Genomic DNA, 57,671 nt, shown 5'->3' with positions numbered 1-57,671 from the left:
AAAAAAAGTAACTGGTCACATACTTCACCACTTTTTATCAACGGTTCTCCTGCTTTATGACGGGTGAAATGAAGTTTTACTTTTTCTAATATATTTGTGAAATCCTCATGACAAAGTCCCTGAAACAGGGGGAGTTGTAACAAGGTGTCGAACATGGTTTCCATATATCGTAATCTTCTAATTTGAAGGCAAATGTAACGATAATAGGGGTTGACTGAAACCATCTTCCCCTTCTTTTTGTTTTTTTTATTATTTCTTAAAGATGGTAGTGATTACCTAAAACAATCTCTTGCGAGATGCATAAAAATGAAGTATATTTGCGGGAAAAAGGAGGAAGTCATGTTTGCAAACTTTAATTTTCAACAGATGGTCAGTGCGTTTATCGTGCTTTTTGCTGTGATTGATATTATTGGTTCTATTCCTATTATCATCAATCTGAAGGAGAAGGGAAAAGATGTGAATGCCACGAAAGCGACCGTTATTTCGTTTGCATTAATGATTGGCTTTTTTTATGCCGGTGACTTTATGCTGAAACTGTTCCATGTTGATATTGAGTCCTTTGCCGTGGCGGGAGCATTTGTTATCTTCCTGATGTCTTTGGAGATGATTCTGGATGTGGAAATCTTTAAGAACCAGGGACCGATAAAAGAGGCTACGCTTGTACCTTTGGTATTCCCTCTGCTGGCAGGTGCCGGTGCATTTACTACATTGCTTTCTTTGCGGGCCGAATATGCCAGTATCAATATTGTGATCGCTTTGATCCTGAATATGTTGTGGGTGTATTTCGTTGTCAGTATGACAGGACGTGTGGAACGCTTTTTGGGCAAGGGAGGCATCTATATTATTCGTAAATTCTTTGGTATCATTCTGTTGGCTATTTCTGTCAGATTGTTTACCGCCAATATCACATTATTGATTGCTGCATTACAGAAGTAATAGGTATCCCCATTAATCTGTTGTAGAAACCGGGGTGAAAAACTATTCTTTTTCACACTCTGTGTCTTTTGGGTCCGTTTCGTCGCTATTGATTTCGTCGTTATCGGTTTCATTTGTTTCATTGGCAACCTCCTCCTCTTCCTCTTCATTTGCGAATGGTTCAGGCTTTTGTGGACCATGATTCATAAAAGCAAGGGCACAGATGGTACCGGTGACAGCTCCACTCAGATGTCCCTCCCACGAAGTACCCGATGGCGCGAAATAAGGAAGCATATTCCACACCAGTCCACCATAGAGGAAGGTTACTAAAAGAGAGATCGCGATCAAGGGGACATATTTTCGTAAGAGTCCGCTGAAGAAAAGAAAAAAAGCCAAACCGTAAATAATGCCGCTGGCCCCGATATGCCAACCGGGCTTACCGATAAGGAACGTGATGGTTCCGCATCCTATCCAGATGATAAAAAAAATCAGAGGTGCAATGCTCCTGTAAAAGTAAAAAAGACACCATGAAAGGAAGAATAGAGGTAAAGTGTTGGCCAGTAAATGTTTGAAGCCACTATGTATAAGAGGATGCGCGAAAATACCAAACATCCCTTTTTTTGACAATGGGTATACTCCTAATCTGGTAAAGTCCCAGTCCATGCCCACCTCTAAAACTTTTATTGTATAAAGGATAAAAATTAGGAACATAGGAAGCACCATCGCTATCAGGATTCGTCGAACATCTGACTTCATATTGGCATATTTCTTTAAATTTTATACAATGCTACGAATATTTGCCTTGAAAATAAAAAATAAAGTTCCTTTTTATTTTGTTTTTTACCTTTAATTCGTATTTTTGGGCATCATACTTATATTATATACTATGATAACCGAAATAATTAACCTTTAAATAATGCACAACTATGAGTTATTTACATTTTGACAAGACTCTGATGATAAATCTTGAGGAATCTTTACCAAGGGAGATTCTCCGGACGAATAAATCAGGAGCTTATCATTGTACAACGATTGTAGATTGTAACACACGCAAATATCATGGATTGCTGGTGATTCCCGTACCCAATCTGGACGATGAAAATCATGTGCTGCTGTCTTCTTTGGATGAAACGGTAATTCAACACGGTGCGGAGTTTAACCTGGGATTGCATAAGTATCAAGGAAATCACTTTAGTCCGAATGGACATAAGTATATCCGTGAGTTTGACTGCGAACATATTCCGGCAACAACTTACCGTGTGGGAGGAGTCATACTTCGTAAAGAAAAAATCTTTGTACATCATGAGAATCGGATCCTGATCCGTTACACCTTGGTCGATGCACACTCTGCTACCACTCTTCGCTTCCGCCCGTTCCTCGCTTTCCGTAGTGTACGCGAATATACACACGAGAATTCGCAGGCGAGCCGTGACTATCAATTGGTAGAGAACGGCATTAAAACTTGTATGTATCCCGGATATCCGGAACTATTCATGCAATTGAATAAGAAGAATGAATTCCACTTTGATCCGAATTGGTATAGAGGAATTGAATATCCAAAAGAACAAGAGAGAGGATATGACTTCAATGAAGACCTTTATGTTCCCGGATATTTCGAAGTTGATATAAAGAAAGGAGAGAGTATTATTTTCTCTGCCGGTATTTCAGAAATTTCTCCACGTCGGCTAAAGCAAACTTTTGATGCGGAAGTGGCCGACCGCACGCCGCGTGATAGCTTCTATCACTGCCTGAAGAATTCTGCCCATCAATTCCATAATAAGCAGGAAGATGACCATTATATTCTGGCCGGATACCCCTGGTTTAAATGCCGTGCCCGCGATATGTTCGTGGCTTTGCCGGGATTGACGCTTGCTGTGGACGAGACAGATGAATTTGAAGATGTGATGGAGACAGCCCGTAAAGCGATTGGTAACTATATTAAAGGTGAACCGATTGACTGTAAGATATACGAGATGGATGATCCGGATGTATTGTTGTGGGCTGTATGGGCCTTGCAGCAATATGCAAAGGAGACAAGTCGTGAACAATGTCGTGTCAAATATGGTTCTTTGTTAGAAGAAATCATTGATTTTATTCGTCAGCGTAAACATGATAATCTGTTCCTGCACGAAAACGGGTTGCTTTATGCCAATGGTGCAGATAGGGCGATCACATGGATGAACTCCACGGTTAACGGACGTCCGGTTATTCCACGCACGGGTTATATTGTAGAGATAAATGCTTTGTGGTATAATGCTTTGCGGTTTATTGCCGATTTAGTTCGCGAGGGTGGTAACGGACTGTTGGCCGACTCGCTGGATGCACAGGCTGAAGTAACTGGAAAATCGTTTGTGGAAGTATTTCGCAATGAATATGGTTATCTGTTGGATTATGTAGACGGAAATATGATGGACTGGAGCGTACGTCCCAACATGATATTTACGGTTGCCTTCGATTATTCTCCTCTTGACCGGGTACAGAAAAAACAGGTACTCGATATTGTGACGAAGGAATTACTTACTCCGAAGGGACTCCGAACATTGAGTCCGAAGAGCGGCGGATATAATCCGAATTATGTGGGTCCTCAGATCCAGAGAGACTATGCTTATCATCAAGGTACGGCTTGGCCGTGGTTGATGGGGTTCTACATGGAGGCTTATCTGCGAATCTATAAGATGAGCGGTATCTCGTTTGTAGAACGCCAGTTAATCGGCTTTGAAGACGAGATGACCAGCCATTGCGTTGGTTCACTGCCTGAATTGTTTGATGGAAACCCGCCTTTCAAAGGTAGAGGAGCGGTATCGTTTGCAATGAATGTGGCAGAGATTTTGCGTATCTTGAAGCTGTTGTCTAAATATAATTTATAGGAGGAGGGACGAAGATGAAAGTTTTAATGTTTGGATGGGAGTTCCCCCCGCATATCTTAGGAGGTTTAGGAACTGCCAGCTATGGTTTGACGAAAGGGATGTCTCAACAAGAGGATATGGAGATTACGTTCTGTATTCCCAAACCTTGGGGGGATGAAGACCAAAGTTTCCTGAGAATAATCGGTATGAATAGTACACCGATTGTGTGGAGGAATGTAGATTGGGATTATGTGAAAGGACGTGTCGGTTCGTACATGGATCCCCAGTTATATTTTGACCTGCGCGATCATATTTATGCTGATTTCAATTATCTGAATGCAAACGATCTGGGATGTATTGAGTTTTCTGGGCGTTATCCAGATAACCTGCACGAAGAAATCAATAACTACTCGATTGTGGCAGGAGTAATAGCACGCCAGCAGGAGTTTGAAATCATCCACTCACATGACTGGTTAACTTATCCGGCAGGAATACATGCAAAACAGGTATCGGGTAAACCATTGGTGATTCATGTACATGCTACCGATTTCGACCGTAGTCGTGGCAATGTGAATCCAACTGTATATGCCATCGAAAAAAATGGTATGGATCACGCCGATCACATCATGTGTGTGAGTGAACTGACTCGTCAGACAGTGATTCATAAATACTTTCAAGACCCGAAGAAAGTGTCGACAGTGCACAATGCAGTCTCTCCTTTATCACAAGAGATACAGGATATTGTACCCAATAAGAATCCGAAAGAAAAGGTTGTCACTTTTCTGGGACGTATCACGATGCAGAAAGGACCGGAATATTTTGTGGAGGCAGCTGCAATGGTGTTGAAGCGTACGCGGAATGTACGTTTTGTGATGGCCGGTAGCGGTGATATGATGGATCAGATGATTCGTCTGGCTGCTGAAAGGGGGATTGCGGACCGTTTCCACTTCCCGGGATTTATGAAAGGAAAACAAGTATACGAGGTACTAAAAGCCAGTGATGTATACATTATGCCTTCGGTATCCGAACCTTTTGGTATCTCTCCGTTAGAGGCCATGCAGTGTAGTGTGCCAAGCATCATTTCCAAACAATCCGGTTGTGCCGAGATTCTGGAAAAGTGTATTAAGACCGATTACTGGGACATACATGCTATGGCGGATGCTATCTATTCTATCTGTACCTATCCGGCTATGTACGAGTATCTCCGTGATGAAGGTAAGAAAGAGGTGGATGAAATTAAGTGGGAGAATGTAGGCTACAAAGTTCGCGGCATCTACGACGAGGTTATAAAAAATTATGGAAAACAATAAAACAATATAGATATGAGAACAATCTGTCTTTATTTTGAGATACATCAAATTATTCATCTGAAACGTTACCGCTTCTTCGACATTGGTGCCGATCATTACTATTATGATGATTATGCCAATGAGACAGGTATAAATGAGGTTGCCGAACGTTCTTATATTCCGGCTCTCAATGCATTGATTGAAATGGTGAAGAATTCCGGGGGGGCCTTTAAAGTAGCTCTTTCTATTTCGGGAGTAGCATTGGAACAACTCGAAATTCATGCACCTGCTGTAATTGACTTGTTACATGTATTAAACGATACAGGCTGCTGCGAATTTTTGGCCGAGCCATATTCCCATGGGTTATCATCATTGGTCAATGAAGACTGTTTCCGTGAAGAAGTGATGCGTCAGAGCGACAAGATGAAACAGATGTTTGGTAAAGCACCGAAAGTGTTCCGCAATTCCAGTCTGATCTATTCGGATGAAATAGGAGCTACGGTAGCAAGCATGGGTTTCAAAGGTATGCTGACTGAAGGCGCTAAACACATATTGGGTTGGAAGAGCCCGCATTATGTATACCATTGCAATCAGGCTCCCAGCCTGAAACTGCTGTTGAGAGATTTTAAGTTGTCCGATGATATCAGCCTGCGCTTCTCTAATTCCGATTGGAGCGAGTATCCGTTATTCGCTGATAAATATATTGGTTGGATCGATGCTTTGCCGCAAGAAGAACAAGTTATCAATATCTTTATGGAACTGAAGGCACTGGGGCTGGCTCAGCCGTTATCATCCAATATCTTGGAATTCCTGAAAGCTCTTCCGTATTGTGCAAAAGAAAAAGGAATTACTTTCTCTACCCCATCGGAGATTGTTTCAAAATTGAAATCAGTTTCTCAATTGGACGTACCATATCCGATGTCATGGGTGGATGAAGAAAGAGATACCAGCAGCTGGTTGGGTAATGTCCTGCAGCGTGAAGCTTTCAATAAGTTATATAGTGTGGCCGAGCGTGTACATCTCTGTGATGATCGCCGTATCAAGCAAGATTGGGATTATCTGCAGGCCAGCAATAACTTCCGCTTTATGACTACCAAGAATACCGGTGTAGGGTTGAATCGTGGTATTTATGATTCTCCTTATGATGCGTTTACCAACTATATGAATATTTTGGGTGATTTCATTAAGCGTGTAAATTCTCTCTATCCTGAAGATATTGACAATGAAGAGTTGAATTCATTGTTGACAACGATCAAGAATCAGGGAGAAGAAATTGCCGAGTTGCATAAGGAGGTTGATAAACTGGAAGCAAAGGCAGCAAAAGCTACCAAAGCAAAAGCGGAACCCAAAGCTACTGCTCCTAAAAAGGCAGCAGCAAAGAAACCTGCAACAAAGAAGACAGCTGCAAAGAAAGAAGACTGAATATAGTGCAAGTTTGCTTTAGCGAAAGCTTTTCAAATAGAGAGGGCGGAGGATTTACATTCTCCACCCTCTTTTAGTATAGAAGGGGCATTTGATGATTAGATTTTTGTCTCATCTCAGAATTAATGAAAAGGAAGGGGGCGTATAGAAAACAATCAGGGCGGTGTAAAGGGAAACTATTCACACCGCCCTGATTATATAATGAAAATCTCTTGTTATTATTTACCGTTGAAGTTGGTGTATGTCACTTCTAACTTCAGTTTTGGACCATTCTGGCCACCTTCCAGTTTTACATATCCCGGTTGTAAATCGTGCTGAATACTGATCATGTTCTTGTTGGAAGAACTGTCATACTGTACAAGTACCGGAATGAGTACTACTTTGTTCCAATCCGGGTTTTCAGCTTCCCAAGCAGCTTCATTCCAACTGGCCCCAGCTTTTTTCTTGGCTTCCAGTTTTTCGTTGACACAAGTGTTGATCAGACGAGTCAAATTGGTAAACACATACTGATTGGTTGTAGGTTTACTGTTAATTGTTGCATTGTGTACCGCCAGATAAGAAGTGATATTATCTGTAAGTTTATTCTCCTCAAAGAAACTTTGCCGTTCTTTTTCACGCAATAACAGCACATATGTAGGTGCTTGCATGCTGAATTGCCCATTATCTACTTGGTTATAGTTGTTGAAAGTCAACTTCACTGCATTAATGGTGTCGTTGCTTAATTCCTCATAAATCTTGTTGATGGGCAATGTAGCTTGAGTGAAGATACCCGCCGGAGATTTCAGATAAGTACAATCGGTCTTTTTGGCTATTTCCTCTAACTTAACGGAGTTCGTAAACTTGTTGGCTTGAATAACCTCTTTTGTTGTAGCGAAAGTACGGGTTGTGTAGTACAGAGAATCAGTACCGTCTTTTTTCTTCAGGTTATTTCCTAAACTGTCTTTTTCGTGGCATCTGATTACAACGTTCAGGTTGATTTGATCAACATAAAGAACTGTTCCGTTACCATAATCATTTTTGGCATAAATACCTTTGAACACATTGTTGATAAAAGCTTCCGAACTTTTGAAATATTCAGGATGATTTCTGTTTAATCGATAAATCTTTTTACCTAAATTAGTAATCTCCTCAGACGTCAGACGGACATTGGGATAAAAATTCTCAGTTTTTCTGATGGAATCACTGAGTGATTGATCGACCGCAGTGTAGGCTTTCCGTGCAAGTAAGTTGTTCGGATTATAATATTCCAATGGGTTTATGTCTGTATAATAATTCTGGGTTAAGTTTTTGTCCAGTTCGTACACAGTCATACGGCACGGGCTTATAGAATCGCCAAAATAGCTTTGATAGTACAATATCAATTCAGCAGTGTGGATAGAGTCTCCTGCCATAACACCTTTGGGATTGGTTTCCGGATCGTAAACCGAGGGAAAGGAAATTCCATCCGGACTATTCAATTGTGCGAGGAAACTGGCTTCGTAATCTCCGAACTCCTTATCGGTGAATTTACCGACATAACCTACGCTGGTTTTGGCAAAAACAGGACCTGATAAATCGGAATTTGTAGTCAACTCGTAAGTGGTGTATCTTCCATTGATATTTTGGTCGCTTTCCGGAAGCATTCCCAGTCCGAGAGTACCTGTATTATCATCACACCCGAAGAAAGTCAAGGCAAGCAGTGCTACCCATACATATTTTGCTTTCATGATCGTCGTATCTTGGTTCTTATTATTTTTGTTCAGCTTCCCACACCTGATCGTAGAAGCTGTTGCAAGCGTCTGCAAGAGCGTCGGGAGCTTGATAGTCAAGAACCAATTTACCCGATTGACGGGCATAGTTCATGACTTCTTCATTTACATGTTCGCTATTCTGTACTACTCCGTCTGAGTAATCAACAGCCAATTTGCAAAGTGTAGCGTAATCTACCGGATCTTTCAAAGTAGCCACATCCTTTTTATTAATGCCTTTCAGCATCAGTTTAGTTGCGAAATCAGGGTTGAACGTACCTTTGAAATCATCCTCGTATACGGAGAATACCACTTTCGCATCACGGAACGAAGGTTCGTCTTTATACGCTTTTTTGATATATAAAGGAGCCAGAGCAGTCATCCAGCCGTGACAGTGAATCACATCCGGACACCAACGCAGTTTCTTTACCGTTTCCAACACTCCTCTTGCATAAAAAATAGCCCGGCTGTCGTTATCATCGTATTCTACACCGTTTTCGTCTGCTGTTTGTAGCCGGTTCTGGAAGTAATCATCGTTGTCGATAAAATAAACCTGCATACGTGCTGACTGGATGGAAGCTACTTTGATGATAAGAGGATGGTCGGTGTCATCGATAATCAGGTTCATACCGGAGAGTCGTATCACTTCGTGCAATTGATTTCTGCGTTCGTTGATATTTCCCCATTTGGGCATGAATGTTCTGATTTCTCTGCCTTTTTCCTGGATAGCTTGTGGTAGATGTCTGCCTATATTGGCCATCTCGGATTCTGAAACGTAAGGAGTAATCTCTTGTGTAATAAATAAAACCTTGTTAGCCTTTGTCATAATAACAATCGTTCTCGTAAATATTCTGCAAAGATATAAAAAAAAACGGGCATTAAAGCAAGTTCTCGGGCGGTATAATTCCTTATGAATTGTTAAGTGCTTGTCTTTCAGTTGTAAACCGTCTGGTTGTTAAGGTTCCTACTTCGGTATCTTTTGCATTAATTTACGATATTTCTTCTTTATATGGTAAATTATGGTTTATTTTGCACCGTTTTTCAAACGACTAAGAATCATAAACCAATTAAAATGAAAGTAATACATACGATCAAGGACTTGCAGGCTGAACTGTCGGTTTTGAAAGCCCAGGGTAAAAAGGTAGGTTTGGTACCTACTATGGGTGCTTTGCATGCAGGGCACGCATCTCTTGTAAAACGTAGTGTAAACGAGAATGAAGTAACGGTGGTGAGTGTTTTTGTGAACCCTACCCAGTTTAATGATAAAAATGACCTTGTAAAGTATCCCCGTACGTTGGATGCCGATTGCAAATTACTCGAGGCTTGCGGAGCGACTTATACTTTTGCTCCTTCGGTGGAAGAAATGTATCCGGAACCGGATACTCGCCAATTCAGTTATGCTCCTCTGGATACTGTGATGGAGGGGGCTTTCCGTCCAGGCCACTTTAATGGGGTATGCCAGATCGTAAGTAAACTGTTTGAAGCAGTAAAACCACATCGCGCATATTTTGGTGAAAAAGATTTTCAGCAGTTGGCCATCATCCATGAGATGGTTCGCCAGATGCAGTTCGATCTTGAAATTATAGGCTGTCCCATTGTCCGTGAAGAGGATGGGCTGGCTTTGAGCAGCCGGAATGCGCGACTGTCGGCAGAAGAACGTGAAAATGCATTAAAAATATCTCAGACCTTATTTAAAAGTCGTACCTTTGCAGCCACTCACACAGTGAGCGAAACGCAAAAGTTTGTGGAAGATGCTATTGCTGCTGCACCGGGATTACGCCTGGAATATTTTGAGATAGTAGATGGAAACACTTTGCAGAAGGTTGGGAATTGGGACCAAACATCCTATGCAGTAGGCTGTATTACAGTATTCTGTGGAGATGTCAGACTGATTGATAATATTAAATACAAAGAATCTTAAACTAAAAAAGACGAAGTCCTTATGATGATTGAAGTGTTGAAGTCGAAAATTCATTGTGCCCGTGTTACGGAAGCCAATCTGAATTATATGGGTAGTATCACGATTGATGAGGATTTGCTGGATGCAGCCAATATGATTGCCGGTGAGAAAGTATACATCGCTGATAATAATAACGGTGAGCGTTTTGAGACCTACATTATCAAAGGTGAACGCGGATCAGGTAAAATCTGCTTGAATGGTGCTGCTGCCCGGAAAGTACAACCGGACGACATTGTGATTATTATGTCGTATGCGTTGATGGATTTTGAGGAAGCAAAGACATTTAAACCAACGGTGATTTTTCCGGATCCAATTACAAACAGTGTGGTGAAGTAAGAAACCGTTCAACCGAAGAATATAAAAAATCCCTGCTAATATCAGAATATTAGCAGGGATTTTTTTATTGGGTAGATCCGTGTTGATGTTACTTTCTGCCCAAAGAGTCTATTTGCGGTCGGTAAGCAATTGGTTGTGAGATCACGAACCGTAGATTACTTACCAACGCAGATTTCCGATTCTTTATTTAGAGCTTAACTGTTCGTTCATCGCTGCTGCAGCACGGCGTCCGTCTCCCATGGCAAGGATTACGGTAGCCCCTCCGCGTACAATGTCTCCTCCTGCATAAATGGTAGGGATAGACGATTGCATCTGGTCATTAACGGTAATCGTACCTTTACGTCCCAATTCCAGACCTTTGATAGAGCTGGGAACAATGGGATTGGGTGACACGCCTACGCTGACAATGGCAAGATCGATGTCGATGGTTTCTGTCGCTCCTTGAATGGGCACCGGACTGCGTCGCCCTGAAGCATCCGGTTCACCCAGTTCCATTTTCTGTAAAACCACTTGTTTCACACGTCCTTGCTCATCAGCCAGATATTCGATCGGGTTGTGCAGGGTCAGGAATTCTATCCCTTCTTCTTTAGCATGCTTCACCTCTTCCAGACGTGCCGGCATTTCTTCTTCCGAACGACGGTAGATAATCATGGCACGTTCTGCTCCCAGGCGTTTGGCTGTACGGACAGAGTCCATAGCGGTGTTGCCACCCCCAATTACAGCAACGTTCTTACCGAAAGCTACCGGAGTATCGGAATCGGGACTGGCCGCATCCATTAGGTTTACGCGAGTCAGATATTCATTGGAAGACATAATATTGATAGAATTTTCTCCCGGTATATTCATGAAGTTAGGGAGTCCGGCACCGGAAGCTACAAAAATGCCTTTGAAGCCTTCTTCCTCCAATTGTTCCACACCGATTGTTTTTCCTACGATGCAATCCTTGATGAAAGTAACCCCCATTTTGGCAAGATTCTCTATTTCAACGTCTACAATCTTGTTGGGCAGACGGAATTCAGGAATACCGTATTTAAGTACACCGCCGATTTCGTGCAGCGCTTCGAATACAGTTACATCATATCCGTATTTGGCCATATCCCCGGCAAATGACAGTCCGGCAGGACCTGAACCGATGACAGCTACTTTGATACCGTTCTTCTCACCAATTTCCGGAACAGAGATTTGTCCGCTTTCGCGTTCGTAGTCGGCGGCAAACCGTTCGAGATGACCGATGGCTACAGCTTCTTTACCCATTTTCAAATGGATGCACTTTGACTCACATTGTTTTTCTTGTGGACATACACGGCCACATACGGCAGGCAGGGCACTGGTTTCTTTCAGTGTCTTAGCCGCTTCAAGAATTTCTCCACGTTCGATGTTCTTGATGAAACGGGGAATATCGATACCTACCGGACAACCGGTCATACAACCTGGATTGGCACAATCCAGACAACGTTGTGCTTCTGTGACTGCCTGTTCTTTAGTTAATCCCTGGTTAACTTCCTCTTTGCGGCTGTGTGAACGATACTCCGGATCGAGTTCATTCATTTTGCAGCGTTCGATGTTTGCACGGTCTTTTGCTTTTATTGCTTTACGGAGTTCTTCGCGCCAAGGAGCGGTACGTCCGTTTTCGTCTATGGTTTTAGTTGCTTCACATTCGTCGAGCTTGTGCAGTTCTTCACGTTCAATGGCTTTAAAAGCGCCCATGCGTTTCAACATTTCGTCGAAATCCACCTGATGACCGTCAAACTCCGGACCGTCTACACATACGAATTTGGTTTTTCCTCCGATGGTGATTCGGCAAGCACCACACATTCCGGTACCGTCCACCATAATTGTGTTCAACGATACTTCGGTCGGAATTTCGTATTTTTTCGTCAGCAAACAAACAAATTTCATCATGATAGCCGGGCCGATAGCAAAACATTTGTCCACTTTCTCCCGCTTGATCACTTCCTCTACTCCTTCTGTAACCAGACCTTTGCGGCCATATGATCCGTCATCGGTCATTATGATCACTTCATCCGAACTTTCGCGCATTTCTTTTTCAAGAATAATCAGTTCTTTGCTGCGTCCGGCCAATACAGTGATCACACGGTTGCCGGCTGCTTTAAGCGCTTGTACGATCGGTAGCATCGGAGCAACTCCCACACCTCCTCCGGCACATACAACGGTTCCGAAGTTTTCAATGTGTGTAGCCTGTCCCAGCGGGCCTACTACGTCAGTGATATAGTCTCCTTCGTTTAGTTCGCAAAGGCGGGTAGAAGAGAGTCCTACCTCCTGAACAACCAGTGTGATGGTTCCTGCCTTCGGGTCGGCGGCTGCAATGGTCAGTGGCATACGTTCTCCCTTTTCACCGACACGCACAATCACGAAATGACCAGCCTTGCGTGATTTTGCTATCAACGGAGCTTCAATTACAAGTTTGAATACTTTCTCCGAGAAATGTTCTTTGCTAATGATTTTGTTCATTATCTAATTAATTTGTTGGATTTATTACGTAATTGCTATCAGAATGTTCTTAGTGTGCAAAGATACTGCTAATTTGTAAATAACAAAAGAAAAGCCATCCTTTTGAAGGGATGGCTTTGTCCTCAAGGTGAGTATATTTGTTTATTTTGTTCTGATTTTATACCCCGCCATTCCATAATAGAGGATAAAGAGGAAGCAGGGGAGGCAGATCCAGTAAGCATTTTGTGCTCCTGCTATATCTTTGATATATCCGAACAGGGTAGGAATGACAGCACCGCCGGCCATAGCCATTATCAACAAAGAAGAACCGGCCTTGGTGAATTTGCCTAAGTCTGCCATGGCGAGTGGCCAAAGTGCAGGCCACATCAGTGAACATCCCAATGCTATGAATGCTATGAAGTAGATCGAGATATCAGCCGGAGTCAATACTACCAGGATAGAACCTGCAATGGCAAGAATGGAACAGATTTTCAATGCTGTAGCCTGATTGAGGTATTTAGGTATGAAAATGATGCCGCAGATATATCCGATTACAATTCCGATTGGAGCAATCCAGGCATAAGCTGCTGCGTTTTCCAGATGTAGGCTGTTGGCGTAGTCAACAAGAGTACCCAATGAAACCGTTTCTACACCTACGTAGAGGAAGAGTGCAAGACATCCCAACAGCAGATGCGGGAATTGCCATACAGACGTTTTGCCGGCTGCATACGGACAAGCCTCTGCACCACCTTCGCTGTCGTCTTCGCCGGCTGCTTTTACTTCCGGCAGTGGAGCCATCAGCGAGATGATTCCTAATAAGATGAAGGCGGCGATGATTACATAAAACGGAGTAAATAAGTCTGATACGGTAATGTCGCTGACTTCCTTACCGATCAGGAAGGCCAGGAACAATGGAGGAATCGGCCATGCTAACTTGTTACAGATACCCATGATGCTGATACGTTTGGCGGCACTGTCCAATGGACCGAGGATAGTGATATACGGATTGACAGATGCTTGTAAGAATGCATTTGCCGTACCGCTAACGAAAGATGCTACCAGGAAAAGTGCGAAACTTTCCTGACTGGCAGACGGAATGTACAAACCGAAAGCAATGGCAAACATGGCGAATGAGAGTGCCATGGTACGTTTGTACCCGATAGCTTTGATAGTCATCGAAGCCGGATAACCAAAAATAAGAAAAGGTACGAAAGTAGCTGCGATAATAAGATAAGATTCAGCGGAAGTGATGCCTAAAGAACCTTGTAAAACCGGAATCAGAACGGAGTTAATTCCTAATGCGAATCCGATGGCAAAGAACATGATGCCGATAAATGCTAACGGCAGAGCAAAGTTTTTTTGAGTAGAGCTCATAAAATAGGAGTTTTGAGGTTAGTAAAAATGTGTTTTAAGGTAAAAAAAGAGCAACCCCTGTATCGGAGTTGCTCTTTTATCTTGTTTTGTTTTTAGTCGATAATGTCAAATCCGCAGTAAGGAACCAATGCTTTCGGGATCCGAATGCCCTCCGGGGTCTGATGATTTTCCAGCAGGGCTGCTACGATACGGGGTAACGCCAGCGCTGATCCGTTCAGTGTATGGCAAAGCTCGGTCTTTTTTTCTCCGCTGCGATAACGGCATTTCAACCGGTTAGCCTGGTAAGTATCGAAGTTGGATACGGAGCTGACTTCCAGCCAGCGTTTCTGTGCTTCGGAGTATACTTCGAAATCAAAGCAGAGAGCGGCGGTAAAACTCATATCACCGCCACAAAGACGGAGAATGCGGTAAGGAAGTTCTAACTTCTGGAGCAAACCTTCAACGTGATCCAGCATTTCCTGATGTGACTGGCGGGAGTGCTCAGGCTTATCTATACGTACCAATTCTACTTTAGAAAATTCGTGGAGACGGTTCAGGCCGCGTACATCTTTACCGTAGGAACCGGCTTCACGGCGGAAGCACTGTGTGTAAGCACAGTTTTTAATAGGAAGTTGTTTTTCATCCAGAATCACGTCACGGTAGATGTTGGTTACCGGAACTTCGGCTGTCGGGATCAAATAAAGATCGTCTACTTCGCAGTGGTACATTTGTCCTTCTTTGTCCGGAAGTTGTCCCGTTCCGTAACCGGAAGCTGCATTGACAACCGTTGGGGGCATGATTTCAGTATATCCCGATTTACGTGCTTCATCCAGGAAAAAGTTAATCAGTGCACGCTGCAATTGAGCACCTTTACCTTTGTATACCGGAAAACCTGCACCGGTGATTTTTACACCCAGGTCGAAATCGATCAGGTCGTATTTCTTAGCCAGCTCCCAGTGAGGAAGTGCATCTGTTGGGAGTTGAGTTTCCATGCCTCCCATTTTTTCTACAACATTATCCTCGGCGCCAACACCCTCGGGTACGCTGTCATAAGGAATATTGGGAATAGTATACAGCAGATTCAGCATGTCGTTGGCCGCCTGATCCATGTCAGCCTGTAGTGTTTTGTTGGTCTCCTTTATTTCGGCTACACGGGTTTTCGCAGCTTCGGCTTCTTCCTTTTTTCCTTCTTTCATTAGCTGGCCGATGGTTTTCGAGAGCGAATTTACCTCTGCCAGGTTTTTATCTAATTGGTTTTGTGTATTACGTCTTTTGTCATTCACTTCAATCACTTGGGCAATTGTTTCTTTGGCCCCTTTGAAGTGTTTCTTTTCCAGACCGCGGATTACCGCATCTGTGTTTTCTGTAATTTGTTTAATGGTAAGCATATCTATACTTTATTTATGAACTTTCTTCTTTGAGTTTACAAAGATATATAAAAATAAGATAAGAGGATACGTCTTGTATAAAAAAGAAAAGAGACGCAATCAACCGATTGCATCTCTTTCTTCAATTTCTTACAATTTCCTTTAAACTCCGGAAATTTATGCTTCTGTTGCTTCAGCAGGGATGATAGAAACATATCTTCTGTCTTCTCTACCTACTTTGAAACTTACAGTTCCGTCTACTAAAGCGAAAAGAGTGTGGTCCTTACCCATACCGATGTTTTCACCCGGGTGGAATTCAGTACCTCTTTGACGAACGATGATGTTACCTGCTTTGCAAGCTTCGCCACCAAATATCTTAACGCCTAATCTTTTGCTCTGTGATTCGCGGCCGTTCTTAGAACTACCGACACCTTTCTTATGTGCCATTTCTTCTTACTTTTAAAAATTGATTAAGCTACTACTTCTGTAATTGTTAACTCTGTGAACTGCTGACGGTGACCGTTCAACTTTCTGTGACCTTTTCTTCTTTTCTTGTGGAAAACAAGTACTTTGTCACCTTTAACCAGGCTTGAAACAATCTGGCAAACTACTTTTGCACCGTCTACAGTAGGAGCACCTACAGTAACGTTTCCGTCTTTGTCTACCAAAAGAACTTTGTCAAATTCTACAGTTGCACCATTCTCTGCATTCTGAATGTGGTGAACGAACAATTTCTGGCCAGCTTCAGCTTTAAATTGCTGACCGTTGATTTCTACAATTGCGTACATCTTATATAAATAAATGTAAGTTAGCTCCGTCGGGTGGTCTTTAATCACTTAAAAAACACTTGCTCAAACCCGGTGCGGAATAATCAGGGCACAAAATTACTGCTTTTATTTGTTTCGGACAAGTTTTTCTTTTTCTTTTTTGTTGTGCAGTATGTTATTTTACTCTTTTTCTTCTTTCAGGCAGGGGCAGTTAGAAGGTTGATTACTAAATGGAATATGACTTTATTCATTCTGTCACTTTGATAATCGGAACTCCTCAGAATCGTTTATTTCGGACGGGGACGCTTGCCCGAATGAAAAAACGCATTCTACAGTTTTTCCCTGATGACATATTTCTTTGGATTTTTGATTGATTGTATGCATGAGGAAAGAAAAGATGTCTTGACGGCGGTGAAAGTGTTGCGGATGAGATCGTATCCCGGTTATTCTGTCATTCCAGAAAGCTCTGCCTGCGGGTGCCAACCGGAAGATGGAGTGTTCCTTTCAAGCCGGATTTTGAATAACAATAGGAGATATTGGAGAAAACAATAGGAGATATTTTCAAAACACAAGGACATTTTTGGTAAATGCTTACTTCTTTCCGGGTAAATGCTTACTTCTTTCTGCTAAAATGCCTGCTTCTTTTCGCAAAAAGCCCGGCTCTCCAATCTCGGAAGCCCGGCTCTCTGGCTCCAAAAGCCTTCGTTTGGCTTTCTTCTTCTCTCCGAGCATTGGAAACGGACAAGGACTCTGTTATAAAAAACAGATGTTTGCTTTCTTTTTGCACCGTTATTCGGCGAATGGATGACATCCGGTTGATTGCTCAGAGCGAACAGTCGGCTTTGTCGTCCGGAACGGAAATTAGCTGACCAAGGGAACTGATGATTCTGTCGTAGGGATAAGCCTGAAACTCTTCGGCAGTGGTCATACCGCTGGTAACACCGACAAAAGAAACTCCGGCAGCGGCGGCCGTTCCTGCATCCACTGTACTGTCACCGATGTATAATACTTCTTCGGGGCATGCCTTCAATCGGTCAATGGCAAGTAACAAACCTTCAGGATCGGGTTTATGATGTGTCACATCTTCACCTCCGATAATAATGTCAAACCAATCATCCGGCATGTGATTTTTCAGGAAACTCAGTATCCGGAACCGGTATTTGGTTGAAATGATTCCGATACGGGCCCCTTGTTTTTTCAGGTACGTAAGCGTGGGGAGAGTATCCGGGAAAAGGATGGTGTTTGCATTCATATATACATCTGCCTCTTTTGAATACTCTTGTCTGAATGCTTCCAGTTGACTGGCATCAGTAATTCCTGTAAGGATGCTGAATGATTCTTCAAGCGTTTTCCCAATGGTACGTTTTATGGTATCATCGGTGACACCGGTGTAGTCGTGTCTCTCGAGTACGCTTCTGAAGCAGGTTACGATACCGCGTGAAGAGTCTGCTAACGTATAGTCAAAGTCGAATAAATAAACCGTGTATTTCATTTGCGGAATTTTCGGCAAAGATAGTGATTTTTTTATTTCAATAAAGCTTATTTGCGCACTCTGCCTCCCGATATCCAATGGGTACGGTAATAGGGCTCGTTGAGGCTGCTGACAATTACCCCTTGGCTGGTGCTGGCATGAACAAACTTTCCATCCTTGAGATAGATGCCCACGTGGGCCACTTTTCTGCGCGATTTCCGGCTGCTGAAAAATACCAGATCACCTTCCCGAAGATTCCGCCGGGCAACTTTGCTGCTCTCTTTCTTCTGGCCGTCTGTACTTCGTTGCAGTTTGATGTGATACACCTTTTTATAAATCTGGCAAGTCATTCCCGAGCAGTCAGTACCACGTTTCGTCTCCCCACCTCCCCGGTAAGGGGTACCTATCCACTGGGCCGCCTCCAGATAAAGTTTGTGATTATCTTCCATTCCGATGTCCACACCCAGGCGTACAGAAGCGCGGGCGAGTGCCTTATAATCAAGTCTGGGGACAGAAGTACGGCAAGCACTCAGGCTGACAACCAAAGCAGTAAGGAGCAACAGATTAAAAAGATGTCTCTTCATACGTTTTTATTCTTCTACATTAAAGTAATCTTCCAGTTCTTTTTCAGCCGAATTATTCTCGTTCACAATGTCACGGATGATAATTCCGTGTTCAAGTACTGCGATGCGGGGACAAACATCTACCGTGTGGTTCAGATTATGGCTCGAAATGATGACTGTGGCATTATGTTCTTCATTATACTTTTTCAGCAGGTGCTTGATTACGGATTGCGAACTCGGATCGAGAAAGTTGAATGGTTCATCCAAAATTATCAATTTGGGATAATGCAACATGGCCGATATGATTCCTATTTTTTGCTTATTTCCCGCGGAAAAATTACGGATAAACTTCTTTTGCCCCAGTACTTCTCCGTTCATAAAACGTTCGAAAGCGGTCAAACGTTCATCCACCTCCTCTTTTTTCAGTCCATACATTTTGCCGATGAAATAGAAATACTCCTCCGGAGTCAGGTAGCCGATCAGAAAACCATCATCGATAAATGCACCGGTGAAACTTTTCCAGTCTTCACTTTGATTCACATGGATGTCATTAATAATGACCTCTCCGGAGTCAGCTTTCAGCAAATCCAGCATTAAACGGAATAAAGTTGTTTTTCCGGCTCCATTGTTACCTACCAGGCCAATCATTTCTCCTTGATTGATTGTGTAGCTATCGATATCGATAGCTGTTTGGGTACCGAAATTTTTTCGGAGGTTATGTATGGTAATCATATTCTTTTTTGTTTGATAAATATTGAATCGTTATTTACTATCTCTGAATCCTTCCATATTTTCGTAGCGGCGTTGCATGAAACGGACATATACATTGTTTATCCACATAGGGGAGGTCAGGGTGAAGCCTAATCCGATGATTAATATAACAATGTAGGCCCATGTTTGTCCCAGCAGCATGGGGAGCGTACCATAGAGTGTGGTTGGTACGATGAAAACTCCAAGACTGATTAGCATCTGCATTCCGCTATTCGTGCTTTGTTTGCCTGTGATGCTTTCATTGAGTGGTACGGTTTTATGGTTGTATACCGCCAGTTGGAACAAGATGCAATAGACGGGACCTGTTGTCAGAAAGATTAGTGCGACAGCACCCAGCAGGCTGGCTTTTCCCATCACAAAAGCCGGTATCAGCAGGATCAGCGGAATGATTTCCGCCAAGCTATAGATATAATATTTGGCTGTCAACAGGCTTTTGATAGATTCTTTGCGAGTCATCAGTCCGTCGATATAGTTTCCTTCAAATCCCATAAGTTGTATCAGAATCACCATACCGAATCCAAGGAAAGAGTATACCAGGACAAAACTCTTCATGTGGTCATACGTACTGCTGAAACTCAGTATGATGGAGAAGATGATTACGAGCATTGCTACCGATCGGAGTGAGGCCTTACAGCGTTTGTTTCGTAGGAGCATTTTCAACTCCAGGCGCATGTATTCGCCCACTTCTCCGTAACGTTCCAGGAAACGGTATTCGGATACGGTTTTTACTTTTGTGTCTTCTACTTTATTGATTTCGTTGTATATTAAACCGGTCATCACTTTACGGTTGATACACCATATCAGAACAGTGGCTGCCAATGTACCCAGGTAAGCAAGTAGATTTCCTTCGATATAACCTTCTCCCAAGTTCATGAAAAAGTCACTTATAAATTCCGTTTTGGGAATAAAAATAGCGATGGCAATTCCACTGTAGACAACGATGGGAAGTAACACCCACCAAATATGTTCGTTAATCAGCGTACGGCAAAGCAGATACCAATATCCGTTGAAAACCATCAGTAACCAAATGCCGATGCTGTAAGTGAGAACTCCTGATATTCCATAAAAAGGAAAGACTGTGAGTGCTGCGAACGGCACGAACAGGAACAGCCAGATAAGATTGAAAGAGCTGAGCCCGTGGCGGAGAAGCAGAAAGTCGAGTATACGGCTTCGTTTTACCGGAAGTAGCAGGTAAGGTTTTACTTCTTGTGTAGGAGTTTTTTGGAAGGGGAAACGTATTACAAAGTCCAGGGCAAGCGCAAATATCAGTCCACTGTTCAAAATATGATAGGCTTCCATATTGGGAACTTCTGTGCTGATGGCTTTTGCCAGACCGATGCCAATAAATATAAAGTAAGCACCCCAGAAAATAAAGGAGGCATACATGATGTATTTGCCGATTTTATTCTTTTCGTACATCGGATGCCGTTTGGCAGCAAGTTTGCCGTGTCGACGCAATTCGTTGAATAGCATAGTTCGTTATAGTTTAAGGAGGGGGGAGAGCAAAACCACCACAGATTACACCGGTTTTCATTGTCTGAGTTTCATTCTCGGATTTTGAATGACTGTGATTCTAATCTGTGAAATCTGTGGTGGAAAAGATTTTTTGATGCTCTTTGCTTTTAGGATTGATTATTTATTTTCCGCACTGACCATTGTCACTTCCACCTCGTTCTTTTGTTTGAACAGGTCGTCTGCGAATTTCCGGATATCATTTACCGTAATGCTGTTGACTATCTTTTCGTAGTCATTCACACGGTTAACGCCGGTATACAGGTATTCGTCGATACTTCCCAACCAGTAGCTATTCTCTTTCAGGTCCTCGGTATGCTTTTTCAGCATGTACTCTTTCACCTTATTCAAGTTGGTTTCTGACGGACCGGTTTTCGCTATGTTGGTTATCTCGTCAAAGATGATTTTCATCAATTTCTCTTTTTTATCGGGGGCTGTATCGAAGATAATCTGCAAAAATATTTTTTCTTTGGGATATTTTTGTAACCTTCCACCTACGTATACTCCATAGGTACCTCCCTCGTCTTCACGTACTTTTTCTGTGTAAACCAGATCGAGTATCTGGCTTGTCATGCCGAGCAGAAGGTTGTTTCTCAGATCATATTTGCAGTCTCCGCTATAAAACACGAATACCGAAGCTTTGGGCGTTTCCTGTTTCTTGGTGAATTCGTTCTTGTAAACACCCTGACGCACTTCTATTTTGTTATCTTTGAAAGTCTCCTGACGATTGATGGCAGGGAGTGCACCCAGGTATTCTGCGATGACCGGTTTCATCTTTTCTACATCTACATTGCCGACAAAGATGAATGTGAAGTCGCTTGCATCTTTAAAACGATCCTGATACATAGACAGAATCTTATTGTAATCCATCTGATCCACCATATCGGCTTTTATGCGTTTGGCTCTCGGATGATTCATATAAACACCGGCCTGAATGGAGTCGTTGAATGCCACATTCGGGTTCAGTTCCTGATTTTTTAACGCTGCTTTACTACGACTTTTATAAGATGCAAATGCATCGTTGTCTCTGCGCGGGGCGGTGAATGTGAGGTAAGTGAGCTGCATCATCGTTTCAAAATCCTTGGGAGAGCAACTTCCTGAAACGTTTTCGGTCGTGAGTGAGATGTTGTAATTGACCGATGCTTTTTTTCCGGCAAGCACTTTCTCAAGATCTACCGCACTGAAGTTACCTAAGCCACCAGCGCCGACAGCATCCAGACCGCTTATATTAATGATTTCCGAATCGGGGAATAAAGAACTGCCTCCCAGACTGACACCTTTCATACGGATTTCGTCTGCTTTGAAATCGGTCTTTTTTATAATTACCTTTACCCCGTTAGATAGAGTCAGAGTAGTTGTTCCAAAGATGTCATCTTTCGTTTCGGAAACAATTTTCCCCCCTTTCGGAGCTTCGGCCATCAAAGGTTCATCTGATACCTTGTCTACATAAGCAGTCAGTTTCTCCGCTTTTGTATCTTTCAGCAGTTTGTTTATGGTCGCTTCGGAAGGCAGTTTCAGACCTTCTTTTTCAGGAGCGAAAAGAGCTACTACCTGATTATTGTCCGTAATAAGCCCTTTCATCAATTGGTTGATTGCTGCCACCGGAATATTCGGAGCTATCTGATTGATAAAAGTATATTCGTTTTCAATACCCGGTATTGGTTCGTTATCAAGGAAATGACGGACATATTCGTTTACATATTTATTATTTTTCTGCTTATCCCGTTCGTTGTAGGCCGATTCCAATTGGCGTAGGTATTCCGCACGGGCACGGTTGTATTCCGTTTCGGTAAAGCCGAACTGACGGGCACGTTCTATTTCGCGCAACAAGGTAGCGATGCCGTTATCAATACTGTCTTCTTTGCATACTACAACTCCGAGAAAGGCATCCTTGGTTTTGGCTACGAAAAAGTTGCCGTCTTGCGTTCCGGCATAGATATAGGGCGGATTGGCCGTTTGTGCCAATTCATTTAAACGTGCGTTCAGCATACTGCTGATCAGATCCTTGGCATACTGCTGTATCAGGTAGTCCACATTGCCTTTCTGATTGTCAGGAATTGCTTCGTGCTTATTGAAAAGAAGAACTTGTACATGAGGTTGTTCCTTATCTTTCAGGATACAGATGATCGGTTCTTTATTATCGGCAACCGGATAATAGATGCGTTCGGCGGCATTCGGCTGTGCCGGAATATCGGTGAACATTGTTTTGATCTTGGCTTCTACGGCATCTACGTCGATATCACCGACAATGACGATTCCCTGTAGGTCCGGACGGTACCACTTTTCATAGTAGTCTCTCAGTGTTTGTGGTTTGAAGTTCATCACTACGTCCATGGTGCCAATGGGGAAACTGTTGGCATATTTGTCGCCCGGATACATCATCGGTAGAAGTTTCTCTTGCATACGCATCATGGCACTCATACGGGTACGCCATTCCTCATTGATAACACCCCGTTCTTTATCAATTTCCTTCGGATCGAGGGTCAGGTCATTGCTCCAGTCATGGAGGATCAGTAAACAAGAATCTACTGCTCCGGGAGTGTTGACCGGTACATTGGAGATATTGTAAACCGTTTCGTCAATAGAAGTGTATGCATTCAGGTTTTCCCCGAATTTAACACCGATACGCTCCAGATATTGCTTCAAGGCATCACCCGGGAAGTGGGTTGTCCCATTGAAACACATGTGTTCCAGAAAATGTGCTAATCCGCGTTGATTTTCTTCTTCTTGAATAGAACCCACTTTCTGGGCAATGTAAAAGTCAGCTCGGTTGGCGGGCAGATTGTTCTTACGGATGTAGTAGGTCAGACCATTGTTCAACTTTCCAATACGTACATTCTTGTCAATAGGGATAGGCGGCATTTGCTGTGCAAAGGCCTGCTGGAAGTTGCAGCATAAAATGACTGCAACGAAAAGTAAACCACGGAATAAATGTTTCATTGCTATACTGTTTTTGAATTCTATCTACCGCAGCATACACTGATCACACTCTCGTTTTTGATGTTTTTATATACAAGATTCTGTGCTTTCAGTGCGTTCTGTGGTGAATAATCTTGTTTCTGTTTTTTCTATCAGTCGCATTGCCGGGAAGTAAATCACATAATCGCTTCTCTAATTTTCACCAGTTTAGTCAATAATCCTTCCAATAGGTCAAGCTTCAGCATATTGGCACCGTCACTTTTGGCTACTGTGGGATTTTCGTGCGTTTCAATGAAAAGTCCGTCGACACCGACAGCGATACCGGCTTTGGCCACCGTCTCAATCAATTGCGGCATTCCTCCCGTTACTCCATTTGTCTGATTAGGTTGTTGCAATGAGTGGGTTACATCCAGAATGACCGGATAACCAAAAGATTGCATTTCCGGTATACCCCTGTAATCAATCACCAAGTCCTGATAACCAAATGTTGTTCCACGTTCAGTCAGCATCACGTTCTTGTTTCCGGCTTCTATCACTTTGTCGGCTGCAAATTGCATGGCGAGTGGGGAGAGAAACTGTCCTTTTTTGATGTTAATCGTTTTTCCGGTTTTAGCTGCCGCCACCAGCAAGTCCGTCTGTCGGCACAAGAAGGCCGGGATTTGCAGAATATCTACATAACTGGCCGCCATGGCCGCTTCGTCGGCAGCGTGAATATCTGTTACGGTAGGTATTCCGAAGGTTTTGTGCACTTTTTCGAGAACCTTTAATGCCTTTTCATCACCAATTCCCATGAATGAATCCATGCGTGAGCGGTTAGCTTTGCGATATGAACCTTTGAATACATAAGGAATTCCCAGTTTATCGGTGATGTTTACTATTCTTTCGGCAATTCGCATGGTCATCTCTTCACCTTCGATAACACATGGTCCGGCCAATAGGAAGAAGTTTCCCGTCTTATTGTTTTTCAGTTGTTCTATCATAACATTTATATTTTATCAATTGGGTATAATCAATGTGGTTGCTTCCGGAATAATTCCTATTTCGATGGGAAAATGACGTGGCAGGAGACGTCCGTCAAGGTCGACTGCGGCATTTTGTGCACGCAATACCTTTACTTTCCGGGTGCGATAAGACTTCACGACTTTATGATTCAGGATACGTCCCTGGATAAGCATCCAAAGTCCGGATATTATTTGCAGGAACTCAGGACGGTAGATGACTGATACATCTAACCAGCCATTATAAGGAACAGCGCTTGGAGTTTGTCCGTATCCGGTAGCGCTTCCTACACAGACTGTCATGATCCGGCCGCGTATATGTTCGTCGTTAATCTTGAGATGTGAGCGATATAGCTTACGTTCGAATATCAACAGGAAAAGAGCTGCCAGGTAGGAGAGGAACTTTACGCCCCAGAAACGTTTGGTTTGATCGGTGATTTTTACGATACGTGCCCCTAACCCTATGTTAACGGCATTCAGGAAATAACGTCGCCGGTGCTTCTCGCCATCGTAAAAATTGCAGTAACCTACATCTATTTTCTTTCGGCGGTTGTTAATGATCCAGTCCACTGCCTGCTTATATTCCAGGTTCAGTTCCCAATATCTGGCAAAGTCGTTTCCAATTCCGTTAGGGATGATACCAATGGCTATTTCGTCTTTTTTTTCTGCATTCGAGCTCATAATGCCGTTGATGGCGTCATTAAGTGCACCGTCTCCCCCCACAACTACGATGGTTCGGTAACCATTGTTGGCCAAAATTCCGGCAAGTCGTTCTACTGAACCGAAACCTTCGGACTGCACATAGTCGTATGACACTCCTTTAGAGTCCATGTACTCTTTAATTTCTTTCCATCGTTTCTGCACTTTTCGTGTGCCTGCTTTGGGATTGTAGATTACACCCCATTTTCCAGGTTCTACGCTCATGGATTTTACATTTATTATTTCGTACTTTTAATTCAATCTCTCTGTCAGCGAACCGGTTTCTTGCTTAAACGGTAGATCATTCGTTTATTAACAACGGACTTACCGTACTTTAACCGTCTGACATTGGTTATTTATTAGCTTTTCCCTCGTCCTTTAGCTCGTCCCGCATACGCGGGACGAGTTGATGAACAAAGCAAAGGCTGTTAAGAACTTCGCCAAAGTTACTAAAACTCTTTGAGTTTCTGCTTTACAAAGTTAATCTTTTCCTCCATCGGAAGTGAAGCATTTACCCAATGAATGGTAAAGTCCCTTCGTTCCATTCCCCTAAACCAGGTCATTTGCCGTTTGGCAAACTGATGAATGGCAGTTTCCAAGCCCGTGAACATTTCCTTATACGTCATTTTCCCAATAACATGTAGAGTCAGGTATTTGTATTCCAACCCATAATAAATCAGGTCATCCGGATGGATTCCTTGTGCCAATAAGCGGCGTACCTCTTCTATCATGCCGTCATCCAGCCTTTGCTTCAGCCGGCGGGTGATTTTTTCCCGTCGTAACTCCCGGTTGATGTCCACTCCGATAATCAGGCTGTTCAGTTGTGGAAACTCTCTTTCTTCTATCGGCGTCTTTACGTAATATTCTTCAATTTCGATGGCGCGGATTGCCCGTTTAACGGTATCTACATCTGTCGAGTTATGAAGTGTCTTATACTGGCTTAATATGCCGGTCAGTTCTTCCAATGATTTTTCCGCCAGACGTGTGCGCAATTCTTGATTTTCGGGGACGGGAATCAGGCGATATCCTTTCAGTACCGATTCCAGATACAGTCCCGTACCTCCACATAGAACGGGAAGGCGCCCTTTTTGTTTAATAGTCTCGTAAGCTGTCAGGAAATCACGTTGATACTCAAAAACATTGTATTTATAACCCGGGTCGGCAATATCGATCAAGTGATAGGGAATTTGCTGCCCGTTGATGGTGTAATCTTCCAGATCTTTGCCTGTTCCGAGGTCCATTCCCCGGTAAATCTGGCGTGAATCGGCACTGATGATTTCAGTATCTAAGTCTGCAGCTAATGCGGCAGCAAAAGGGGTTTTACCTGAAGCGGTGGGGCCAAGTATGGCAATCAGATCATAGTCCGGCATGGTCATAACTTTATTAATGATTGGACAAAGATATGAAAAAGGAAGTGAAAAGCAGATGTTAAACTCTTAAATGGTGTTATAAAACATGCTTTTTTTCTTGTATTATTTGCAGATAACCAAAGAGTGCGTATCTTTGCAATGTGTTTTTCATAGTATTAGATTTAAGGTTAACAAAGGTTGGAGCAAGGCGTTGCTCCTTTTTTTATGTCCTAATCTCTCTTATGCGTTGTGCATCCATATAGATAACATCTTCTTTTTCAAAACAATAATATTGATGAATGATACCAGTAAGAACAGCAATATGCCGATAGTGAATGTGGGCCAAAGTGATCCGGAGGGTATCTGTGGGAAAAGTGAGTTTAGTGTTTCGAGATAAGATGCACGTGTCCACGAAACAATTCCTATGGATAATAACATCACTACAATATTAAGTCCTACTGTCAGGGTCTGATAGGGGAGTGCCACTTTCGAAGGGCTGTATCCTATCAGAAGCAGGCTTTCCAGCTTGGTGGTGTTTTTTTGCAGTAACAAGAAAATGCTGAGCATCAATATATAGAAAGAGAGCAAGCTGATGAACAGTCCCACAGCCAGAACGATACCCACAATCAGTCTCAGGAAATAAGTCGTTTTACCGGCATCCAGTTTCCCGTCTTCCGTTTCATAACCTTTCTGCTGAAAATATTTTGCGATAGAGGCGTCAGCCGGGTTGTTTACTTCAACAATCAGTCGTGAAGGATCTGCCTGACGATCCGGTGCGAAGTTCTTGTTAGCCCAATCCATGAAAGACTGTGGAACCAGAATGGTGTTCAACCGGTTGGAAAAGCCGACGATATTCCCCTTGTATTGCTCTACCCGTCCATTCCCCTTCATCAGGATGTCCATCTGGATCAGACTCATCAGACCTTCCGAGAGTTTAGGCAGGTTTCGGCTTTGGGCAAAACCAAAGTTATACAGGTTCAGATAATTGCGTGGAATGATGATGGGGAGGGTATGGGTATTTTCATCGAAGTACCATTTGTCGAGGTTGACGTCTACGAATTCGTCAGGGACGGCTTCGAAAAACATTTCCGTAGAAAGGTGTACTCCTGCTTCCTGCATTCCCAAACCAGCGGATACTTTAAATTGCGAAGGGGTGAAAGCGCCTACTGTTCGGGTGAATGACTGTTGTTTCAGTTCCTCGATTTCTTTGGGGGAGAAGGTGTTATTCTTACCTGCGAAAGTGCCTAATGTGCTGATTTTCTTGGTAGCAATAATATAATCTTTCTTCATGAAACTATCCCCTTCGGTAAAGATGGGAAGTACATCTTTGTAGAATTGTGCGCTGAGCAACACAATGACCATCCCGAAAAGGTTGGCAAAAAAGAAACCGGTCAACTGACCGATGCTGATATGCTGGCGGAGCAGCTTCCAGACTAAGTTGTTCATAATTTTAACATTCTGTCATACTTTAACTCGATATGCTTTCCGATGGACGTCACGATGATACCCGCCCCTTGTTTCTCGGCTTCTCCCGTCACTAACTCTTCCATGATATGTGCGTTGTCATCGTCAAGATGGCTGATGGGTTCATCCAGGAAAATAAAGTCGAAGGGTTGACAAAGTGACCGGATGAACGCCACTCTTTGTTGTTGTCCGAAAGATAGTTTTCCTGCTTTTACATTCAACTTGTCCGAAAGTCCCAGTGCTTCGAACAATGCCAATACCTCTTTCCGGGTTTTATATCCGGTTAGGTTATTCTTTAACCGGATATTTTCGATGGCAGTCAGCTCTGTGAAAATGCGCAAATCCTGAAATAGCATACTTAGTGAATGCTTCCTGAGTTCAACCCATTGCTTCACCGAGTATGCTTTTATATTGGTTTCATCGAAATTGATAATTCCTTGATAGTCGTTTCGGTAGCCATAGATATAGCTGCATAGCGATGATTTTCCGGTACCGGATGCTGCTTCGATCAAGTAAGATTTTCCTTTATGGAAAAAGAGGTCTTGATGCCATACATCCGAAATGACCGAGTTACGCTCAGCAAACACTTGGGGAAGTGTTTGCTGTAAGTGAATGCTGTTCATACGCTGAAGGTTACATGCCGGCAAATTGCTTGGCAAAGTCTACTATCTGTTTTAAAGCGTTGACATCTTTGTTTTTCAGGAGAATGGCTGTTTCAGTCTTACCTTCGCTGTCACTGAATGCTTCAATATAAGAAATCTGTGAAGCAAGTTTATAGTAAGTCTGGTATTCTTCGCCACCGAAACCGGTTATCATTTTCACGACAGGAAGATCTAAAATGGCATCCATGTTGATGACAAAGAACACATTTTTGCCCTTCATATCCGATACATATCCGGCATCTTTGATTGATTTGTCTACCGGCTTACTGATATTCTTGTAGAGGAGCTCGTCATTGGTGGCATACATTTGTTTGTTACGGATGCCAAAGAACACATTATTGGTGTTGGACTTATAAACGTATTCATTTTCGCCCAGTTGGATGATGTCTTCATTTCTACCTAATTTCAATTCTTTCTTTTTATCGTACAATGCTTTCAAGGCATTTCCGTTCTTTGCGTCGGCATAAGCAGCGAAAGTGGGTGCACTGTTCATGGTTACGTTAATCAGACCGATAGAGATATCACCATCGAAAGATGCGAATAAACTTTTCACCTCCTCGGCTTTTGCAAGGGAAACGTTTCTGCGGAATTCTTCGTTGTTGAGCAATAGGTCATAGAATGCTGCCCCGTTGACTCCTATGTTTAGAAAGGCAAGAGTCGATTCCGGGAAATTCTGGAGGAAAGTTGTATTTAGTTTTTTCACAGCTTGAGCCTGCTTCTTTAGCAGTGCGTCTGTTTCGGCGTTATCCGAATAAGTTTCAATCTGCAGAGCTATCTTTCCTTTCTCAAAGTTGAGATTGCCTACGGCCATTACTTCGCTTAGATCGAGTTGTGAAGAAAGTCCCATACTGATTTGTTGTGAGTATATCTTAGGAACAGCATCCATTGAAGCAAAGAAGTTAATGTCTCCTTTTTGATTTTGCATCTTTTTGAAACCGCTGTTCTTCATGATACTGTTCTCTTCCGTCTGTTTTAGTAAAGTAGAGATGGTTTGTTTGGCAACATCCATTTGTGAAGTTCCGTAGGCTTCTGTCAAGACTGCTGCGTTTTCATTAAAAACCAACAAGCTGTTTTTTTGCAGAGTAGTGAAACTGTATCCGTCTTCTTCTGCTATCGGCTGGCAGATTCCCTCTTTGGCCATTAAGTCAAGAGAAGCACGCAAGTCGTCGATATTGCTAACCTTGGCAACCATAGCGGGGGTAATGAACGTTTTGGAAGTAAACACAAAGACGGGGGCCTTGATATCGATACCCGATTGGGAAGGATCCTTCATTATCTTTTCCAATTGCTGGAAGGCGGCCGCATTCATTCCGCTTTTCAGGGCTTCCATCATTTTTTGTTTCATTCCTTCGTTTTCTTTATCATTCAGGCCGGCTTTGTCGGCAAGCGTATTCAGATTGACGGAGGCAACAGCCGAAGCGTCAGCAGGAATCACATGGATATATTCCGCTTTCTTTGAGCAGGCTGCCATGAAAACGATCAGTACTCCCAGTACCGAAAGTCGGGAAATCATTCGTTTTACCATAATTACTATATATTTAGTTCTGTAAATTACATGTTCATTGTATGGCAAGCCACTAATGCCGCCGTTTCTGTTCGTAGTCGTGATTTGCCTAAACTGATCGGGATGAATCCCTTTTCGATGGCTTTTTTCACTTCCTTTTCGCTGAAGTCGCCCTCCGGCCCGATCAATACTAATGTATCTTCTCCTTTTTTCAGTACATCCTTCAGGAGAGGTTTCTCTCCTTCATAACAGTGGGCTATGAATTTTTGTCCTGAGAAATCTTTTTCAATGAACGAATTGAAGTCAGTCATTTCGTTCAACCGGGGCAAGCGTGCCTTTAATGATTGTTTGATGGCCGATACCAATATCTTTTCGATACGTTCCGTCTTGATCACTTTTCGTTCGGAAAAGCGGCAGTTCAGAAACGTCAATTCATCGAAACCTATTTCTGTCGCTTTTTCAGCGAGCCATTCATTACGGTCCATATTCTTGGTCGGTGCCATGGCAATATGCAGATGGCCCTCCCATAAAGGCTCTTGATGAATAGTTTCTTTAACATTCACCAGGCAACGTTTATTGGTTGCTGCACTGATCTCTGCCCGATAGAAGTTTCCTTTACCGTCGGTCAGGGTGATTTCGTCTCCGGTTGTCAGACGGAGCACACGCACACAATGCTGTGCCTCCTCTTCCGGAAGCTCAGCATTGGTTTGTATATCAGGGGTATAAAATACGTGCATATCTTTTATTTATGTCGGTTTATCTCATCACGCAGTCGGGCGGCAAGTTCATAATTCTCTTCTTGAATGGCCTTGCTTAAGGCTTCTTCAAGGGAAATGATGCTGACTGCCTCCGTACGTGAGTTATCATCTTCTTCCGGTGAATCAGGACGTTCAGCACCGTCTGTCATCCGAATGCATTCGCGTTCAAGGATAGATTCGTATATAAATATGGGGCAATCTGCCCTCACGGCCAATGCTACCGCATCCGAAGTACGTGCGTCTATCCGGATAATCTCTTCGTCTCTTTTAAAGTAGATATACGAATAAAAGACACCTTCTTTTGCTTTATAAATCAGTACCCGGAGCAAAGATGCTCCCAGAACATTCAGACACGAGTAAAATAAATCGTGTGTCAGCGGGCGAGGGGCTTTTATTCCTTTCAGGCAAATGGCTGTGGCTTGCGCTTCGGCTGGTCCTATTATGATAGGTAACTGCCGTTCGCCATCTACTTCTCCCAGTACCATTGCATAGGCACCCACCTGCGCCTGACTGTTAGAAATGTTCAATACCTGTAGTTCTACTTTCTTATCCATTGTTAATTATTCACTTTCTTAAGTTCTCCCGGTTGATGTTTGTATCTGAAAACAACGGCAAATAAAATGCCGATGGCCAGTGCGTATGCTGCAAATATAAACCAGATGGTCGGCCAATCTCGGCTTACCAACATTCCGTTTTCGTATACGGAGAATGCGTCCACTACAGCACCGCTGGCATATCCTCCGATGACGGCTCCAAGTCCGTTTGTCATAATGAAGAACAAGCCTTGTGCGCTGGCCCTTGTCTCAGGTTTTGTTTCCAATTCAACAAATAAAGAACCGGAAATGTTGAAGAAGTCAAATGCCATACCATATACTATCATGGATAAAATCAGCATCCAGATGCCCGTACCCGGATCACCGAATCCAAACAGCCCGAATCGGAATACCCAGGCGAACATACTGATCAGCATGACACGCTTGATTCCGAAGTGTCTCAAGAAGAAGGGGATGGCCAGGATAAACAGGGTCTCGGACATTTGTGAGATAGATAGTAGAATTACCGAGTGTTTGACACCAAAGGAATCTGCAAATTCGGGTATTTTGGCGAAACTACCCAGGAATGCATCACCATAAGTATTTGTAATTTGCAATGCCGCACCCAATAGCATAGAGAAAAAGAAGAAAATAGCCATCTTTTTTCTTTTGAACAGGCTGAGGGCATCAAGTCCGAAAGAAGACAATAAAGTTTTATTTTCATTCTTCGCCGGTGGACAGGGAGGCAGCGTGAAAGAATATATCCCCAAAAGTAAGGCTGAACTTGCTCCTACATAAAGTTGTGCACTGGAGTTCTTGAATCCTGTAAGGTCTACTGCCCACATGGCACAGATGAAACCGATGGTTCCCCATACGCGGATAGGCGGGAAATCCTTTACTAAATCACATTTATATTGTTCAAGTGCGTTATATGAAACTGTATTGGCAAGGGAAAGGGTAGGCATGTAAACCATCAGGTTGAGTAACATGGCCCAATACATTTGATTATAGTCGGTAGCGGTGGATGCGTAAAACAAACAGCCGGCTCCTAATAAATGACAAATACCATAAAGACGTTCGGCGTTGAACCATTTATCGGCAATAATACCGGTTATTCCCGGCATGATGATAGATGCGATTCCCATTGTAGCGAAGATAGCTCCGATTTGTCCACCTTCGAAATGGAGGCCTCTTTCCATATAGCCACCTAATGAAATTAACCACGACCCCCATACAAAGAATTGCAGGAAGTTCATAATAATCAAACGATTTTTTATATTCATAACTTTATTGATGTGTTTCCCGTCGTGCCAATATATGGCAGATCAGCTGCAAATATAATATTTTTAGTTGACAGAGTGGAAAAAGCACAGGATAAAAGGGAGGAAGAAAGGGAAAAATAGCAAAAGAAAATTGGAAATGCAAAGAAGGAAAGGGTATATAAAAAAAGAAGGCTATCTATCCCAGACAGCCAATCTTTATTAACCTTAAATCTAATACCATGAAAAACACATTGCAAAGATAAAGGGTTTTATGTTATAGAACATAACGATTTGGTGAAAATCTTCTGTTTGTTAACTCATATTAACTTTGTAGCTTCTGCTTTTATGCTATTAAGGCGATTATTCGACATACAGTACCAATCCTTTGAGATATTCGCCTTCCGGATGATAGATATTTACCGGATGATCTGCTGGTTGAGTCAACTGATGCAGTATGCGTACACTTCTACCGGACATGGCTGCTGCTGTGAATACAGCAGTACGGAAATTATCTTTGGTCACCACCTGTGAACAAGAGAAGGTGAACAGGATACCGCCCGGTTTAATTTTCTCAAATGCTTTGGCATTAAGTTTGCGATAACCTTGGAGGGCGTTGCGCAATGCGTCTTTGTGCTTGGCGAATGCCGGCGGATCGAGGATGATCAAATCGTATTGGTCGCCCATGCGGTCGAGATATTTGAAAGCATCTTCTGCAAAAGCCGCATGACGGGTATCACCCGGGAAATTTAATTCTACATTTTTATTAGTCAAATCAATGGCCTTGGCAGAACTGTCTACCGAATGTACCTGTTTGGCACCTCCACGCATGGCGTAAAAGGAGAATCCGCCGGTGTAGCAGAACATGTTTAATACCGAACGGTCTTTGGCATAACGTTCCAACAAAGCACGGTTTTCGCGTTGGTCTACGAAGAATCCCGTTTTTTGTCCTTTCAGCCAGTCTACATGGAACTTTAATCCATATTCCTGAGCGATGTTGTCGTTACTTCCTCCTTTGAGGAAACCGTTTTCCGGAAAAAGGTCCGCTTTGAATGGCAAAGTCGTTTCCGATTTATAGTAGATATTTTCAATCTGGTTGCCCATCACTTCGGACAATGCTTCGGCAATGGCCATGCGGTCTACGTGCATGCCGGCAGAGTGTGCCTGCATTACGGCGGTCCGGGCATAAACATCGATAACAAGTCCTGGCAGGTTATCGCCTTCTCCATGTACCAGGCGGTAAGTGTTGTTAGTCGGGTTGGTAGCGATGCCGATGCTGCGTCGCATGTCATAAGCCACTTCCAACTTGCGCTTCCAGAAGTCATGGTCGATCTCTTCTTGCTTAAAGGAAAGAACACGTATGGCAATGCTTCCGATTTGGAAATGCCCTTTAGCTATGAATTCTTTTTTTGAGGTATACACTTCCACTACTTCTCCTTCTTCGGGTTCGCCGTCGAAGTGAGCAATGGCCCCGGAGAAAATCCAGGGATGGAACCGTTTCAGTGAGTCTTCTTTGCCGGGTTTAAGATATACTTTATGCATAAATTTATTATGTTGTTTTTATTTTTATCATTGATCCGAACCTGCTTTCACCGTCTCTACGGTTTCTTCTTCCGGGGCCAGTTCGTAATTACCCGTACGCTTTAGGTCTTGCAGTAGGTGGTATATGTTGAGGCAAGCCCATGCGTCTGTGGCTGCATATTGCTTTTGGGCATCCGTCAGTACATCTGCTTCCCAATTGGAAAGACGTTGTGATTTTGAGATTTTTTCCCTGAATAAGATACCGTATATCTTTTGCAGGCTTTTATCCTGAATGCCGAACGGACGGACATACTCTTGCAACTCGATGCATGCCTGCTGGTTGAAAGGAGCCCGTTTATGCAACATCATAAAGTCGTCTTTCAACGAGAGTCCTACTTTGATCACTTCCGGATTTTCAAGCAACTCTATGATGGGTTGGGTCAGCCCGGTCATGTTCAGGCGGAACAGGAAGCAACACTCGTCAGATGAAATCTGGAGCAATGCTACTTTATGGGAATGTCCTTTGGTGAATGAGGGACGGGTTTCGCTGTCGATGCCCAGAATTGCCTGGGATTGCAGATAAGCCACTGCTTTTTCCGCTTCACTTTCAGTTTGTATTACATGAATCCGTCCGGGGAATGCCGCTTTGGGCATCTCCTTCACCTCTTCTTTGCTTATGGTTCTTTTTAAAATCATATTCGTTTATTCATCGTCGTGGCAATGACAGCCATGATCGTGACAATGGCAGTCGTCATCTTCACAGTGACAGTCTTCATTGTTTTCGGGTTCGTATTCATCCTCCTCTTCGTCTTCTCCCCGGGCCTTCGGACTATATTTCACGTCATGCAGGGCACGCATGGTATTTACCAGTTTTTGTCCCCACAAGAGTCCGAAGTTTTCCTGGCAAATGGCAAGGGAGTCATTCATCGTCTCGTTCAATCCCAGTTGAAATACAAAGATAAAATCTTTAATATCCTGATAGATATCGGCCAGGTCTTCCGAAATATTCTTTTTGATGGGTTCATCGCTGTAAGCCATGTCGGGCAGGAATACTTCCAGATAGTCGTCCTTTTCCGCCAATACGGATGCCAGGTTGATGCGCAACACTTCGTATATTTCTTCCGTCACATATGTTTCCGGTGCTTCGTCGCCTATCATTTCGCATTTTGGAAGCATGGACGCTTTTAGATAAAGTAAAGGAAGAATTTTCAGGGTGGTGTCAACAAACATACTACGTTTCATGCCTTCGGCACGTTCCAAAAAAGCGCAGAACTCGGCAGCTACCGTAACGAATTCTATCACATTCTTATCAAATATTACTTGGCTTTCTTTTTTCATATCAGCTTGAATTGAAACGCAAAGGTAAGAAAAAGTTGTGGGTAGTCCAATGAAATTCTTTTTTTTACTACTTTTGCATCATTAATCATATAGCTTAAGATTCTTCATCCACATGGCAAAAAAGAAATCAGATAAGGAAGCAGAACAGAAGCCGGCTTCCACAAATAAGTACTTGGCTTTCTTCAGAAACGAAACAATCCACTTTGTGATCGGATTGGTATTGGTCATCTTTTCAGTCTATCTGTTGCTGGCTTTTACCTCCTTCTTTTTCACCGGAGCAGCCGACCAGAGTATCATTGATAGCGGGAATGCCCAGGATCTTGCTGCTGTAAATAATCATGTAAAAAACTATGCAGGTTCCCGGGGAGCTCAGCTGGCAAGTTATCTGATCAATGACTGTTTTGGTGTCTCCTCTTTCTTTATTTTGGTTTATCTGGCTGTAGCCGGATTGAAGCTGATGCGTGTGCGTGTGGTGCGTCTTTGGAAGTGGTTCATCGGATGTACGCTGTTGCTCATTTGGTTTTCCGTTTTCCTGGGCTTTATTTTTATGGATCATTATCAGGATTCATTCATTTATCTGGGGGGATTGCATGGATATAATATCAGTAACTGGCTTATTTCGCAGGTCGGTATTCCCGGTGTTTGGCTTATTCTTTTGGTGACAGGCATTTGTTTTCTTATATATATGAGTGCCCGCACAGTCATCTGGTTGCGTAAGCTTTTCACTCTTAGTTTCCTGAAACGCAAACAAAAAGAAGAACATTCAGAGGTGAAGCAGGATTCCGATCCCCGTGAATATGATAATCCGAAACCTCAGGAAGTGGAATTCGATGTTAATCGCACTTTCCGTCAGGAGATACCGGTGAAGAAGGTGGAAACTCCTACCGTATCCGATCTGCTTGTCGAGTCTCCTTCTGAGTCTCCAATAGTTACGGAAAGCAGAAATACGGCAACCGATGGTGATGTCACCATGACTTTCGAACAGACAACTCCTGATCCTGTACCCCCTTTTCGGGCAGAGTCGGCAGATAACGGGCCTGAGTTTGAAATAGAGGCTGCTGCCGATGACGAAAGTTATCAGGGAACGGAAACCGAACCCTATAATCCAAAGTTGGATCTGGAAAACTATCATTTCCCTACTATCGATTTGATGAAGCACTATGAAAATAGTGAGCCTACCATCAATATGGAGGAACAGAACGCAAATAAAGACCGTATCATTAATACATTGCGTAGTTTTGGTATTGAAATCAGTACGATTAAAGCTACGGTAGGTCCTACGGTGACTCTTTACGAAATCACTCCGGAACAGGGAGTGCGCATCTCAAAGATTCGTGGGTTGGAAGATGATATCGCTTTAAGCCTTTCTGCCTTGGGTATCCGTATTATAGCTCCTATACCGGGAAAAGGTACAATCGGTATCGAGGTACCTAATTCAAATCCTAAGATTGTTTCGGGGCAGTCCATCATCGGCAGTAAGAAGTTTCAGGAATCGACATACGATTTGCCCATTGCGCTTGGTAAGACCATTACGAACGAGGTATTCATGGTAGATCTTTGCAAAATGCCTCATGTGCTGGTGGCAGGTGCTACCGGACAGGGTAAATCTGTCGGTTTGAATGCCATCATCACTTCATTGCTCTACAAGAAGCATCCTGCCGAACTGAAGTTCGTTCTGGTGGATCCTAAAAAGGTAGAGTTCAGTATTTATTCTGTTATTGAGCATCATTTTCTCGCGAAGCTTCCCGATGGTGAGGATGCTATCATCACCGATGTGACCAAGGTGGTGCAGACCCTCAACTCAGTCTGTGTAGAGATGGACAGTCGTTACGATCTGTTGAAAATGGCACATGTACGCAATATCAAAGAGTACAATGAGAAATTCATCAACCGCCGCCTGAATCCGGAGAAAGGGCATAAATTTATGCCTTATATTGTGGTAGTCATCGATGAGTTCGGAGACTTGATCATGACTGCCGGCAAGGAGATCGAGTTGCCGATTGCCCGTATTGCGCAGTTGGCACGTGCCGTAGGTATCCACATGATTATTGCAACCCAGCGTCCGACTACAAATATCATTACCGGTACTATCAAAGCCAACTTCCCGGCGCGTATTGCGTTCCGTGTGTCGGCCATGATGGACTCACGTACCATCCTTGACCGTCCGGGAGCCAATCAACTGATTGGGCGTGGTGATATGCTTTTCTTGCAAGGGGCTGATCCGGTGCGTGTGCAGTGTGCTTTTATCGATACGCCGGAAGTGGAAGAAATTACCAAATATATTTCACGCCAACAAGGATATCCTACCGCTTTCTTCCTGCCCGAATATGTGAGCGAAGACAGCGGAAGCGATCTGGGAGATGTCGATATGGGGCGCCTCGATCCTTTGTTTGAAGATGCTGCCCGCCTGATCGTAATTCATCAGCAAGGGTCAACTTCGTTGATACAGCGTAAATTCTCCATTGGCTATAACCGTGCCGGACGCTTGATGGATCAGCTTGAAAAGGCCGGCATTGTGGGTCCTTCGCAAGGAAGCAAGGCGCGCGACGTACTTTGTGTTGACGAGAACGACCTTGAAATGCGTTTGAACAATATTCAATAATCAAACGTTAAATGAGTGTATACAATGAAGCAGATTATAATTAGCATTTGGATAGCTTTACTGACTTTGCCTGTGTTTGCGCAACAACAAATGCAGGCAAAGGTTGTGCTTGATAAAACGGCAGCCACATTTGAGAAAGCAGGGGGGATTCGTGCGGGATTCAACGTGACGGTGTTCAATAAAGGCCGGATGGCGGGACAATCTGCCGGAGTCATTGAACTCAAGGGAGAGAAGTTCGTGCTGAAAACGGACGATGGTACCACGTGGTTTGATGGCAAGACCCAATGGAGTTATCTGGCAGGTAGTGACGAGGTCAATATCAGCAATCCAACCGGAGTCGAACTGCAAAGTCTTAATCCGTACGCACTTTTGCAGATTTATCGCCATGGTTTCAGCTATAAGCTTGGAACACTGAAGAATTTTGGCGGCAAATCGATTTATGAAGTGGTGCTGACTGCTACCGACAAGAAACGGGATTTATCACGAATTGTGCTTTATGTCAGTAAAGACACTTACCAGCCACTCTTCATTCTGATGGAACAACGTGATAAGAGCCGTAGCGAAATCACGGTGACCAGCTATCAGACAGGATTGAAATATGCCGACAGTATGTTTGTGTTTGATAAGAAGCTCTATCCTCATGCCGAGGTGATCGATCTCCGATAGGTCAAGAGGAGTAACTTCGATCGTTTATTATAAATCGTAGAATGTAAAAAAGGAATATGGAAACAGAAAGAATTAAATGCCTTATTATAGGTTCAGGACCAGCCGGCTACACAGCCGCTATTTATGCAGGACGTGCAAATTTGTCACCGGTGCTTTACGAAGGAATACAACCGGGTGGACAGTTGACCACGACTACCGATGTAGAAAATTTCCCGGGCTATCCTCAGGGAATCAGCGGACCGCAATTGATGGAAGATCTTCGTACACAGGCCGAACGATTCGGTGCTGATATCCGTTTTGGAATCGCTACTGCTTCCGACCTTGGCCAAGCTCCTTACAAAATCACGATTGATGGTGAAAAAGTAATTGAAGCCGATTCATTGATTATCGCTACCGGTGCCACAGCCAAATACTTAGGTTTGGATGATGAAAAGAGATATGCCGGTATGGGGGTCAGTGCTTGTGCTACTTGTGACGGATTTTTCTATCGCAAAAAGGTAGTTGCCGTTGTGGGTGGTGGCGATACTGCTTGCGAAGAAGCCATCTATCTGGCCGGACTCGCTTCTAAAGTCTATTTGGTTGTACGCAAACCCTATCTTCGTGCTTCAAAGATCATGCAAGAGCGTGTGATGAAGCACGATAAGATTGAAGTCCTTTTCGAGCATAATGTAGTCGGACTCTTTGGAGATAACGGTGTAGAAGGTATGAATCTCGTAAAACGTTGGGAAGAACCGGACGAAGAACGTTATTCGTTGCCTATCGACGGATTTTTCCTTGCCATCGGTCATAAGCCTAATTCGGACATTTTCAAACCTTATCTGGATACTGATGAGGTGGGATATATCATCACTGACGGTGATAGTCCCCGTACCAAGGTTCCCGGAGTGTTTGCGGCTGGCGATGTAGCCGATTCACATTATCGCCAGGCTATTACTGCTGCAGGAAGCGGCTGTAAGGCTGCCATTGAGGCTGAGCGTTATCTGTCGGAGAAGGGATTGATCTGATAGTCGTAAGATATTGTTTATTAATATACCGGACGCAACCATGCTTAATAAGAGAGAGCTGGTTGCGTCCGGTAGTTTTTTTATAACTTCTTATTTCTTTATTGATTTTGCGAGATCAAGCCCCTATGGCACCCTACAAATTCGTCTTGTTCAATTCTATATGTTGTATCAGAGTCATCTCAGGCTTGATTCTGTTTTATATTTATCACTTATCCGGATAGATGAAGTTCTTTTTCCGGTAGTTTTCATTTCACCACCGATTAACAGATTACATTGAGAAGAAGATAATTGGGATTATTTATTTTTATGTAATCGTCAATCGATGGAAAAACAAATTAGTATACTTCAATTTCGTCCAGATACAGGTTTGCCTGAACCACCTCTTTGCTGCCCGGGTCTTTTACGAAGTCGATGCCGTTTCGCAAAGTACCGCCATTCTGAAGGGTGACTTTGAGATAGGTTACTTCTCTCGGTTCGAAGGCTAAGGTGTCTGTAAATGCCTTTCTGCCTCTTTCCGGATAGTTGCGTTTGAAGGAAGCTTCTGCGACTTTGCTGTATTTTTGTCCGTCGGAAGAGGTTTCGATGGTGGCAACACTCGGAGGGAGGATAACTGATGCAGGGTTGTATAGCGAACCGAAGACTACTTTGCTGACAGTAGTGGGCTTATCGAATTCGACGATGAATACCATCTCTTTGCAGTTATCATCCATCCGGAATCCGCTCCACGGAGTCATAGAGGCGGTGTTCCCGCGTTTACCGTTGGTAAGCCCGAAGGTACTTATGTCCGTGCCGAGAACGTCATTTTCACCAAAGATGTCGCCTTTGGCACCTCCAATGGCCGGAGTGACTGTGAAGCTCTTTCCGCTGATCAGGTTGCCGTACAGTTTCTTTCCGGTGACCTTGCCCAGCATCTGTCCGTCTTTGAAAGCGGCTGCTTTCACTTCAATTTCGCCCGAGAGGGTGAAAGGGCGATTGTAGAGGGGTGATTCTACGGTTGGAGTACTTCCATCTGTTGTATAATGAATTTCCGCATTGGGATAAAAGCTTTCCAGTATCACTTTTAGCGTATCACTCTCGTCTACATGAGTATTTATGTTCACGTCGAAGAAATTACGGCAGGCTTTTACATTCTTCACGTCCATTCGCCGGAAATCTTCAACCATGCGCTGGCAGAAGTCATTCCAGTTTTTGTTTGCGTTCAGTGTCCAACCGGTTTCGGCAATAGCTATTGCGCGCGGGAAGGCTTGATAGTCGCGGTTATTGTCGCTCGGCATGTATTCGGTCCAAATGTTGCCTTGTACTCCGATGATGTGTTTTTTTACCAGGTCGTCTGCATCGTCCGGTACCGGGTTATAACTGTAGGTTTTTTTAAGTGTATTATATCCGCCGATAGTAACGGGGGCTATCTCCGGTTCTTCCTGATATTGATCCAGATAAGCGTATGGATTCGGAGTCATAATAGCGTTGTGACCGGCTTTGGCTGCATTCATTCCGCCTTCTACTCCCCGCCAGGACATGACGGTAGCATTCGGGGCCAACCCGCCCTCCAGGATTTCGTCCCACCCGATGATGTTGCGTCCTTTGCTGTTCAGGTATTTCTCCATGCGGGTGATGAAGTAACTCTGTAATTTCTCCTCTTTGGTATGCTTCTTCCCGTCAATAACGTTGGGAGTGACATCGTCTTTCAGTCCCAGTTGTTTAATCAGTGACTGGCAATATTCACTTTTGATCCAGGCCGTTTTCGGACATTCGTCACCGCCTATGTGGATATATTTGCTTGGGAAGAGATCCATTACTTCGTCCATCACTCCTTCAAGGAACTCGAAAGTGGTATCCGAAGGACAGAATACCTCTTCGAATACGCCCCAGGTTCCCGTCACATCGCATGTACTGTCCGGTGTACACGAAAGCTCCGGATAAGAAGCGATGGCAGCTATTGCATGTCCCGGCATTTCGATCTCAGGGATTACAGTGATGAATTTACTGGCAGCATAGTCTACAATGTCCTTGATCTGTTCCTGTGTATAATATCCGCCATGCTCTTTGCCGTCGAATATTTGCGGATAGTTCACATAATAATAGTCTATCAGTGTCTCTTTGCGCTTGGAGCCTATCTCGGTCAGTTTCGGGTATTTCTTGATTTCAATTCTCCATCCCTGATCATCAGTCAGGTGCCAGTGGAAGGTATTCATTTTATGCATGGCCAGCATGTCAATGAACTTATATACATATTCCACTGGAGAGAAGTGGCGGCATACGTCCAGCATCATACCGCGGTATGCAAAGCGCGGGGCGTCTTCTATCTCGACAGCCGGCACTGACCATTCTGCGTTTTTTACTTTCTCTGTGCCATATACGGCGGGAGGAAGCAATTGGTAAAGGGTCTGTAATGCATAGAAAAATCCCTTGGGGGTGGAGGCGCTGAGAGTGATATTCTGCGGTGTGACCGAGAGTTTATATCCTTCTTCGGGCATTCCGTCCTGGGGGACAAAGCGGATGACGGGCTCGTCCGTTATGTTTTCGAAAGTCTGTTTCATTGTGATTCCGGACGTCAACTTCAATCGGTTGATAAGGCTGTCGGCAATGGTCTGTACTTCCGGTGTGCAAGCAGTAGTGATGACTCTTACTTTTTTACTTATTTCAAATCGCCCCTGTTGGGGAATCATTTGGTTGGGCAACGGAACGATATTGTACTCGTTCACGATGGCTTCTTTTGACTGTTTACATCCGGGGGCGATGAAAAGTAGAGACAAAAGAAGAAGAGTAATTCCTTTTTTCATGGTCTGATAAATATGTGTTAAGTTATTAAATAGTGACGAAGCGTCTTAACCGATTTTGCTGATCTTCTTAAGCTTTTCTTCGTCAATGATCTTGATTTTTCTTCCGTCGATGGTGATCAGGCGTTCGGTTGCGAAGTTGGACAACGTGCGTATGGCATTGGAAGTTGTCATATTCGACAGGTTGGCCAGGTCTTCACGGGACAGATAGATGCTCAGGGTAGAGCCGTCTTCCTCCAGTCCGTAACTCTCTTTAAGGAAGAGTAGCGATTCGGCCAGGCGTCCGCGGATATGTTTCTGGGTCAGGTTCACAGTTCTTTCGTCGGCGATACCGAGGTCAACAGACAACTGGCGAATGAAAAACATGGCCAGGTCGTTGTTCTGGCCGAGCAGTGTCATGATGGCACTCATGGGAATCAGGCAGATAGTTGAAGGTTCGAATGCGGAAGCGGCGGTCACATAGTCTTCTTTGGCAAAATAAGCCCGGTAACCGAAATATTCCGTAGGTTTTATCATGCGGATAATCTGACTTCTGCCTCCTACACCGTCTTTGTAGATTTTAACTTTTCCGCTAAGGAGACACATCAGATAGGCAGGCGATTCGCCTTCGCAATAGATTGTTTCGTTCTTTTTGTAATTCTGAAGAGTGAAATTATTGGCCAGGAACTCTCTCTGCTCTGCGTTTAGAGGAGCCCACATCTCTGCAATACGTTCGGGAACGTTTATTTCTGACAAATTCATCTTTACCATGACTGCTGCAAAACTGTGTTATAAAGCACAAATGTAGAAAGAAAAAATGAAAAACGGAATAGTTTTGGGAAAAGTTTGCCATGTTGGCATTGCAATACCGCAGATTCCACAGATGTATGCAGGGTTTATTTCTTTCATTACAGAAGTAGAGAGGGCACAGTGAAACTATATTTTTGAAGATATATTCATAAATGATTAAAAGCCTGTGAACTCTGTATCTTTTGTATTGCATTCTTTGGCTGTTCCTTGTATACCTTTTGATCTCTATATCTAAAACATCCGGGTGTTTATGAAGATAACATCCCCATGTTGTTGTGTAAAACATCCGGATGTTTTATGGTAAAACATGGGGATGTTTTAAGGTGAAGGAATTAGTGCTTGTAGTGGAACATTTATAAATAAAAAAAGAAAGTGTGTCGAAACTCACCACAGAGTAACACAGAGTGAATTTTAAGTCATTGATTATCAGTATTGATAATCTGTGATAATCTGTGTAACCTGTGGTGAAAAGACTTTTGACAGAGTCCTATTCTATAAAGTATAGGGCTTACTTTGTGAATAGTAGTTCTCTATACTTCGGTAACGGCCAGATTTCGTCGTCGATTTCCATTTCCAGGTGGTCAATATGATCGCGTATGCTTTCCAGATAGGGACGTACGGTCTCTTCGTAGGCAAATGCTTTTTCCTTAAAGTTCTCTTTATGGTTTGCCACTTTGCGGGCCTCTGTCATGTCGCGTACCAGTACCTTGATGGCAGACACACGGTGCGAGATTTCTTTGATAAGCTCTTTCCGGTCGGCACTCATGATTTCGTATTCTTCTGCTGGGAAGATCTCTTTCATTCTGCAAAGGTTTTCCAGCAAGCGGTTCTGATAGCTGACAGCAATGGGGACAATGTGGTTGATGGCCAAGTCACCCAATACACGACTTTCGATCTGTACTTTCATGGTGTACTTTTCAAGTTCCACTTCCAGGCGGCAGGCAAGTTCGGTTTCGTTAAAGATGCGTTCACCGATCAGTACGGCTCTCGATTGGTTGTCCATGTAGTGCATCAGGGCTTCCGGTACGTGGCAGATGTTTGTCAGTCCGCGACGAGCAGCTTCCTGCTTCCACTCTTCCGAATAACCGTCCCCTTCGAAACGGATGGGTTCGGAGGCGATGATATTTTCCTTCAGGATGCGGAAGATGGCTTCATCCTTGCTAATGCCTTCTTCCATCAGTTTGTCTACCGATGCTTTAAATTCGTTCAACTGGTTGGCCATGGCAGCGTTGATGGCAATCATGGCAGCGGCACAGTTGGCCGATGAACCTGCGGCACGGAACTCAAAGCGGTTTCCGGTGAATGCGAATGGAGAGGTGCGGTTACGGTCGGTAGTATCGAGCAAGATTTCGGGGATACGTCCGATGCCCAGTTTCAGGGTAGTCTTCTCTTCCGGAGTCATTTTGGAATTGGTCACCTGGCGGACAATTTCGTCCAGAGTAGCCGACAGTTGCGAACCCAGGAAGATGGATAAGATGGCTGGAGGGGCTTCATTGGCTCCCAAACGGTGACTGTTTCCGGCGCTCATGATCGAAGCACGCAACAGGTCCTGATTTTTGTGAACCATCATCAGCACGTTGACCAGAAAGGTGAGGAACAACATGTTTCCTTTTGGGTTCTTGCCCGGTGCAAAGAGATTGACACCTGTGTCAGTACAAAGCGACCAGTTGTTATGTTTACCCGAACCATTGACACCGCTGTATGGCTTTTCGTGGAAGAGTACGGCGAAATGATGCTTGCGTGCGATGCGCTTCATCAGATCCATCACCAGCTGGTTATGGTCATTTGCCAGGTTGCAGTTTTCGAAAATGGGGGCCAACTCAAACTGGTTGGGAGCTACTTCGTTGTGACGGGTTTTCACCGGTATGCCCAGTTTGTGGCATTCTATTTCAAGCTCTTTCATAAAGGCTGTGACACGTGGAGGGATGGAGCCGAAGTAATGATCTTCCAATTGCTGATCCTTAGCCGAAGAGTGTCCCATCAGGGTACGTCCGGTCAGTCGAAGGTCAGGACGCGCATTATATAAAGAGGTGTCGACCAGGAAATATTCCTGCTCCCAACCCAGATTGGTAAATACGCGGGTTACGTTTTTGTCGAAAAGCTGGCACACTTCGGTGGCAGCTTTGTCAACGGCGGCCAATGCTTTCAGTAACGGAGTTTTGTAGTCGAGCGCTTCGCCCGTATAGGAGATAAAGATTGTCGGGATACAAAGAGTGGTGTCTACCACAAAAGCCGGTGAGGATACATCCCATGCTGTATATCCGCGGGCTTCGAATGTATTTCGGATTCCGCCGTTGGGGAAGGAAGAAGCATCCGGTTCTTGCTGGATCAGTAATTTTCCGGAGAAGCGTTCGATGACTTCACCGTCTTCGCCAAACTCGATAAAGCCATCGTGCTTTTCGGCAGTTCCGTCCGTCAGTGGCTGAAACCAGTGTGTATAGTGTGTCACGTTGAGCGATTTAGCCCAGCTTTTCATACCATTGGCTATCAGATCGGCCATCTCACGGCTGATGGGTGTACCTTTTTCGGTAGCGTCTACCACTGCTTTGTATGCTTCCTTGGGAAGATATTCCTGCATCTTCTTGCGGTCGAATACGTGGCTGGCATAATAATCGGATAGTTTGTTTGAGGGAGTGGTAACTTCTAAGGGCTTTCTGTTAGATAGCTCTTGTAATGCGAAAAATCTCATTTTTGACATAATGGTGCCTTTTTTATCGGTTGTTGGGCGCAAAATTATGTGTTTTTTCTGAGATAACCCCTATTTTTATAGGGGTATTTTCTATAATTAGTCTCTTTTTTAAGATGACACCCTGTTTTAAGAAGGTAGATCGGATTCGTATAAATCATTAATTTATTAGTCGTATAATCGGATTTTTTTTATATTTGCCTTGAATAAAGGAGATTACTATTTGAGATACAAGATATGGATATGGGTGTTTGGGCTTGTCTTGCTCTCTTTTTCACAAAAGGGAGTGGCTAACGTTGTTCTTGATCCTCAGACCAAACGTCCGATTTCTGCCGATTCCATTTTAAATAATGTGATGACCTTTGCCCCGTTTTATGAAAAGTTGGTGACCGACTACCGAGCCGACCTCTATATAAAAGGTACGATGGACATCAAACGCAAAAATTTTATTCTCCGGTATGTGCCTTCCATGTTCCGTCTTCAGAAAGGAGTGCGCCAGTATATGGTGGAAACATATAGTGACCTGCATTTTACGGCTCCTAATATTTATGACCAAAAAGTGAAAGCCTCTGTAGGTACGGTACACAATAGCCGGGGAGTGCCGGGTATGCTGGAGTATTTCAATATCAACCTCTATTCGTCTACGCTGCTTTATGATCGGTTGCTTTCGCCCTTGGCCAAAAATGGACGGAAGTATTATAAGTATCTGATTGATTCCATTATGGGGGGGACAGATAACCGGCAGTATAAGATACGGTTTATCCCCAAAAGCAAAAGCGACCAGTTGGTGGGCGGGTATATGATTGTGAGCAGTGATGTATGGAGTGTCCGCGAGATACGATTTTCCGGCAGGTCGGAGCTTTTGCTGTTCAGTTGTCTGATAAAGATGGGAGGAGTTGGAGAAGATGATGAATTTCTGCCTGTCAGCTACAATGTCGAGGGACAGTTTAATTTCTTGGGTAATCGTATCAACGGGGTTTATGTGGCATCACTCAACTACCATGACATCGTACTTGAAGAAAACCAGAATGAATGGAAAGAAAAAGTGAGGGCAAGGACAAAAGGAAAAAGTAAATATGATCTTTCAGACTCTTACAACCTGCAATGTGAGACTGCTTCTTATCATACGGATAGTGCCTACTTTGAAACATTACGGCCTATTCCCTTGTCGGAAAGTGAGCGTAAATTGTACGAGGAAGATGCGCTGCGTAAAGACGCCATTCAGCGCAATATCAAGCCAAAGAGTAAGAGCCAGGTGTTCTGGGGACAGGTAGGAGATGTGCTGATCAGTGATTATAAATTGAATCTGTCCAATTTGGGAAGTGTGAAGTGCTCGCCCATAATCAATCCTTTCTTATTGAGTTACAGTGGAAGTAACGGGCTTTCTTACAGGCAATCGTTTAAGTACAACCGGCTTTTTAAGCACGACCGGCTGTTGCGTGTGGTGCCTAAGTTGGGTTACAACTTTACGCGCAAGGAGTTTTATTGGTCTGTCAATTCCGAATTTAATTATCTACCCGAGAAAATGGGGACCTTCCACGTGGACTTTGGTAACGGAAACCGGATTTACAGCAGTGATGTGCTCGATGACCTGAAGGCCATACCGGATAGTGTATTCGATTTCAACCAGATTCATCTGGATTATTTCTATGACTTATACTTTAACTTCAGGCACAGTATCGAAATTATTAATGGACTGGAATTGAGTGTGGGCTTTTCCACCCATAGACGAAAAGCCGTAAAACCCTCCAAGTTGGTTCCATTGACCAAGAGCCTGGAACTTCCCAACGAAGATATTCAGGGAAAAATCAGGAATACCTATTTAAGCTTTGCTCCCCGGGTCCGGTTGGAGTGGACCCCTTGCCTTTACTATTATATGAACGGCCATCGTAAGATCAACCTGCGTTCTAAATACCCCACTTTTTCAATAGACTGGGAGAGGGGTATCAAGGGGGTGTTTGGCAGCACCGGGCAATATGAACGTCTGGAGTTTGACCTGCAACACCATATCCCTTTGGGACTGATGCGTAATATCTATTATCGTTTTGGTTTCGGTATGTTTACTAACCAGAAAGAAATGTATTTTGTTGACTTTAATAATTTCACCCGTAGCAATCTTCCTGAAGGTTGGAATGATGAAATTGGCGGAGTATTTCAGCTTCTTGACCGACGTTGGTACAATGCTTCACGCAAGTACATACGGGGGCATTTCACCTATGAAGCTCCTTTTTTACTTCTAAAGCATCTGATCAAGTATACACGCTATGTGCAAAACGAACGGTTGTATGCAAGTATATTATCGGTACCCCATCTTCAGCCTTATATTGAGCTGGGATATGGAATCGGCACTCACATTTTCGATTTCGGCGTTTTCGTAGGAAGTGAGAACTGGAGGTATACCGAGGTTGGCTGTAAATTTACGTTTGAGTTATTCAACCGCTAATTTTATTCTTGTTATTATTTGTCGGGGAGGAGAAAACCTTTATCTTTGCCCGTAAGAGGATGAGATAAAGATTTAGCAAAAAAGAGGTGCAGTCGCCTCGTGAATTCAGGGCCTTTCTGGATTTCTTTATTAAGATACTCATAATAAAGAAAAGTAAACACTCTCATCCTCTTTTTTACTTGCTTCTATATATTAATTAAGGTATAAGGATGGAACTACTTTTAGCTATTGTGATTGTCGTTACCGGTTGGCTGGTTTTTAGTATCATTCGTTCAAGTAAAGGCCAGGAAGGATATAAAAGATGGAAAGCCGGAAACTATGCCGGTGAGAATCCTTATGCTAAAGAGAAGAAGGAAAGTGTTTCGTCCCTGAAGAATATTTTTGGTAGGAAAGCCGTGGCTTTCGGCTCAAAGCGGTTCGATGCCGGAGCTGTCAGTTGGTGTGCCAGTTTACTTGGAGTCAAAGAAGACACGTTGAGAGAGGTGCTGGATTATGTTCCGAGGCAATACACCCAGTTCTATATAAAGAAGAGAAGCGGAGGAGTCCGGATCATTACAGCTCCCCAAGGTCAGTTGCGAGCTATGCAGCAGACCATTTACCAACGAGTTTTATTGTTAGCCAATGTGCATCCTGCTGTTACCGGATTCTGTCCTGGTAAATCTGTATCCGATAATGCGCGGGTTCATTTGGGACGAAAAAATGTATTGAAAGTAGATCTTCATGACTTTTTCCCTTCCATACGTTCGCCCAAAGTGAGAGCGACATTCAGGGAGATGGGATATTCACGTCCTATAGCGAAAGTACTGGCGGAACTCTGCTGTTGTAACAGGTGCCTTCCGCAGGGTGCGCCTACAAGTCCGGCTCTCAGCAATATTATTGCTTATCCGATGGATAAAAAAATGATGGCGTTAGCCGATGAATACGGGCTGGTCTATACGAGGTATGCCGATGACCTGACCTTTTCGGGAGATTTTCTGCCGAAGGATAAAGTCTTGTCACGGATTGATCAGGTTATCAGGGAGGAAGGGTTTACGATGAATGTGAAGAAAACCCGTTTTCTGCCTGAGCATAAACGTAAGATAATTACCGGAGTATCAGTTAGTTCGGGCACGAAGATGACAATTCCCAAAACTAAAAAGAGGGAGATCCGTAAGAATGTGCATTACGTCCTGACAAAAGGATTGGCCAGTCATCAGGAGCATATTGGCTCCACCGATCCGGTTTATCTGAAGCGTTTATTGGGCAATCTGTGTTACTGGCGTTCCATAGAACCGGATAACCGATATGTATCCGATTCTATCGCGGCTTTAAAGAGCTTGATGTGAGACATACCGATTGTAGCTCTTTTTGATATTTTTTTTGCTATTCTTTTCTAATTCAAGAAAATAGTTCTATCTTTGCGCCCGATTTATATAATCAATATAATGTCTTATTTAATTAAAGAATTACTAAACAATTAATTATTAATGGAAAACTTAAAGAACGTTGCTCCTATTGAAGACTTCAACTGGGATGCGTATGAAAACGGCGAGAGCTTCGCTGGTGCCAGCCACGAAGAACTTGAAAAAGCTTACGACGGTACGCTTAACAAAGTAAATGACCGTGAGGTTGTTGACGGAACTGTAATCGCAATGAACAAACGTGAAGTTGTTGTGAACATCGGTTACAAATCAGACGGTATCATTCCTTTGAATGAATTCCGCTACAATCCTGATCTGAAAGTAGGTGACACTGTAGAAGTATACATCGAAAACCAGGAAGACAAAAAAGGACAGTTGGTTCTGTCTCACAGAAAAGCCCGCGCTACCCGTTCTTGGGATCGCGTTAATGCTGCTCTGGAAAATGAAGAAATTATCAAGGGTTACATCAAGTGCCGCACTAAGGGTGGTATGATTGTTGACGTATTCGGTATCGAAGCATTCTTGCCGGGTTCTCAGATCGACGTGAAACCGATCCGCGACTACGATGTATTCGTTGGCAAAACAATGGAATTCAAAGTTGTTAAAATCAACCAGGAATTCAAAAACGTGGTTGTTTCTCACAAAGCTCTTATCGAAGCTGAACTGGAACAACAGAAGAAAGAAATTATCGGTAAACTTGAAAAAGGACAAGTTCTTGAAGGAACCGTTAAGAATATCACATCTTATGGTGTATTTATTGACCTCGGTGGCGTAGACGGATTGATCCACATCACTGACCTGTCTTGGGGCCGCGTAAGCGATCCGAAGGAAGTGGTTGAGCTGGATCAGAAGTTGAACGTAGTTATCCTCGACTTTGATGACGAGAAGAAACGTATCGCTTTGGGTCTGAAACAACTGACTCCGCACCCATGGGATGCTTTGGATCCGAACCTCCAGGTAGGTGACAAAGTGAAAGGTAAAGTAGTGGTTATGGCTGACTACGGTGCATTTATCGAAATCGCTCCGGGTGTTGAAGGTCTGATCCACGTATCAGAAATGTCATGGTCACAGCACCTGCGTTCTGCACAGGACTTCATGAAAGTCGGTGACGAAGTAGAAGCTGTAGTTCTGACTCTGGATCGTGAAGAACGTAAGATGTCTTTGGGTATCAAACAACTGAAACAAGATCCTTGGGAAACTATCGAAGAAAAATATCCTGTAGGTTCTAAACATACTGCTAAGGTTCGTAACTTCACTAACTTCGGTGTATTCGTAGAAATCGAAGAAGGTGTTGACGGATTGATCCACATCTCTGACCTGTCTTGGACTAAGAAGGTTAAACACCCGTCAGAATTTACTCAGATTGGTGCTGACATTGAAGTTCAGGTACTGGAAATCGATAAAGAAAACCGTCGTCTGAGCCTTGGTCACAAACAACTTGAGGAAAATCCTTGGGATGTATTTGAAACAGTATTTACTGTAGGTTCTGTACATGAAGGTACAATCATCGAAATGTTGGATAAGGGTGCTGTAGTTGCTCTTCCTTACGGCGTTGAAGGTTTCGCTACTCCGAAACACCTCGTTAAAGAAGACGGTTCACAGGCTCAGATGGACGAGAAACTGGAATTCAAAGTAATCGAGTTCAACAAAGACGCTAAGAGAATCATCCTGTCTCATAGCCGCATTTTTGAAGATGTTGCCAAGGCAGAAGAAAGAGCTGAGAAGAAAGCTGCTTCTAACGCAAAGAAATCTTCTAAGAGAGAAGAAACTCCTGCTATCCAAAATCAGGCTGCTTCTACTACTTTGGGTGATATCGATGCTTTGGCTGCTTTGAAAGAACAGCTGGAAGGTAAGAAGTAATTCAAATCTTTCATAGATTGATATAGAAGGGTATCTCATTCAATGGGATACCCTTCATTTTTTTGTATGTTGAATCATTGCGCTGAACTTTAATTGTCTATCTTTGCAAATACAGTTTGAAAGATGGAAAAATTTGAATTACATATATTGGGTTGTGGGTCCGCATTGCCTACTACCCGGCATTTTGCCACTTCGCAGGTAGTCAACTTGCGTGATAAACTTTTTATGATCGATTGCGGAGAAGGGGCACAGATGCAATTGCGTAAGTCGCGGTTGAAATTTTCGCGGCTGAACCATATCTTCATTTCGCATCTGCATGGTGATCATTGCTTCGGATTGATGGGGCTTATTTCCACTTTCGGGTTATTGGGGCGCACGGCAGAGTTACATATCCATTCTCCAAAAGGATTGGAGGAGTTATTGGCTCCTATGCTTAATTTCTTTTGCCATACGTTGGCATATAAAGTCATTTTCCATGAATTTGACACCAGACAAGCGTCGGTGATTTATGAAGACCGTTCGATGACAGTCACCACCATCCCGCTCCAGCACCGTATTCCCTGTTGTGGCTTTTTGTTTGCGGAAAAGGCCCGGCCGAACCATATTATCCGTGATATGATCGATTTCTATAAAGTACCGGTCTATGAACTGAATCGGATAAAGAACGGTGCAGACTACATAACTCCGGAAGGAGAAGTGATTGCTAATGTGCGCTTGACCCGCCCCTCGGATCCTCCCAGACGGTATGCCTATTGCTCGGATACGATTTTCCGGCGGGAGATTGCGGAACAGATCTCAGGTGTTGACTTGCTTTTTCATGAGGCTACATTTGCCGAATCGGAACTGGCACGTGCTAAAGAAACGTACCATACTACAGCCGCCCAAGCCGGCCGGATAGCTGTGGAAGCCGGTGTACGGCGATTAGTGATCGGTCATTTCTCTGCCCGCTACGAAGATGAAAATGTTTTGCTGAAAGAAGCTTCGGCTATCTTTCCGGATACTATACTTGCAAAAGAAAACTTGTGTATAAGTCTTTAATTTCGGGAGACCGATTAAACCTTTGTTGAATAGAATTGTCTAAAATAACATATACGAATTACAAACGAACCTATGAACCCTTATAATGAACGAGAGGTTTTGGCACTCCTTCAGGATGAGAGGACACAGAAGCAGGGATTTGAGCAGATCGTTTCGCAGTATAGCGAACAATTATACTGGCAGATCAGGCGGATGGTACTTTCACATGACGATGCCAATGACCTTCTTCAAAATACTTTCATTAAGGCATGGATAAACATTGACTATTTCCGGGCTGAGGCAAAGCTGTCTACCTGGCTTTACCGTATTGCCCTGAACGAATGTATCACTTTCCTGAATAAACAACGGGCTATGAATACAATTGCCATTGACGATCCGGAGGCCGACGTGACTCAGAAACTGGAGAGCGATCCTTACTTCTCGGGGGATCGGGCAGAGTTATTGCTTCAGAAGGCATTGCTGACCCTTCCTGAAAAGCAACGGATGGTGTTCAACCTGAAATATTATCAGGAAATGAAATATGAAGAGATGTCGGAGATATTCGGCACTTCGGTGGGGGCTTTGAAAGCTTCTTATCACCATGCCGTGAAAAAAATCGAGAAGTTTTTGGAGGAGGCTGATTAAACCTTTTAATATGCATAATGTCTAAGAAGAAGAGAGGAGAAGAACGTATGAAAGAAGAAGATAACATATTGAAGAAAGTGGGGAGGGAGAATTCCTTTAAAGTACCTGAGGGATACTTTGAAAACTTGACTTCAGAGGTGATGGGTAAACTTCCGGAAAAAGAGAAGCCTGCTTTTGAAGAAGTGAAGCAACCCACAATGTGGACCAGGGTGAAACCTTTATTCTATATGGCGGCTATGTTTATAGGAGCTGCATTGATTATCCGTGTGGCTTCTTCAAATCACCAGCCGGCAACGGTGGATGATCAACTGACTGCAAATGATGCAGGAACCGAAATTGTTTCGGATGAATATATTGATGTAGCACTGGATCGCTCGATGCTGGACGATTACTCTTTGTACGTCTATCTCAGTGATGCTACAGCTGAATAAGTAAACTAAACTGATTTAATAAAGCAAAATGAAGAAACTGATTATTCTATTGATTATAGTTTGTAGTTGTATCCCGGCACTGAATGCCATGGGAGATCCTAACCAACATTTGTCACCCGAAGAATTCAGGGCCAAACAACGAGCATTTATAACAGAAAAAGCCGGTCTGACTAAGGAAGAGGCAGCAAAGTTCTTTCCGGTTTACTTTGAATTACAGGACCGGAAAAAACAACTGAATGACGAGGCCTGGAAGTTGCTTCGTAGCGGTAAAGATGATAAAACCACTGACGCACAATATGGAGAAATATTGGAAGGGGTATACGATGCCCGTATCGCTTCAGACCGTCTGGATAAAACTTATTTTGAGAAGTTTAAAAAGATACTTCCGTGTAAGAAAATTTATCTGATACAGCGAGCAGAAATGCGTTTTCACCGAGAGTTGTTGAAAGGGGTTCGTGATAACAAAGGAAAGAAAAAATAGAATGAAAAATTGCTCTCCTGCAAGAGCGGGAGAATTTACCACAGACTTAACGGATTGCACAGATAAACACTAATTGGGGATATTTATTGATCCGTCAATTACATACTCTGCGCAATCCGTTAGTTTGCAGTGGAATTTTGGTATTATCCTTTTAGAGGAGAGAGGACTTTTTACAGTCCTTTCTTTTTGGCTTCATCCCAGATTGCATCCATTTCTGCGAGAGACATCTCTTTCAGGTTTTTGCCTTCCTTAATGGTGTGTTCTTCCAGATAGTTGAATCGGCGGATGAATTTTTGGTTTGTACGTTCTAAGGCATTGTCCGGGTTGATCTTGTAGAGACGGGCAGCGTTGATGAGGCTGAACATGACATCACCGAATTCGGCTTCCGCCTTATCTTTGTCCATATGGGCTATTTCTACCTGAAATTCTGCAATTTCTTCTTTGACTTTTTCCCAGACTTGCTCTTTTTCTTCCCAATCGAATCCTACATTACGTGCTTTGTCCTGCATCCGGTAAGCTTTGATAAGTGAGGGCAGGGCAGTAGGGACTCCGCTTAATACAGTTTTATTTCCGTCCTTTTCCTTTAGTTTCAGCTGTTCCCAGTTTTCGGATACTTGTCCGGCTGTGTCGGCTTTTACTTCTCCGAAAACATGTGGATGGCGGAAAATCAGTTTTTCGCAGAGTTTGTCACAAACATCTTTCATGTCGAAATCACCGGTTTCTGAGCCTATTTTTGCATAAAAGGCCACGTGCAGCAATACATCTCCCAACTCTTTACAAATATCTTTTTTGTCATCGCGCATCAATGCGTCGCACAATTCGTAAGTCTCTTCGATAGTATTGGGGCGCAGACTTTCGTTGGTCTGTTTGCGATCCCAGGGACATTTTACCCGAAGTTCGTCGAGTATATCCAGGAAGCGCCCGAAGGCTTCCATCTGTTCTTCTCTTGTATGCATGTTTATTCTTTATTTGATTCTTTTTTCCATTCGTTGTATGAAATCAGCAGACCGATGACTTCCGAATAGTTTTTCCGTCCGCTTTCTATTTTGTTTCCTTTCAGATATAAGTCATATATCCAATCTTGAATATCACCTATCAACGGGCTATATTTAGCCATCCAATACTCTTGATCCTTCCGGGCGAGTTCGATGATTTCCGGACGTATCCGACTGAATAATTCCCGGTATTCATTTTCTGTCATCAATCTGCGGGCATTAGCAAGCACATGTCCCAGGATAGAGAAGTAACCGCTAAAGCGGATTTCTCTATTTGTAGAACGTGTGCAGACCTGATAGGCGTAAAAGTTGGCTTCCGCTTCACTGGTGATACCCAATAAGTGGGCCAGTTCATGCGTATAGGTTGCTGGATATTGTGGAGGTAACAAGTCACCATTCAGCGTGAACTCACAGAAAAACGGTCCCATGCTTCCTGTTACTCCTACCATTGAAATAAGTGGAGTGAACAACATTGTTTTGACCTGTGGCATGGAGTGTGGAGGATGGTGTACGCCGAGACTGTCACTGATCAGACTGTACTGGCTGACTGCCTCTTTACAGATGGTTTCCTTGTCGATCCGGGTTATGGGAACGTATGATTCATTCAGTAAATAGATGTATTGGTTTACAAAGTGGTCAAAATTTTCCGGAGTATAGGTAATATATGGTATCCCTGTACGCTCATAGAAGTTTCTTTGCGAATAGTTGAGTCCCCATGCCAGGTAAAACCATACATAGATCCATGCCAGATATTCCGTATCCCTTCTCAGGATTGTTTTCCAGCTTAACTTTTGGCGGATGCGTGCGTATATCGGATAAAGAATAATCCCTGTAATACTGAATGCTATGAACAGGTCACCCAAAGCAAAAGGAAAGAAATTGGAAAAACCGGACAGGACGTACGAGATAACAGGATAGACCGAGCGTGCATATCCTTCCCCCATTGCCGGGATCGCCTGAGTGACCCAGACAAGGATAATTAAAGTTCCTAAAACAGAGTACCGTATGACTCGCTTTTTGCTTTTCATTGCTACTTCTTTCTTTCGAGGAACAAAAGTACATATTCCTGTCCCTATATTCTACTTATTTTTATTAATTTTGCGCCAATCTTTCGCAATAAACTAATAAAATAGATATATACAACATGGAATTAGCAAGTAAGTACAACCCTGCTGACGTGGAGGGAAAGTGGTATCAGTATTGGCTGGACCATAAATTATTCAGTTCGAAACCCGATGGACGTGAACCTTACACCATCGTTATTCCGCCCCCTAACGTCACCGGTGTGCTGCATATGGGACACATGCTTAATAATACCATTCAGGATATCCTCGTTCGTCGTGCACGTATGGAAGGCAAGAATGCTTGTTGGGTGCCGGGAACCGACCATGCCTCTATCGCTACCGAAGCAAAGGTGGTGAATAAGTTGGCTGCACAGGGTATTAAAAAGACTGATCTGACTCGTGACGAGTTTCTGAAGCATGCTTGGGCATGGACAGATGAACATGGTGGGATTATCCTGAAACAGCTCCGTAAGTTGGGGGCATCCTGTGACTGGGACCGTACTGCTTTTACTATGGACGAAAAGCGTAGCGAAAGTGTGCTGAAAGTATTTGTAGACCTTTACAAGAAGGGACTTATTTACCGTGGCGTGCGTATGGTAAACTGGGACCCGAAGGCATTGACAGCTTTGTCTGACGAGGAGGTGATTTACAAAGAGGAGCATGGAAAGCTGTATTATCTGAGATATAAGGTAGAGGGTGAAGACAGTTATGCCGTTGTTGCGACTACTCGTCCGGAGACGATTATGGGCGATACCGCTATGTGTATCAATCCGAATGACCCGAAAAATCAGCACCTGAAAGGTAAGAAGGTTATTGTTCCGCTGGTAGGCCGTGTCATCCCAGTGATTGAAGATGATTATGTAGATATCGAATTCGGTACAGGATGTCTGAAAGTGACTCCGGCACATGACGTGAATGACTATATGCTGGGTGAGAAGTATAACTTGCCAAGTATTGATATTTTCAATGATAACGGGACTATCAGCGAAGCTGCCGGTATGTATATCGGTATGGACCGTTTTGAAGTTCGCAAACAGATTGAGAAAGATCTTGAAGC

Annotated in this window: 47 protein-coding genes and 2 pseudogenes (2 of these 49 only partly in view); 18 read left to right on the top strand and 31 right to left on the bottom strand. The window is 43.5% G+C overall.

Annotated features, from left to right (window positions below):
- Positions 1 to 224 carry the beginning of a Crp/Fnr family transcriptional regulator gene (locus KO473_RS14085; protein ID WP_122130477.1) on the bottom strand. It extends 520 nt beyond the left edge of the window, so the window shows 224 of its 744 coding nt (coding positions 1-224); it begins with the start codon at positions 222 to 224; its stop codon lies beyond the left edge, outside the window.
- A gap of 115 nt (positions 225 to 339) precedes the next feature.
- Here KO473_RS14085 and KO473_RS14080 point away from each other — a divergent pair, with 115 nt between their 5' ends.
- Positions 340 to 936, top strand: coding sequence for a MarC family protein (locus KO473_RS14080; RefSeq protein WP_005775732.1), 597 nt, complete (start codon positions 340 to 342; stop codon positions 934 to 936).
- A gap of 42 nt (positions 937 to 978) precedes the next feature.
- On the opposite strand, the gene KO473_RS14075 is transcribed toward KO473_RS14080, so the two are convergent.
- Complete coding sequence (locus tag KO473_RS14075; RefSeq protein ID WP_122130476.1) at positions 979 to 1,671, bottom strand: rhomboid family intramembrane serine protease; 693 nt, start codon at positions 1,669 to 1,671, stop codon at positions 979 to 981.
- 170 nt (positions 1,672 to 1,841) lie between these two features.
- Between KO473_RS14075 and KO473_RS14070 the strand changes: the two genes are divergently transcribed.
- From KO473_RS14070 to KO473_RS14060, 3 genes are read left to right on the top strand one after another with little or no spacing between them, the layout of a single operon-like run.
- A complete protein-coding gene (locus KO473_RS14070) occupies positions 1,842 to 3,782 on the top strand; it encodes a glycogen debranching enzyme N-terminal domain-containing protein (RefSeq protein ID WP_005810067.1) in 1,941 nt (646 codons plus the stop codon).
- Between the two features lie 14 nt (positions 3,783 to 3,796).
- Entirely contained in the window at positions 3,797 to 5,071 is a 1,275-nt protein-coding gene (locus tag KO473_RS14065) for a glycosyltransferase family 4 protein (protein ID WP_005775735.1), read from the top strand.
- Positions 5,072 to 5,083: 12 nt separating this feature from the next.
- Complete coding sequence (locus tag KO473_RS14060) at positions 5,084 to 6,472, top strand: glycoside hydrolase family 57 protein (RefSeq protein WP_032531797.1); 1,389 nt, start codon at positions 5,084 to 5,086, stop codon at positions 6,470 to 6,472.
- 218 nt (positions 6,473 to 6,690) lie between these two features.
- Here KO473_RS14060 and KO473_RS14055 read toward each other — a convergent pair whose 3' ends face one another.
- A complete protein-coding gene (locus KO473_RS14055) occupies positions 6,691 to 8,178 on the bottom strand; it encodes a DUF4270 domain-containing protein (protein WP_032531798.1) in 1,488 nt (495 codons plus the stop codon).
- Between the two features lie 22 nt (positions 8,179 to 8,200).
- On the bottom strand, positions 8,201 to 9,025 hold the full coding sequence (locus KO473_RS14050) for a glycogen/starch synthase (RefSeq protein ID WP_005775739.1): 825 nt from the start codon (positions 9,023 to 9,025) through the stop codon (positions 8,201 to 8,203).
- 246 nt (positions 9,026 to 9,271) lie between these two features.
- Between KO473_RS14050 and panC the strand changes: the two genes are divergently transcribed.
- Positions 9,272 to 10,120 carry a pantoate--beta-alanine ligase gene (gene panC, locus KO473_RS14045; protein ID WP_005810057.1) on the top strand — a complete coding sequence of 283 codons (849 nt, stop codon included), beginning with the start codon at positions 9,272 to 9,274 and terminating at the stop codon, positions 10,118 to 10,120.
- A 21-nt stretch (positions 10,121 to 10,141) separates the two neighbouring features.
- Positions 10,142 to 10,495 (top strand): aspartate 1-decarboxylase, encoded by a 354-nt coding sequence (gene panD / locus KO473_RS14040; protein WP_122130475.1) that lies wholly within the window; start codon positions 10,142 to 10,144, stop codon positions 10,493 to 10,495.
- Between the two features lie 183 nt (positions 10,496 to 10,678).
- On the opposite strand, the gene KO473_RS14035 is transcribed toward panD, so the two are convergent.
- From KO473_RS14035 to KO473_RS13930, 22 genes are all read right to left on the bottom strand, one after another.
- Positions 10,679 to 12,967, bottom strand: coding sequence for a bifunctional dihydroorotate dehydrogenase B NAD binding subunit/NADPH-dependent glutamate synthase (locus tag KO473_RS14035; RefSeq protein ID WP_022012386.1), 2,289 nt, complete (start codon positions 12,965 to 12,967; stop codon positions 10,679 to 10,681).
- Between the two features lie 141 nt (positions 12,968 to 13,108).
- The gene (gluP, locus tag KO473_RS14030; protein WP_005775743.1) at positions 13,109 to 14,320 is read right to left on the bottom strand and encodes a glucose/galactose MFS transporter; all 1,212 of its coding nucleotides are present in this window, start codon (positions 14,318 to 14,320) and stop codon (positions 13,109 to 13,111) included.
- Between the two features lie 92 nt (positions 14,321 to 14,412).
- Entirely contained in the window at positions 14,413 to 15,687 is a 1,275-nt protein-coding gene (gene serS / locus KO473_RS14025) for a serine--tRNA ligase (RefSeq protein WP_005775744.1), read from the bottom strand.
- Between the two features lie 156 nt (positions 15,688 to 15,843).
- Positions 15,844 to 16,113 carry a 50S ribosomal protein L27 gene (rpmA, locus tag KO473_RS14020; protein WP_005775747.1) on the bottom strand — a complete coding sequence of 90 codons (270 nt, stop codon included), beginning with the start codon at positions 16,111 to 16,113 and terminating at the stop codon, positions 15,844 to 15,846.
- Between the two features lie 23 nt (positions 16,114 to 16,136).
- Positions 16,137 to 16,454 (bottom strand): 50S ribosomal protein L21, encoded by a 318-nt coding sequence (gene rplU / locus KO473_RS14015; protein WP_005775748.1) that lies wholly within the window; start codon positions 16,452 to 16,454, stop codon positions 16,137 to 16,139.
- Positions 16,455 to 17,256: 802 nt separating this feature from the next.
- Positions 17,257 to 17,925, bottom strand: coding sequence for an HAD family hydrolase (locus KO473_RS14010; RefSeq protein ID WP_122130474.1), 669 nt, complete (start codon positions 17,923 to 17,925; stop codon positions 17,257 to 17,259).
- A gap of 47 nt (positions 17,926 to 17,972) precedes the next feature.
- Positions 17,973 to 18,488 (bottom strand): C40 family peptidase, encoded by a 516-nt coding sequence (locus KO473_RS14005; protein WP_005810046.1) that lies wholly within the window; start codon positions 18,486 to 18,488, stop codon positions 17,973 to 17,975.
- A gap of 6 nt (positions 18,489 to 18,494) precedes the next feature.
- A complete protein-coding gene (locus KO473_RS14000) occupies positions 18,495 to 19,199 on the bottom strand; it encodes an ABC transporter ATP-binding protein (RefSeq protein WP_005818635.1) in 705 nt (234 codons plus the stop codon).
- 30 nt (positions 19,200 to 19,229) lie between these two features.
- Positions 19,230 to 20,711 (bottom strand): DUF5687 family protein, encoded by a 1,482-nt coding sequence (locus KO473_RS13995; protein WP_005818637.1) that lies wholly within the window; start codon positions 20,709 to 20,711, stop codon positions 19,230 to 19,232.
- Positions 20,712 to 20,870: 159 nt separating this feature from the next.
- Positions 20,871 to 23,690 carry a pitrilysin family protein gene (locus KO473_RS13990; RefSeq protein WP_005818638.1) on the bottom strand — a complete coding sequence of 940 codons (2,820 nt, stop codon included), beginning with the start codon at positions 23,688 to 23,690 and terminating at the stop codon, positions 20,871 to 20,873.
- Between the two features lie 155 nt (positions 23,691 to 23,845).
- Positions 23,846 to 24,649 carry a 3-deoxy-8-phosphooctulonate synthase gene (gene kdsA, locus KO473_RS13985; protein ID WP_005818640.1) on the bottom strand — a complete coding sequence of 268 codons (804 nt, stop codon included), beginning with the start codon at positions 24,647 to 24,649 and terminating at the stop codon, positions 23,846 to 23,848.
- A 15-nt stretch (positions 24,650 to 24,664) separates the two neighbouring features.
- Positions 24,665 to 25,591 (bottom strand): diacylglycerol kinase family protein, encoded by a 927-nt coding sequence (locus KO473_RS13980; RefSeq protein WP_005810037.1) that lies wholly within the window; start codon positions 25,589 to 25,591, stop codon positions 24,665 to 24,667.
- Between the two features lie 224 nt (positions 25,592 to 25,815).
- Entirely contained in the window at positions 25,816 to 26,736 is a 921-nt protein-coding gene (gene miaA, locus KO473_RS13975; protein WP_181996040.1) for a tRNA (adenosine(37)-N6)-dimethylallyltransferase MiaA, read from the bottom strand.
- Between the two features lie 219 nt (positions 26,737 to 26,955).
- On the bottom strand, positions 26,956 to 28,161 hold the full coding sequence (locus KO473_RS13970; protein WP_122130472.1) for an ABC transporter permease: 1,206 nt from the start codon (positions 28,159 to 28,161) through the stop codon (positions 26,956 to 26,958).
- Complete coding sequence (locus KO473_RS13965; protein WP_122130489.1) at positions 28,158 to 28,802, bottom strand: ATP-binding cassette domain-containing protein; 645 nt, start codon at positions 28,800 to 28,802, stop codon at positions 28,158 to 28,160. Before KO473_RS13965 ends, KO473_RS13970 begins: the two co-directional genes overlap by 4 nt.
- Positions 28,803 to 28,812: 10 nt before the next feature.
- Positions 28,813 to 30,366 carry a DUF4836 family protein gene (locus KO473_RS13960; protein ID WP_005775762.1) on the bottom strand — a complete coding sequence of 518 codons (1,554 nt, stop codon included), beginning with the start codon at positions 30,364 to 30,366 and terminating at the stop codon, positions 28,813 to 28,815.
- A gap of 26 nt (positions 30,367 to 30,392) precedes the next feature.
- Positions 30,393 to 31,082 carry a 16S rRNA (uracil(1498)-N(3))-methyltransferase gene (locus KO473_RS13955; RefSeq protein WP_122130471.1) on the bottom strand — a complete coding sequence of 230 codons (690 nt, stop codon included), beginning with the start codon at positions 31,080 to 31,082 and terminating at the stop codon, positions 30,393 to 30,395.
- A gap of 5 nt (positions 31,083 to 31,087) precedes the next feature.
- Positions 31,088 to 31,657: a bifunctional nuclease family protein gene (locus KO473_RS13950; protein ID WP_005775764.1), complete on the bottom strand. Its 570-nt coding sequence runs from the start codon at positions 31,655 to 31,657 to the stop codon at positions 31,088 to 31,090.
- A 2-nt stretch (positions 31,658 to 31,659) separates the two neighbouring features.
- Positions 31,660 to 32,919 (bottom strand): nucleoside permease, encoded by a 1,260-nt coding sequence (locus tag KO473_RS13945; RefSeq protein ID WP_032538140.1) that lies wholly within the window; start codon positions 32,917 to 32,919, stop codon positions 31,660 to 31,662.
- Between the two features lie 339 nt (positions 32,920 to 33,258).
- Positions 33,259 to 34,437, bottom strand: a complete 1,179-nt coding sequence (locus KO473_RS13940) for a class I SAM-dependent rRNA methyltransferase (RefSeq protein ID WP_005810026.1) — start codon at positions 34,435 to 34,437, stop codon at positions 33,259 to 33,261.
- Positions 34,438 to 34,464: 27 nt separating this feature from the next.
- Positions 34,465 to 35,112: a 3'-5' exonuclease gene (locus KO473_RS13935; RefSeq protein WP_005775769.1), complete on the bottom strand. Its 648-nt coding sequence runs from the start codon at positions 35,110 to 35,112 to the stop codon at positions 34,465 to 34,467.
- Positions 35,113 to 35,118: 6 nt separating this feature from the next.
- Entirely contained in the window at positions 35,119 to 35,754 is a 636-nt protein-coding gene (locus KO473_RS13930) for a DUF5063 domain-containing protein (protein ID WP_005818653.1), read from the bottom strand.
- Positions 35,755 to 35,866: 112 nt separating this feature from the next.
- Between KO473_RS13930 and KO473_RS23795 the strand changes: the two are divergent.
- From KO473_RS23795 to trxB, 4 genes and pseudogenes are all read left to right on the top strand, one after another.
- Positions 35,867 to 36,599, top strand: a pseudogene (locus KO473_RS23795) (DNA translocase FtsK 4TM domain-containing protein); the annotation flags it as partial.
- Between the two features lie 119 nt (positions 36,600 to 36,718).
- A pseudogene (locus tag KO473_RS13925) lies at positions 36,719 to 38,356 on the top strand (DNA translocase FtsK); the annotation flags it as partial.
- A gap of 24 nt (positions 38,357 to 38,380) precedes the next feature.
- Entirely contained in the window at positions 38,381 to 39,022 is a 642-nt protein-coding gene (locus tag KO473_RS13920; RefSeq protein WP_005818655.1) for a LolA-like putative outer membrane lipoprotein chaperone, read from the top strand.
- Between the two features lie 56 nt (positions 39,023 to 39,078).
- Positions 39,079 to 40,026: a thioredoxin-disulfide reductase gene (trxB, locus tag KO473_RS13915; RefSeq protein ID WP_005775774.1), complete on the top strand. Its 948-nt coding sequence runs from the start codon at positions 39,079 to 39,081 to the stop codon at positions 40,024 to 40,026.
- A gap of 335 nt (positions 40,027 to 40,361) precedes the next feature.
- On the opposite strand, the gene KO473_RS13910 is transcribed toward trxB, so the two are convergent.
- From KO473_RS13910 to KO473_RS13900, 3 genes are all read right to left on the bottom strand, one after another.
- Entirely contained in the window at positions 40,362 to 42,806 is a 2,445-nt protein-coding gene (locus tag KO473_RS13910; RefSeq protein WP_005818656.1) for a beta-N-acetylhexosaminidase, read from the bottom strand.
- Between the two features lie 45 nt (positions 42,807 to 42,851).
- Complete coding sequence (locus tag KO473_RS13905) at positions 42,852 to 43,553, bottom strand: Crp/Fnr family transcriptional regulator (RefSeq protein WP_005775777.1); 702 nt, start codon at positions 43,551 to 43,553, stop codon at positions 42,852 to 42,854.
- A 547-nt stretch (positions 43,554 to 44,100) separates the two neighbouring features.
- Positions 44,101 to 46,290 carry a glutamine synthetase III gene (locus KO473_RS13900; RefSeq protein WP_005775778.1) on the bottom strand — a complete coding sequence of 730 codons (2,190 nt, stop codon included), beginning with the start codon at positions 46,288 to 46,290 and terminating at the stop codon, positions 44,101 to 44,103.
- A 211-nt stretch (positions 46,291 to 46,501) separates the two neighbouring features.
- Here KO473_RS13900 and KO473_RS13895 point away from each other — a divergent pair, with 211 nt between their 5' ends.
- The 7 genes from KO473_RS13895 (at position 46,502) to KO473_RS13865 (ending at position 54,555) form a co-directional block, all read left to right on the top strand.
- Positions 46,502 to 48,721, top strand: coding sequence for a DUF5686 family protein (locus tag KO473_RS13895; RefSeq protein ID WP_122130468.1), 2,220 nt, complete (start codon positions 46,502 to 46,504; stop codon positions 48,719 to 48,721).
- Between the two features lie 209 nt (positions 48,722 to 48,930).
- A complete protein-coding gene (locus KO473_RS13890) occupies positions 48,931 to 50,046 on the top strand; it encodes a retron St85 family RNA-directed DNA polymerase (RefSeq protein ID WP_005818658.1) in 1,116 nt (371 codons plus the stop codon).
- A gap of 141 nt (positions 50,047 to 50,187) precedes the next feature.
- A complete protein-coding gene (gene rpsA / locus KO473_RS13885) occupies positions 50,188 to 51,981 on the top strand; it encodes a 30S ribosomal protein S1 (protein ID WP_005775782.1) in 1,794 nt (597 codons plus the stop codon).
- A 123-nt stretch (positions 51,982 to 52,104) separates the two neighbouring features.
- The gene (locus tag KO473_RS13880; RefSeq protein WP_005818659.1) at positions 52,105 to 53,019 is read left to right on the top strand and encodes a ribonuclease Z; all 915 of its coding nucleotides are present in this window, start codon (positions 52,105 to 52,107) and stop codon (positions 53,017 to 53,019) included.
- A gap of 72 nt (positions 53,020 to 53,091) precedes the next feature.
- Positions 53,092 to 53,643 carry an RNA polymerase sigma factor gene (locus KO473_RS13875; protein ID WP_005810008.1) on the top strand — a complete coding sequence of 184 codons (552 nt, stop codon included), beginning with the start codon at positions 53,092 to 53,094 and terminating at the stop codon, positions 53,641 to 53,643.
- Between the two features lie 17 nt (positions 53,644 to 53,660).
- A complete protein-coding gene (locus KO473_RS13870; protein WP_005818660.1) occupies positions 53,661 to 54,074 on the top strand; it encodes a hypothetical protein in 414 nt (137 codons plus the stop codon).
- Between the two features lie 28 nt (positions 54,075 to 54,102).
- On the top strand, positions 54,103 to 54,555 hold the full coding sequence (locus KO473_RS13865) for a hypothetical protein (protein ID WP_005775786.1): 453 nt from the start codon (positions 54,103 to 54,105) through the stop codon (positions 54,553 to 54,555).
- A 170-nt stretch (positions 54,556 to 54,725) separates the two neighbouring features.
- Here the strand turns inward: KO473_RS13865 and mazG are convergent, their stop codons facing one another.
- Complete coding sequence (mazG, locus tag KO473_RS13860; RefSeq protein ID WP_005775787.1) at positions 54,726 to 55,511, bottom strand: nucleoside triphosphate pyrophosphohydrolase; 786 nt, start codon at positions 55,509 to 55,511, stop codon at positions 54,726 to 54,728.
- Between the two features lie 2 nt (positions 55,512 to 55,513).
- Positions 55,514 to 56,578 carry a DUF3810 domain-containing protein gene (locus tag KO473_RS13855; protein ID WP_005818662.1) on the bottom strand — a complete coding sequence of 355 codons (1,065 nt, stop codon included), beginning with the start codon at positions 56,576 to 56,578 and terminating at the stop codon, positions 55,514 to 55,516.
- Between the two features lie 116 nt (positions 56,579 to 56,694).
- Between KO473_RS13855 and KO473_RS13850 the strand changes: the two genes are divergently transcribed.
- Positions 56,695 to 57,671 carry the beginning of a valine--tRNA ligase gene (locus KO473_RS13850; RefSeq protein ID WP_005818663.1) on the top strand. 1,654 nt of this gene lie beyond the right edge of the window, so the window shows 977 of its 2,631 coding nt (coding positions 1-977); its start codon is at positions 56,695 to 56,697; the stop codon falls past the right edge of the window.

This window comes from Bacteroides sp. HF-4919 (assembly GCF_018860125.1).
Note: the sequence above shows the minus strand (reverse complement) of the source record. Positions and strands in the feature narration are given on the sequence as shown.

Excerpts from the sequence above, each read along its gene's own strand:
- KO473_RS14080 (WP_005775732.1), top strand. The coding sequence starts at position 340 with ATGTTTGCAAACTTTAATTTTCAACAGATGGTCAGTGCGTTTATCGTG.
- KO473_RS14075 (WP_122130476.1), bottom strand. The coding sequence starts at position 1,671 with ATGAAGTCAGATGTTCGACGAATCCTGATAGCGATGGTGCTTCCTATG.
- KO473_RS14070 (WP_005810067.1), top strand. The coding sequence starts at position 1,842 with ATGAGTTATTTACATTTTGACAAGACTCTGATGATAAATCTTGAGGAA.
- KO473_RS14065 (WP_005775735.1), top strand. The coding sequence starts at position 3,797 with ATGAAAGTTTTAATGTTTGGATGGGAGTTCCCCCCGCATATCTTAGGA.
- KO473_RS14060 (WP_032531797.1), top strand. The coding sequence starts at position 5,084 with ATGAGAACAATCTGTCTTTATTTTGAGATACATCAAATTATTCATCTG.
- KO473_RS14055 (WP_032531798.1), bottom strand. The coding sequence starts at position 8,178 with ATGAAAGCAAAATATGTATGGGTAGCACTGCTTGCCTTGACTTTCTTC.
- KO473_RS14050 (WP_005775739.1), bottom strand. The coding sequence starts at position 9,025 with ATGACAAAGGCTAACAAGGTTTTATTTATTACACAAGAGATTACTCCT.
- panC (WP_005810057.1), top strand. The coding sequence starts at position 9,272 with ATGAAAGTAATACATACGATCAAGGACTTGCAGGCTGAACTGTCGGTT.
- panD (WP_122130475.1), top strand. The coding sequence starts at position 10,142 with ATGATGATTGAAGTGTTGAAGTCGAAAATTCATTGTGCCCGTGTTACG.
- KO473_RS14035 (WP_022012386.1), bottom strand. The coding sequence starts at position 12,967 with ATGAACAAAATCATTAGCAAAGAACATTTCTCGGAGAAAGTATTCAAA.
- gluP (WP_005775743.1), bottom strand. The coding sequence starts at position 14,320 with ATGAGCTCTACTCAAAAAAACTTTGCTCTGCCGTTAGCATTTATCGGC.
- serS (WP_005775744.1), bottom strand. The coding sequence starts at position 15,687 with ATGCTTACCATTAAACAAATTACAGAAAACACAGATGCGGTAATCCGC.
- rpmA (WP_005775747.1), bottom strand. The coding sequence starts at position 16,113 with ATGGCACATAAGAAAGGTGTCGGTAGTTCTAAGAACGGCCGCGAATCA.
- rplU (WP_005775748.1), bottom strand. The coding sequence starts at position 16,454 with ATGTACGCAATTGTAGAAATCAACGGTCAGCAATTTAAAGCTGAAGCT.
- KO473_RS14010 (WP_122130474.1), bottom strand. The coding sequence starts at position 17,925 with ATGAAATACACGGTTTATTTATTCGACTTTGACTATACGTTAGCAGAC.
- KO473_RS14005 (WP_005810046.1), bottom strand. The coding sequence starts at position 18,488 with ATGAAGAGACATCTTTTTAATCTGTTGCTCCTTACTGCTTTGGTTGTC.
- KO473_RS14000 (WP_005818635.1), bottom strand. The coding sequence starts at position 19,199 with ATGATTACCATACATAACCTCCGAAAAAATTTCGGTACCCAAACAGCT.
- KO473_RS13995 (WP_005818637.1), bottom strand. The coding sequence starts at position 20,711 with ATGCTATTCAACGAATTGCGTCGACACGGCAAACTTGCTGCCAAACGG.
- KO473_RS13990 (WP_005818638.1), bottom strand. The coding sequence starts at position 23,690 with ATGAAACATTTATTCCGTGGTTTACTTTTCGTTGCAGTCATTTTATGC.
- kdsA (WP_005818640.1), bottom strand. The coding sequence starts at position 24,649 with ATGATAGAACAACTGAAAAACAATAAGACGGGAAACTTCTTCCTATTG.
- KO473_RS13980 (WP_005810037.1), bottom strand. The coding sequence starts at position 25,591 with ATGAGCGTAGAACCTGGAAAATGGGGTGTAATCTACAATCCCAAAGCA.
- miaA (WP_181996040.1), bottom strand. The coding sequence starts at position 26,736 with ATGCCGGACTATGATCTGATTGCCATACTTGGCCCCACCGCTTCAGGT.
- KO473_RS13970 (WP_122130472.1), bottom strand. The coding sequence starts at position 28,161 with ATGAACAACTTAGTCTGGAAGCTGCTCCGCCAGCATATCAGCATCGGT.
- KO473_RS13965 (WP_122130489.1), bottom strand. The coding sequence starts at position 28,802 with ATGAACAGCATTCACTTACAGCAAACACTTCCCCAAGTGTTTGCTGAG.
- KO473_RS13960 (WP_005775762.1), bottom strand. The coding sequence starts at position 30,366 with ATGGTAAAACGAATGATTTCCCGACTTTCGGTACTGGGAGTACTGATC.
- KO473_RS13955 (WP_122130471.1), bottom strand. The coding sequence starts at position 31,082 with ATGCACGTATTTTATACCCCTGATATACAAACCAATGCTGAGCTTCCG.
- KO473_RS13950 (WP_005775764.1), bottom strand. The coding sequence starts at position 31,657 with ATGGATAAGAAAGTAGAACTACAGGTATTGAACATTTCTAACAGTCAG.
- KO473_RS13945 (WP_032538140.1), bottom strand. The coding sequence starts at position 32,919 with ATGAATATAAAAAATCGTTTGATTATTATGAACTTCCTGCAATTCTTT.
- KO473_RS13940 (WP_005810026.1), bottom strand. The coding sequence starts at position 34,437 with ATGCATAAAGTATATCTTAAACCCGGCAAAGAAGACTCACTGAAACGG.
- KO473_RS13935 (WP_005775769.1), bottom strand. The coding sequence starts at position 35,112 with ATGATTTTAAAAAGAACCATAAGCAAAGAAGAGGTGAAGGAGATGCCC.
- KO473_RS13930 (WP_005818653.1), bottom strand. The coding sequence starts at position 35,754 with ATGAAAAAAGAAAGCCAAGTAATATTTGATAAGAATGTGATAGAATTC.
- KO473_RS13920 (WP_005818655.1), top strand. The coding sequence starts at position 38,381 with ATGAAGCAGATTATAATTAGCATTTGGATAGCTTTACTGACTTTGCCT.
- trxB (WP_005775774.1), top strand. The coding sequence starts at position 39,079 with ATGGAAACAGAAAGAATTAAATGCCTTATTATAGGTTCAGGACCAGCC.
- KO473_RS13910 (WP_005818656.1), bottom strand. The coding sequence starts at position 42,806 with ATGAAAAAAGGAATTACTCTTCTTCTTTTGTCTCTACTTTTCATCGCC.
- KO473_RS13905 (WP_005775777.1), bottom strand. The coding sequence starts at position 43,553 with ATGGTAAAGATGAATTTGTCAGAAATAAACGTTCCCGAACGTATTGCA.
- KO473_RS13900 (WP_005775778.1), bottom strand. The coding sequence starts at position 46,290 with ATGTCAAAAATGAGATTTTTCGCATTACAAGAGCTATCTAACAGAAAG.
- KO473_RS13890 (WP_005818658.1), top strand. The coding sequence starts at position 48,931 with ATGGAACTACTTTTAGCTATTGTGATTGTCGTTACCGGTTGGCTGGTT.
- rpsA (WP_005775782.1), top strand. The coding sequence starts at position 50,188 with ATGGAAAACTTAAAGAACGTTGCTCCTATTGAAGACTTCAACTGGGAT.
- KO473_RS13880 (WP_005818659.1), top strand. The coding sequence starts at position 52,105 with ATGGAAAAATTTGAATTACATATATTGGGTTGTGGGTCCGCATTGCCT.
- KO473_RS13875 (WP_005810008.1), top strand. The coding sequence starts at position 53,092 with ATGAACCCTTATAATGAACGAGAGGTTTTGGCACTCCTTCAGGATGAG.
- KO473_RS13870 (WP_005818660.1), top strand. The coding sequence starts at position 53,661 with ATGTCTAAGAAGAAGAGAGGAGAAGAACGTATGAAAGAAGAAGATAAC.
- KO473_RS13865 (WP_005775786.1), top strand. The coding sequence starts at position 54,103 with ATGAAGAAACTGATTATTCTATTGATTATAGTTTGTAGTTGTATCCCG.
- mazG (WP_005775787.1), bottom strand. The coding sequence starts at position 55,511 with ATGCATACAAGAGAAGAACAGATGGAAGCCTTCGGGCGCTTCCTGGAT.
- KO473_RS13855 (WP_005818662.1), bottom strand. The coding sequence starts at position 56,578 with ATGAAAAGCAAAAAGCGAGTCATACGGTACTCTGTTTTAGGAACTTTA.